This is a genomic window from Rhizobacter sp. P2_D12, assembly GCF_056404395.1.
Genome location: NZ_JBFUEB010000042.1, coordinates 1 through 47,988, shown reverse-complemented (window position 1 = coordinate 47,988; position 47,988 = coordinate 1). Strand labels below are relative to the sequence as shown.

At 66.5% G+C, this 47,988-nt stretch carries 51 protein-coding genes; 19 read left to right on the top strand and 32 right to left on the bottom strand.

All coding sequences use genetic code 11. The annotated features are described in order from the left end of the window. The 3 genes from AC1DYN_RS15900 to AC1DYN_RS15890 form a co-directional block, all read right to left on the bottom strand. Window positions 1-408, bottom strand: a 408-nt coding sequence (locus tag AC1DYN_RS15900; RefSeq protein WP_477961180.1) for a hypothetical protein, incomplete at its 3' end; no start/stop codon positions are given. A gap of 1 nt (window position 409) precedes the next feature. Further along, window positions 410-1,345 (bottom strand): hypothetical protein, encoded by a 936-nt coding sequence (locus AC1DYN_RS15895; protein WP_477961178.1) that lies wholly within the window; start codon window positions 1,343-1,345, stop codon window positions 410-412. Window position 1,346: 1 nt separating this feature from the next. Next, window positions 1,347-3,020: a hypothetical protein gene (locus AC1DYN_RS15890; protein ID WP_477961176.1), complete on the bottom strand. Its 1,674-nt coding sequence runs from the start codon at window positions 3,018-3,020 to the stop codon at window positions 1,347-1,349. A gap of 100 nt (window positions 3,021-3,120) precedes the next feature. Here AC1DYN_RS15890 and AC1DYN_RS15885 point away from each other — a divergent pair, with 100 nt between their 5' ends. Further along, on the top strand, window positions 3,121-3,336 hold the full coding sequence (locus tag AC1DYN_RS15885; RefSeq protein ID WP_477961174.1) for a hypothetical protein: 216 nt from the start codon (window positions 3,121-3,123) through the stop codon (window positions 3,334-3,336). Here the strand turns inward: AC1DYN_RS15885 and AC1DYN_RS15880 are convergent. Continuing rightward, complete coding sequence (locus tag AC1DYN_RS15880) at window positions 3,296-4,084, bottom strand: hypothetical protein (RefSeq protein ID WP_477961172.1); 789 nt, start codon at window positions 4,082-4,084, stop codon at window positions 3,296-3,298. The genes AC1DYN_RS15885 and AC1DYN_RS15880 overlap by 41 nt on opposite strands. Window positions 4,085-4,100: 16 nt before the next feature. Next, on the bottom strand, window positions 4,101-10,787 hold the full coding sequence (locus tag AC1DYN_RS15875) for an N-6 DNA methylase (RefSeq protein ID WP_477961170.1): 6,687 nt from the start codon (window positions 10,785-10,787) through the stop codon (window positions 4,101-4,103). A gap of 182 nt (window positions 10,788-10,969) precedes the next feature. Between AC1DYN_RS15875 and AC1DYN_RS15870 the strand changes: the two genes are divergently transcribed. From AC1DYN_RS15870 to AC1DYN_RS15845, 6 genes are all read left to right on the top strand, one after another. Continuing rightward, complete coding sequence (locus tag AC1DYN_RS15870) at window positions 10,970-11,179, top strand: hypothetical protein (protein WP_477961169.1); 210 nt, start codon at window positions 10,970-10,972, stop codon at window positions 11,177-11,179. A 53-nt stretch (window positions 11,180-11,232) separates the two neighbouring features. Beyond that, window positions 11,233-11,901 (top strand): hypothetical protein, encoded by a 669-nt coding sequence (locus AC1DYN_RS15865; protein WP_477961167.1) that lies wholly within the window; start codon window positions 11,233-11,235, stop codon window positions 11,899-11,901. A gap of 3 nt (window positions 11,902-11,904) precedes the next feature. Beyond that, window positions 11,905-12,747, top strand: a complete 843-nt coding sequence (locus AC1DYN_RS15860; protein WP_477961165.1) for a phosphoadenosine phosphosulfate reductase domain-containing protein — start codon at window positions 11,905-11,907, stop codon at window positions 12,745-12,747. Between the two features lie 241 nt (window positions 12,748-12,988). Then, the gene (locus tag AC1DYN_RS15855; RefSeq protein ID WP_477961163.1) at window positions 12,989-13,189 is read left to right on the top strand and encodes a hypothetical protein; all 201 of its coding nucleotides are present in this window, start codon (window positions 12,989-12,991) and stop codon (window positions 13,187-13,189) included. A gap of 55 nt (window positions 13,190-13,244) precedes the next feature. Continuing rightward, window positions 13,245-13,658: a hypothetical protein gene (locus AC1DYN_RS15850; protein ID WP_477961160.1), complete on the top strand. Its 414-nt coding sequence runs from the start codon at window positions 13,245-13,247 to the stop codon at window positions 13,656-13,658. A 172-nt stretch (window positions 13,659-13,830) separates the two neighbouring features. Further along, the gene (locus AC1DYN_RS15845) at window positions 13,831-14,331 is read left to right on the top strand and encodes a hypothetical protein (RefSeq protein WP_477961158.1); all 501 of its coding nucleotides are present in this window, start codon (window positions 13,831-13,833) and stop codon (window positions 14,329-14,331) included. Window positions 14,332-14,595: 264 nt separating this feature from the next. On the opposite strand, the gene AC1DYN_RS15840 is transcribed toward AC1DYN_RS15845, so the two are convergent. From AC1DYN_RS15840 to AC1DYN_RS15715, 26 genes are all read right to left on the bottom strand, one after another. Continuing rightward, a complete protein-coding gene (locus tag AC1DYN_RS15840; protein ID WP_477961156.1) occupies window positions 14,596-15,282 on the bottom strand; it encodes a hypothetical protein in 687 nt (228 codons plus the stop codon). Window positions 15,283-15,382: 100 nt separating this feature from the next. Then, window positions 15,383-15,961: an NYN domain-containing protein gene (locus AC1DYN_RS15835; RefSeq protein ID WP_477961154.1), complete on the bottom strand. Its 579-nt coding sequence runs from the start codon at window positions 15,959-15,961 to the stop codon at window positions 15,383-15,385. 75 nt (window positions 15,962-16,036) lie between these two features. Then, the gene (locus tag AC1DYN_RS15830; RefSeq protein WP_477961152.1) at window positions 16,037-16,447 is read right to left on the bottom strand and encodes a hypothetical protein; all 411 of its coding nucleotides are present in this window, start codon (window positions 16,445-16,447) and stop codon (window positions 16,037-16,039) included. Then, the gene (locus AC1DYN_RS15825) at window positions 16,444-18,297 is read right to left on the bottom strand and encodes a hypothetical protein (RefSeq protein WP_477961150.1); all 1,854 of its coding nucleotides are present in this window, start codon (window positions 18,295-18,297) and stop codon (window positions 16,444-16,446) included. The genes AC1DYN_RS15830 and AC1DYN_RS15825 overlap by 4 nt, the downstream gene beginning before the upstream one ends. Beyond that, window positions 18,290-19,441: an ADP-ribosyltransferase-containing protein gene (locus AC1DYN_RS15820; RefSeq protein ID WP_477961148.1), complete on the bottom strand. Its 1,152-nt coding sequence runs from the start codon at window positions 19,439-19,441 to the stop codon at window positions 18,290-18,292. Before AC1DYN_RS15820 ends, AC1DYN_RS15825 begins: the two co-directional genes overlap by 8 nt. A 2-nt stretch (window positions 19,442-19,443) precedes the next feature. Then, complete coding sequence (locus AC1DYN_RS15815) at window positions 19,444-22,320, bottom strand: defense against restriction DarA-related protein (RefSeq protein ID WP_477961182.1); 2,877 nt, start codon at window positions 22,318-22,320, stop codon at window positions 19,444-19,446. Window positions 22,321-22,639: 319 nt separating this feature from the next. Next, window positions 22,640-23,788 (bottom strand): DUF4238 domain-containing protein, encoded by a 1,149-nt coding sequence (locus AC1DYN_RS15810; protein ID WP_477961146.1) that lies wholly within the window; start codon window positions 23,786-23,788, stop codon window positions 22,640-22,642. Between the two features lie 66 nt (window positions 23,789-23,854). Continuing rightward, complete coding sequence (locus AC1DYN_RS15805) at window positions 23,855-24,151, bottom strand: hypothetical protein (protein WP_477961144.1); 297 nt, start codon at window positions 24,149-24,151, stop codon at window positions 23,855-23,857. Between the two features lie 227 nt (window positions 24,152-24,378). Then, window positions 24,379-24,804: a hypothetical protein gene (locus AC1DYN_RS15800; protein WP_477961142.1), complete on the bottom strand. Its 426-nt coding sequence runs from the start codon at window positions 24,802-24,804 to the stop codon at window positions 24,379-24,381. Window positions 24,805-24,930: 126 nt separating this feature from the next. After that, on the bottom strand, window positions 24,931-25,950 hold the full coding sequence (locus AC1DYN_RS15795; protein ID WP_477961140.1) for a hypothetical protein: 1,020 nt from the start codon (window positions 25,948-25,950) through the stop codon (window positions 24,931-24,933). Continuing rightward, window positions 25,931-26,227, bottom strand: a complete 297-nt coding sequence (locus AC1DYN_RS15790; RefSeq protein WP_477961138.1) for a hypothetical protein — start codon at window positions 26,225-26,227, stop codon at window positions 25,931-25,933. The genes AC1DYN_RS15795 and AC1DYN_RS15790 overlap by 20 nt, the downstream gene beginning before the upstream one ends. 3 nt (window positions 26,228-26,230) lie before the next feature. Beyond that, the gene (locus AC1DYN_RS15785; RefSeq protein ID WP_477961136.1) at window positions 26,231-26,752 is read right to left on the bottom strand and encodes a hypothetical protein; all 522 of its coding nucleotides are present in this window, start codon (window positions 26,750-26,752) and stop codon (window positions 26,231-26,233) included. A 3-nt stretch (window positions 26,753-26,755) separates the two neighbouring features. After that, window positions 26,756-28,510, bottom strand: a complete 1,755-nt coding sequence (locus AC1DYN_RS15780; RefSeq protein ID WP_477961134.1) for a tail fiber protein — start codon at window positions 28,508-28,510, stop codon at window positions 26,756-26,758. Between the two features lie 88 nt (window positions 28,511-28,598). After that, a complete protein-coding gene (locus AC1DYN_RS15775) occupies window positions 28,599-29,078 on the bottom strand; it encodes a hypothetical protein (RefSeq protein ID WP_477961132.1) in 480 nt (159 codons plus the stop codon). Further along, complete coding sequence (locus AC1DYN_RS15770) at window positions 29,068-29,874, bottom strand: hypothetical protein (protein ID WP_477961130.1); 807 nt, start codon at window positions 29,872-29,874, stop codon at window positions 29,068-29,070. The genes AC1DYN_RS15775 and AC1DYN_RS15770 overlap by 11 nt, the downstream gene beginning before the upstream one ends. Window position 29,875: 1 nt before the next feature. Then, the gene (locus AC1DYN_RS15765; protein ID WP_477961129.1) at window positions 29,876-30,733 is read right to left on the bottom strand and encodes a hypothetical protein; all 858 of its coding nucleotides are present in this window, start codon (window positions 30,731-30,733) and stop codon (window positions 29,876-29,878) included. Between the two features lie 11 nt (window positions 30,734-30,744). After that, window positions 30,745-31,869, bottom strand: coding sequence for a hypothetical protein (locus tag AC1DYN_RS15760; RefSeq protein WP_477961127.1), 1,125 nt, complete (start codon window positions 31,867-31,869; stop codon window positions 30,745-30,747). 3 nt (window positions 31,870-31,872) lie between these two features. Then, window positions 31,873-32,481 (bottom strand): hypothetical protein, encoded by a 609-nt coding sequence (locus AC1DYN_RS15755; RefSeq protein ID WP_477961125.1) that lies wholly within the window; start codon window positions 32,479-32,481, stop codon window positions 31,873-31,875. Between the two features lies 1 nt (window position 32,482). After that, on the bottom strand, window positions 32,483-33,451 hold the full coding sequence (locus tag AC1DYN_RS15750) for a phage tail protein (protein ID WP_477961123.1): 969 nt from the start codon (window positions 33,449-33,451) through the stop codon (window positions 32,483-32,485). Window positions 33,452-33,461: 10 nt separating this feature from the next. Then, window positions 33,462-33,908 carry a phage tail fiber protein gene (locus AC1DYN_RS15745; protein WP_477961121.1) on the bottom strand — a complete coding sequence of 149 codons (447 nt, stop codon included), beginning with the start codon at window positions 33,906-33,908 and terminating at the stop codon, window positions 33,462-33,464. A gap of 26 nt (window positions 33,909-33,934) precedes the next feature. Further along, complete coding sequence (locus tag AC1DYN_RS15740) at window positions 33,935-35,368, bottom strand: hypothetical protein (protein ID WP_477961119.1); 1,434 nt, start codon at window positions 35,366-35,368, stop codon at window positions 33,935-33,937. Window positions 35,369-35,424: 56 nt separating this feature from the next. Then, on the bottom strand, window positions 35,425-35,688 hold the full coding sequence (locus AC1DYN_RS15735; RefSeq protein ID WP_477961117.1) for a hypothetical protein: 264 nt from the start codon (window positions 35,686-35,688) through the stop codon (window positions 35,425-35,427). A gap of 20 nt (window positions 35,689-35,708) precedes the next feature. Continuing rightward, the gene (locus AC1DYN_RS15730) at window positions 35,709-36,188 is read right to left on the bottom strand and encodes a hypothetical protein (protein ID WP_477961115.1); all 480 of its coding nucleotides are present in this window, start codon (window positions 36,186-36,188) and stop codon (window positions 35,709-35,711) included. 20 nt (window positions 36,189-36,208) lie between these two features. Then, entirely contained in the window at window positions 36,209-36,760 is a 552-nt protein-coding gene (locus AC1DYN_RS15725; RefSeq protein ID WP_477961113.1) for a hypothetical protein, read from the bottom strand. Further along, complete coding sequence (locus tag AC1DYN_RS15720; RefSeq protein WP_477961111.1) at window positions 36,757-39,315, bottom strand: tail fiber domain-containing protein; 2,559 nt, start codon at window positions 39,313-39,315, stop codon at window positions 36,757-36,759. Before AC1DYN_RS15720 ends, AC1DYN_RS15725 begins: the two co-directional genes overlap by 4 nt. 13 nt (window positions 39,316-39,328) lie before the next feature. Next, window positions 39,329-39,655 carry a hypothetical protein gene (locus AC1DYN_RS15715; protein ID WP_477961109.1) on the bottom strand — a complete coding sequence of 109 codons (327 nt, stop codon included), beginning with the start codon at window positions 39,653-39,655 and terminating at the stop codon, window positions 39,329-39,331. 223 nt (window positions 39,656-39,878) lie between these two features. Here AC1DYN_RS15715 and AC1DYN_RS15710 point away from each other — a divergent pair, with 223 nt between their 5' ends. From AC1DYN_RS15710 to AC1DYN_RS15655, 12 genes are all read left to right on the top strand, one after another. Then, entirely contained in the window at window positions 39,879-40,880 is a 1,002-nt protein-coding gene (locus tag AC1DYN_RS15710) for a hypothetical protein (RefSeq protein ID WP_477961107.1), read from the top strand. A gap of 88 nt (window positions 40,881-40,968) precedes the next feature. Beyond that, entirely contained in the window at window positions 40,969-41,304 is a 336-nt protein-coding gene (locus tag AC1DYN_RS15705) for a hypothetical protein (RefSeq protein ID WP_477961105.1), read from the top strand. 216 nt (window positions 41,305-41,520) lie between these two features. Further along, a complete protein-coding gene (locus AC1DYN_RS15700) occupies window positions 41,521-41,877 on the top strand; it encodes a beta barrel domain-containing protein (RefSeq protein WP_477961103.1) in 357 nt (118 codons plus the stop codon). Then, complete coding sequence (locus AC1DYN_RS15695; protein ID WP_477961101.1) at window positions 41,874-42,449, top strand: hypothetical protein; 576 nt, start codon at window positions 41,874-41,876, stop codon at window positions 42,447-42,449. Before AC1DYN_RS15700 ends, AC1DYN_RS15695 begins: the two co-directional genes overlap by 4 nt. Next, window positions 42,446-42,664, top strand: a complete 219-nt coding sequence (locus AC1DYN_RS15690; RefSeq protein ID WP_477961099.1) for a hypothetical protein — start codon at window positions 42,446-42,448, stop codon at window positions 42,662-42,664. The genes AC1DYN_RS15695 and AC1DYN_RS15690 overlap by 4 nt, the downstream gene beginning before the upstream one ends. Window positions 42,665-42,681: 17 nt before the next feature. After that, window positions 42,682-43,134, top strand: coding sequence for a hypothetical protein (locus AC1DYN_RS15685; RefSeq protein WP_477961097.1), 453 nt, complete (start codon window positions 42,682-42,684; stop codon window positions 43,132-43,134). Further along, window positions 43,131-43,523, top strand: coding sequence for a hypothetical protein (locus AC1DYN_RS15680; protein ID WP_477961096.1), 393 nt, complete (start codon window positions 43,131-43,133; stop codon window positions 43,521-43,523). Before AC1DYN_RS15685 ends, AC1DYN_RS15680 begins: the two co-directional genes overlap by 4 nt. Window positions 43,524-43,539: 16 nt before the next feature. After that, a complete protein-coding gene (locus AC1DYN_RS15675; RefSeq protein WP_477961095.1) occupies window positions 43,540-44,130 on the top strand; it encodes a hypothetical protein in 591 nt (196 codons plus the stop codon). After that, window positions 44,127-44,366 (top strand): hypothetical protein, encoded by a 240-nt coding sequence (locus AC1DYN_RS15670; RefSeq protein ID WP_477961094.1) that lies wholly within the window; start codon window positions 44,127-44,129, stop codon window positions 44,364-44,366. The genes AC1DYN_RS15675 and AC1DYN_RS15670 overlap by 4 nt, the downstream gene beginning before the upstream one ends. Before the next feature lie 2 nt (window positions 44,367-44,368). Next, window positions 44,369-44,635: a hypothetical protein gene (locus AC1DYN_RS15665; RefSeq protein WP_477961092.1), complete on the top strand. Its 267-nt coding sequence runs from the start codon at window positions 44,369-44,371 to the stop codon at window positions 44,633-44,635. Window positions 44,636-44,644: 9 nt separating this feature from the next. Next, window positions 44,645-44,914 carry a type II toxin-antitoxin system RelE/ParE family toxin gene (locus AC1DYN_RS15660; RefSeq protein WP_477961090.1) on the top strand — a complete coding sequence of 90 codons (270 nt, stop codon included), beginning with the start codon at window positions 44,645-44,647 and terminating at the stop codon, window positions 44,912-44,914. Window positions 44,915-44,959: 45 nt separating this feature from the next. Continuing rightward, the gene (locus AC1DYN_RS15655; RefSeq protein WP_477961088.1) at window positions 44,960-45,265 is read left to right on the top strand and encodes a HigA family addiction module antitoxin; all 306 of its coding nucleotides are present in this window, start codon (window positions 44,960-44,962) and stop codon (window positions 45,263-45,265) included. Between the two features lie 457 nt (window positions 45,266-45,722). Here AC1DYN_RS15655 and AC1DYN_RS15650 read toward each other — a convergent pair whose 3' ends face one another. Further along, the gene (locus tag AC1DYN_RS15650; RefSeq protein ID WP_477961086.1) at window positions 45,723-47,531 is read right to left on the bottom strand and encodes a hypothetical protein; all 1,809 of its coding nucleotides are present in this window, start codon (window positions 47,529-47,531) and stop codon (window positions 45,723-45,725) included. Window positions 47,532-47,988 lie beyond the last annotated feature (457 nt).

Genomic DNA, 47,988 nt, shown 5'->3' with positions numbered 1-47,988 from the left:
CTGCTGGCCCGCGACAAAGCGGCCACCGGCATCTCGCGTGCCGGCAACCGCGACCGCGCCGCCGCGCGCCGGCGACGCTGCGCCACGCGTCGTGCCTGACGCAGCCCCGCCGCTGAACAGGCCCCCTCGGCCACTGGGTGATACAGCGGCCCGGCCAGCGACGAAGCGCCCCCGGCCGTCGCGCGGCTGCGTGGGCGCTGCCATCGGCGCGCGCGCGCCGCTCGCTTGGTTGTTGGCGCGGCGAGCATTGCTCACGGCAACGCCCATTGCGCGCGCGATTGTCTTCACGTCGTTGCGAATCTCGCGCTGAACTGCGGCGCTGCGCTGCTGCGCGACCAGCAGGTCGCGGCTGCCATCCAGCAGCTCGCCAACCAGAAAGCCGTCGTGGTCGCTCTTGAAAGTTGCCATGTCAGGTGCCCATGAAGGGGTCGAACTCGGAGAACGTGAGCTGAATCTCTGCCAGAGCCTGGTCGCGGCGCGACAGCTCCAACTGGATGGCCTGCGGCCTCATCCGCATCACGCTGCGATAGGCCAGGTTCTCGTTGGGCACCTGGTCGGACGGAATGGCGTGCACGACCTCGATCCGCACCAGGTACTCGGCCGGCAGCCCGAACGAGCCGTCGCCGCGCGCCACCTGGTTCTGCTTGGCGTCGAACCACGACTTGATCGTGCCGCGCTCGTCGTCCAACGTCGTGATCTGCATCTCGGTCGGCGTCGTCCCGGTCGCCTTGTCGATGAAGGCTGCGCCGACCTGGATGTGGTCGCCCTGGATGCTGCTGCCGTAGCTCACGTCCAATGCCAGCAGGTCGAAGCACGACGCCGCGATCGCGGCGATGGAGTTGGGCGAGCCGACCAAGCCCGGTGCTCCCAGCGCACCGGCGACCGTCCGCGCCGCGCTGGAAATGCCACCCACAACGGCGCCAATGGCCGGCCCGACGCGCGACTGGATCAGACCCGCGAGGCCGCCCTGCGCGGGCGGGGCCGCCTGATAGGCGCCCGCCGGCGGATTCGCGTCGGTGATCCGAATGAAGAAGAGGTTCTTGCGCGCGACGCTCGCCGAGCGTGACTGATCGTAGATCGCCTGAGCCTGGCGTAGCGTGAGGCCGCCCAGCAGCGTCGTGGCCGTGTCGCGCACGTCGGTAAGACCCAGCAGGTCGTCGACCGCGCCAATGCCGGTGCGCAGGCCCAGCAACTGGCCTGCCACGCTGCCGGTGCTGAGCACGCGCTGAACATCGCTGACCAGCTTCGGGCTCATGGCCTGGCTGACGGCCAAAGCCGCCTTCGCGGCGGCCGTCTTCGCGAGCGTCTGGCCGATGACCGTCGGATCGGGAGTCAGGAAGGCCATATCACTTCTTCCCGAACTTCGGAGGCTTCGCCGCCCCGGGGGCCCCGGAGCCGTCGCCATCGCCGGGCTCGTCGTCGCTAGCGTCGCCGAACGGCGGTGCGCCACCACCATCGCCACCGCCGCCGAACTGGCCGGAGGCCTCGGCAGCAGCCTTCGCGTCCGCTTCCTTCCTCGCCTTCTCGATCGCCGCCGCGTACAGCGCAGCGTCCTTGGCGTCGAGCCTCATCACGCGCTCGAACAGGTGCGCCATCGCTTTCTGGTCGAGGCCTGCGTCCTTGGCCATCTGGAACGTCTGCACCATGAGCATGGTCGTGTTCGCGGCGTCGAGCTGCGTCTTCTGGCGCTCCGTCTCCAGGGCGCTGATCGTGCCGAAGAAGTTGACCTGCCAGGGCCGCTTGTTCGCGGGGTAGGTGCTGCCGGTCTTGTAGACCAGGTGCACGTCGATGATGTGGTTGAAGAACTCGCTCAGGCCCACGCGGATGCAGCGCGAGCGCTCTGCGGACTGCGCGCTGGTGCGGAAGAATCCGCCCTCTCCCAGGCCGCCGCTCATGAGGTCGGCGAAGCCCAGCATGCTGATGTCGATGCCCAGCGAGCCGGCAAGCAGCTTCGCGTGGAACAGCACGTCCTCGATGCTGATGTTGCCGGCGCGCCCGCTGCCCGAGCCGCCGCCGCTGTTCAGCGCCTGCATGCTCATCAACTGCTTCTCGGCCCAGACGGGGAGGATGTGGCGGATGCGCTGGAGCACCGGGCGGCCGGACTTCACCGCCTCCTCGGCGACCTCCTTCGACTTCTTCAGCATGTTCTTGATGGACGCGAGGAACGTCTGGCGCTGCTCCGTCGTCATACCGTTGACCTGCGCCGTGAAGATCGACTCGTCGATCGAGTCGAGCACGCGCTGACCGACCAGGCCCGCCATCGCGGATTGGAAGTTGTTGAACTGCGATTCGGCGTCGGCCAGGAACGAGCCGCCGACCAGGCTGGGCATGAGCGGCAGCTTGTCCGGGTCGTTCTCGGTGATCTGCATGCGCCAGGCCTTCTCGACGGCCAGCGGCTGCGGCAGGTAGGCCAGGCGGGGCATCTTCAGGCGCGCGATCTGGTCCATCGTCAGCGTCTCGCGCAGCTTCGCGCCGACGGCCACGCGACACACCACGGTCTTGTCCGCCTGCTCGTAGGGAATCACGAGCGGTGGCAGCATCAGCTCGTCGACGGTCAACCCGACCACGCCTTTGCCCTTGCGCGCGTAGATGCGACCGTAGGCGTCGCCATAGACGGCGCCGTTGTAGGCCGCGAGGAAGGCGATGCGATTGAACATCGGCGCCAACGACTCGGACAGCTCGGCGATGACCGCCTCGGCTTGCGAGTTGCCCTTGGCGTCCGCATTCGCCTCGATGAACACCAGGTCGCCCGAAGTCTCGTGCCCACCAAGGGCCGCCGTGACATGGAGGCGGACGGCGCCTGAAACCAGCGGGTCGGTCGCCATCTGCTGGTACTTCTGGTAGAGCTGCTGGCGGTTGCGCGCGCCGACGACGCCGTTGCCCGTGAGGGCCGTCGTCGTCATCGTCTCCGAATACTCGTAGCTCGCTTGTTCGACCTCCTGGACCGCCCTGCGGCCCAGCCCGATCTTGGCCTTGATGGTGGCGAGGATCGTGTCCTTGCCGTCGGAGGGTTGTTGCATGAATGGGCCTGGCGGATGCTATTTCCGGCATCCTCGCCCGCACCCGGATACGGAAAGGCCCCTGCTTTCCCAATCACCGCACCCACATAGAATTTTCTGCATGGCACGACTACCCGCCGGCGTCCAGCCGACCCCGCACAGGATTCGCCTCCAGGGCTACCGCAAGGAGCTGGAGCTGCGCGGCGGTGGCCGCCTCAACACGGACCTGGAGCCCGACGCCGCAGCGGCGTTGCTCCAGATCATGCAGACCCGGGGCTTGAACAAGAAGAGCGCCGTCAGTGCAGCGCTGCTCGCGCTGGCGCAGGGCCCGGCGTAGCGCCCATTTCGCAGACGCGGCGCGCCGCGCGGTCGATGAACAGCGGCGCGGCGCCACCCACGCCATCCAGCGCCGACGTGCCGGCCTGCTTGCTGCCCTCGACGGCACGCGCGATGCGGCCGCTATCCAGCATGCGATTCACCAGTCCGCGGGCGGCCGTCGAATCGGCGGCGTAGACGTTGGCCGTCCAGAGCTGGGCCTCGTACTCGAACTTCACCGCGAACGGGGACGCCGGCGCGCCGCTGGCCAAGCCGTCAAGCACCGGCTCGGCGCCGTCTTCGCCGACCGTCACGGCCCGCATATCGGCCCTGACGCGCAGCGGGAACTTGCCGCCCAGGCGTCGGATCTCCATGTCCGCATCGAACAGCGAGTAGGACTCCTCGGCCTCGGCGTCGAGCCAGAACTGTGAGGAGCCGGCCAGGAACATCGCACCGTAGAACTCGCGGAACTGCTCGCCGGCCACCAGGACGCCGTAGGTCGGCAGGTCGCCGCCGTACTCGGCGCGCACCACCGCGTCGTCGTCGTCGCCGAAGTCGTGCCCCAGCTCGCGCAGCGCCGCTTTCACGGCCCACCAGTAGGGTCCGTACTGGAGGAATGCCTCCGGCTTGACGTCGAGCCGCGCGGCGATGGTGTCCGCCGCGAACTGCGCCGCGTTCAACTCGGGGTGCGCGGCCGACAGCGTCTTGGCCGTGGCCACGGCGGCGTCGCCGATCTGCGCCGGGGAGAACTTGTACTGAGTGAAAGACATTTGGATTCCTTGCGGTTTACTCGATCGCCGGGCAGACCGTTACCAGCTTGGCGGCCTCGGGGTACTTGGTGCAGAGCACGTCCCACGCCTCCGGCGTCACGTCCCACTGGAGGGCGTCGCCGCGCCACTTCGCGCGCGCGCCAGCCTCCTCGGCGGCCAGCTTGATGAAATCCTTGACCGCCTTCGTTTCGGAGCCGATGCGCACGCGCGCCATGGTCTGTCCGGCCAGTCCGATCTTGCCGCCCGCGCTGACGACGATGTCGCCGGCTGCGACGACCTTCTCGGCCTTGGCGGCCTGGGCTTCGGCGTCGAACTTCGCCGCCATCGCGCCCAGCTTCTCGGCCTCGCCGTCGGCCAGGCGCTCGTCGGCCTCGATCTGCGTGATCATGCCGGGCATGAAGCGGCCCTCGGCGATCGCCTTGCCGTAGGCGGCGAACTGCGGCGTGTTGCCGTTGCCAGCGGCGGCCGCCGCCTTGATCTCGGCCAGGCGCGCGGCCTCGGCGATGCGACGCAGCGCGCCGTTGTAGGCGCCGGTCACTTCATAGGCACCGGCCGGCATCACGTCGCCCAGCAGCCAGACCGAGTCCGGGAGGAGCCAGTCCATCGTCTCGGCAATGAGCGCGCGGGCGGCAGCATCGACCTCGTCGCGGGTCGTCAGCGTCGCGAAGCGGGCGGCCGCGCCGGCGGGGGCGTGGAACTCGTGCTTGGCGTAGTACAGGCACATCTTGCCGTTGCCCGACTCGCCGCGCATGACGATCGACAGGTCATCGGGCGTCACGCGCACGCCCAGCGCGCGCGCTCGGCTGGCCAGCGCAGACGCGCGGCGCTCCTGGCCCCGATCCTTCGGGGCGGCCTCCTCCATGCCGGCCGTGGACGGCGCTACGAAGTAGTAGCTGTCCCAATCCTTAATCACGCTGGCCTGCGCCGTCACGATATCGCGGACCACCTGGGATGCTTGCGCCAGGTCGGCAGGGTTCACGGGGTACGCGAACTGCGGCGCGGGCAGCAGGTACTCGTCGCCGCGATACCGCACCAGGGTCTCGACCTTGCGGCGCGCAGCCACGGCAGGGTTGATCGAGCTGAACAGCCTGTAGACCGAGGCCACATCCACCTGGGTCTGCGCGTCGTCAATCTCCGCCGCCTCGGTGACGGCCGCGTCGTAGTCCGGCGACTCGAAGCCGATCAGCTTGCCGCCGCCGCGCAGCACGTCGGCCACGCCGGCGGAGATATGCGGATAGCGGATGGCCTGCACGCCGCCATAGTTGTCGCTAGAGCCCTCGATGATCGCCAGGTTGCCCTTGCGATCGCGCACGAACATGCCGGCCACGACGGGCTGGTTGTCCAGCAGCAGGCCGGAACCGCCCTCGCGGAAGGCGTCGGCGACCTTGGGGTCGTGAGCGCCGCCGCCTTGCTGGCCGATGCGCACGAAGTCCTTCAGCGCCTCGTCGGCCATCGCCTTCGCCTGCTGAACCTGGCTGGCCCAGTCGTCCACGATGGCCGCACCCTCCTTCACCGTGACGCGGGCAGCGTAGCGGCCGACATCCTCGCGGTAGTTCTTTTCCTTCGTCCAGGCGCTGCGCCCCTTGCCGTTGCGCACCCACTCGCTGATCGTTCCTTGGCTGCCCCAATGCACGGCCACGTCGTCGAGGTCGCGCAGCATGCCGGTCAACGTCGCGTCCATCTCCGCGATACGCGACTCGAAGCGAACCAGCGTCTCGGCCTTCATCTTCGTGGTCGGGCGATCGCGCATCTCCGCGATCTTGGCGTTCAGGTCGTAGGCCTCGATCGCCTTGGCGGAGATCCAAGTCTGCACGGTTGGGAAGTCCTTGACGAACTTCTGCTGGCTCTGCGCCGTCTGGAGGTTGATCACCTGGCGCTGGCGCGCGCTCTCCGCGCGCTGCAGGCGCTCCTTCAGCGCCGCGCGATCCTGGATGGCCTGCACCGCCGTGGCGTCGCCCATCGACTCGATCAGCTCGTCGTACTGGTCCGCCGTCAGGCCGCCGGAGACGTTCACCTCGTTGCCGCCCTGCTTGTCCATGACGGCGCCGATCCAGTCGGCCTTCTTCGTCGTCAGGGTGCGCTTGTACTCGTCGAAGGTGCCATCGGCGTCGTAGTGGTAGACGTTCACGCGGGCGACGGTGTTGCCCTGGCGCACGCCCCGGCCGTTGCGCTGGTGCTGCGAGTCCGGCGTCCAGCCGATGGTGAAGTGGTGGATGGCCTGCGTGCCCTTCTGCAAGTTGATGCCGACCTCGGCCTTCTCGTTGGCGACGATGGTGCGCAGGCGGTTGTCCTCGCCCTCGGCGTTGAACCCGTCCTGGATGTCCTGCATCTGCTCGGGGTTCTTGATCGACTGGCCGCTGATGACCTCGATTGCCGCGAGCGCGATGCCGGCGTGCTTGTGCAGCACGCGCTTGATCTTGTTGTGCATAGGCAGGATGTCGCAGAACACCAACTGCTTGACGCGGCCCGACGACGAACGCGGCGAAGCCTCCTCTGCCCTCACGTTGGTCAGCAGGGCCGCGAGCTTCGGCGGGATGCTGCAGTCGAGGTCGAGCTTGGCCTTCGTCGCCAGCTTCTCGAACTCGGCCTGCACGTTGTAGTCGGTCGTGTCGATCACGATCCGGCCGTCCGGCGTGAAGGTGGCGCGCACCTTGATCCTGAGCAGGACGGACTCGCCGCCGCCGTCCTTGACGACGACCTTGCCCACCACGGCGTCCGCGTCCGTCCACGGGCCGCCGCGCGCGCGCTGCTCGGTCTTGCCCAGCTTGTTGAAGGCCGCGATGACGCCCTCGGCCAGCGCGCGGTCCGAGCCCAGGATGCTGTAGAACGTCGCGCGCTCGTCCAGCTCCGGGTCGGCGATCAGCGCCGTCATCTTCTGGATGAGGTTGAACGGGTGGGCGATCAGCTCAGGCTCTTCGCCGAAGCGGGCTTGCACGCGCTCGAACGCGGCGATCTCCTCGGGCGTCACCGGCTCGGCGTCCTTGCGGGCCATGCCGGTCAGCTCCTTGGCCGCGCGGTAGGCCATCTTGTACTCGTTCAGGCGGCCCTTGGTGTCGGCGGACAGGATGACGGCCGTCTTCATCTCGGGCGCGTCGGGCAGGCGAAGGTCGTCGCCGGCGGCCTTCACGTCCTTGCCGGTCTTGATCGTCGCAGTCGAGCTGATGGCGTTGCGCAGCAGGTTGACGTTCTGCAGGCCGGTGAAGATGCGGTAGGACTTGACCGTGCCGTCGATGCCGACATCCTCGTCGTCCTCGATCATGCACATGGCGTCCATGAACGCGTCGGCGCCGCGGACGCCCATGCAGAGGTCGTGCACCTTCTTCTCGCCGACGGCCAGCGTCAGCATCGAATAGATTTCGAGCGGGCTGTTGGTGATCGGCGTAGCGGTCAGCGGCATGACGCCATCGCCGCCGGCGGTCAGGCCGCGCACGAACCAGGCCTTCATCTGCATGTCGCGGCCGCGCTGCGAGGCCTCGGCCACGCTCAAGAACTTGCCGCCGCTGAACTCCAGCGTGTCCTTGCTGTTCTTGAAGGCGTGCGCCTCGTCGAGAACCAGGCTGTCGATGCCGAGGTCTTCGAAGAAGGGGTAGGCCGACGACTTCGCGCCGGTGCTGCCCGTCACGTCCGCGATCTTGGAGGCCGCGCGCTCGGTGTCCGCCTTCTTCTCCGAGGGCTCGAACGACGGATCGACGCTCGTGAGGTATGCCTCGTAGGCCGCGATCGTCTCATCCTTGAGCGGCAGCATGGAGAAGGCCTCCATGGTGCAGAAAACCTTCCGGTGGCGGTTCTCCAGGACGCGCATGAAGTCGCGGGCGTAGTTGGAGCTGTTCACCGATGCCTTGCCGGTGCGCTCATTGACCTCCAGGCCGATGAACAGGCAGTCGTCCATCCTCAGGTAGGCGCGGGCGGCCTCGCGGCGCCAGTTGGACAGCACCGAGTTGGGGACGACGAACGCCGTCTTCTTCTTCACGCCGATGCTCTGCACGTACTGAGTGGCGGCCAGCGAGGTGAAGGTCTTGCCCAGTCCCACGTCGAAGCCGTTGATGCCGCTGAAGTTGCGCGCCTTCTGCCGGACGAACGCGTTCTGGTAGCCGTGCAGCTCCAGCTCCGGGTTCATCCCGGGAATCTCGACCGGCGTGTTGTCGTCCACCTCGCTGAAGTAGAGCTTGTCCGGGTCGTTGGCCGTGCGGGCCATGCGATCCATGATCGTGGGCGAGGCCTTCACCCAGCCGTCGAACTGCGTGTTCAGGCGCTGCGCGTACTTGCGCAGCATCGCCAGCGCGTCGCGGTCGGACATCGCCAACTCCTTGCCCTGCAGCGTCAGGCTGCGGACGCCCTTGCCGGCGGCGTTGCCCGACAGGTAGCTGGCCATGCGGCTCATCAGCTTCTGCTCGGTCGTCGCACTGTTGCCGCTCGGCCCCTCGTAGACGATGTAGGGCTGGCCCAGGTTGTTCACGCCCACGGCGAACGCCGGGTGCATGAAGCGGCGCATGAACTCAGCCTTCTCCTCGATCGTCACGAACGGGCTGAAGAGGTTGTAGCGCAGCGCGGTCGGGTCCATCTTGTCCAGACGGCCCTCGGCGGCCGCACGCTGGCGCAGCAGCTTCTCGCGCACGGCGCCTTCGGCGGCCTGGATCTCTCCGTCGATGCGCGCCAGGAACTCGGCGTAGTTGCCGGTGTAGTAGTCGTCGGCCTTCGTCGCCTTGGTGCCCGTCGAGTCCAGGCACCAGTCGTCCTCGCCCATCACGTCGAAGGACTCGCCGAGCACCGAACTCAGGTGCTCGACGCTGATCGTCGTTCCGTGCGTGTAGACCAGGGCGTTGACCTGCGCCTGCTGGTCCAGGCTGCCCACGTCCACGTCGGCGGCGCCCTCGCCCTTCCAGACCGCCTCGAAGCCGGTCTTGCGGCTGTAGACGATGCGGGCCTTGTTGAAGGCGGCCTTGCTCTCGCGCGACCAGGCGGCAGGCGCCTTCACCACGCTGGCGGCCGTGGCGACCAGCACGTCCGACAGCACCGGGTATTCCTCGAAGTAGTTGAAGGCGCGCTCACCGGAGTGCGCCTGCATCACGTCGATCGTGGCCAGGCCGGCCGTCAGGGCCGTCCACAGGCGCGCGCGCTCGGTGGCGTCCACGCGGTTGAGGTCGCGCAGCGCGGCGCGCAGCCAGACAGGCATGTCCAGGTCGAGGGAGCGGCGGCCCAGGTACTCGGCGTACCGGACGGCGTCCTCGTGGTTGACCTTGTTCGACACGGCGGCCAGGGCGCTCGAAAGCACCGGGCCCAGGTTGTCGTAGCGGCTCTCCTCGGTGGACTCACCCAGCGACACCCAGGCGCCATCACGCATTTCCAGCGTCCGGCCGGCCATGGTCATCGTGTCGCCCTCGTTGTACTCGATGGGGGCGGTTTCCGTGGCCTCGAGCGCAGCCCAGTCGATGCGCGAGCCGGGGAACTTGCGAAGCAGCTTGCCGATGTTCGACACGCTCTGGTCACTCACCACGCGATCCACGTCGCGGAACTTGCTCGGGTCCTTGGCGACGAACTCGCCCAGCACGAAGCGCCGGCCTTCGCCCTGGAAATACTTGCCGTCGATGAACTCCGGCCACAGCACGTTGGCGGCGATCAGCGCGGCAGGGTTCTGCTCGCGCAGCTCCTCGACCTTGCGCGCGGCGTCGCGGCCGAACTTGCGCAGGACGATCACATCGGTGATCGTGTCGGCGTCGGCGCTGCCGAAGACGGAGTTGGGCAGGCGGTAGGCGCCCATGAACTCGGCCATGTAGCTGGCGGCCATGCGCAGTTGCTCTTCGCGGCCGCCCTTGGCGCTGACCACGCGCGGCGGCACGATGAACGCGGCCAGGCCGCCCGGACGCAGCTTTTCCAGTGAACGCAGGATGAAGTACGTCTCCAGCGGCTGGTCCTGGTACTTCGGATCGATCTTGCGGTTGCTGCCACGGTCGTGGACGCCACCGAACGGCACGTTCGACACGACCGCGTCGTAGATTTCATCGTCGGTGCGCGAGGCAACGGCCTCGAACGGGCTCACCACGGCGTTGTAGCCAGCGCCGCCGTTCACCAGTTGGTTGATGCGGCCCGAGGTCTCGTTCAGCTCGACGGCCTCGATCGCGGCGCTGGCCGGCGCCGTGGCGCCGAAGATGCCGACGCCGGCGCACGGGTCGAGCACCTTGCCGCCCTTGAAGCCCAGCTCGGCGAGCATGCTCCACATGCCCTCGGCGATCGGCTTGGGGGTGTAGTACTCGTAGGCGCTGCCCTGCAGCCCGTCGGCGCCGACCAGGTTGCCGCCCGTGCCGCTGTACTTGGCCAGCGTCGCCTTCTGGTCGTCGTCCAGGTCGGCGGCGGCCAGCTCGCCGGCGTCGATGGCTCGCAGCAGCGCCATCGCGGCCGCGTTGTCCTTCTTGCGCTGCCCGTGCGTGCGGCTCTGGTCGAACTCGTACAGGTTGGCCGTGACCTTGCGCGGCTGAGCCGGCATATCCGCCGCGCCGTCGCTCGCGAAGGCCTTCAGCTCGCGGGCCTTGCCGTTCAGATCGATGCCGCGCTTGCGCAGCAGCTCCACGATCTGGCTCGCGACGCGCGCCACATGGAACGCGTAGAGCGGCATGGTCGGCTGCATCGCCATCCGCTGGCGCACCAGCGAGGTCAGCCCCGCGTCGATCTTGAGCTTTTCGAGGACTGAGAGAGCGGGAGCATCCATACGCGAGGGCCTGTTTCGGTGTGCCCCTCATTGGAGTTGTCACCGCCTCGCGCATCCCGGGCCGTTTTCCGTGTTACGGCCATTTCTCCGGCTTGACAACAAATGGCGATAACACTTGTTGCTTTCTGTTATTGGCTGGAGTACATTTATTTCCAACGCAACACCGAACGCAGCAACCGCCCATGAACACGACGACCAAGACCGATGTGCTGATCGCGAGCCTGACCATCGAGCAGGCGCGCCAGTACGCCGCGCAGACCGACCAGCTCGTGTGGGTGGAGACGACGTTGCTCGATCCGAACGACATCAGCCGTCGCATGGCCGGTTGCGTCGAGGACGCGCTCGAAGCCCTTCTGGCGGCCGCGATCGCCAACCCGGCCGCCAAGGTCTGAGCCCAGGGGACATCGGCGCCGACGCCCTGCCCCTCTGATCCCTGGAGATCCGCATGAGAGCCATGCTTCACGAAGTCACCGGCAAGAACCGCTTCTGCGGCCCTACCGCGATCGCCACCGTGCTGGGCATCAGCACCGACCACGCCGCCGCGCTCGCACGCGATCGCAACGGACTGCGCGCGGTCAAGGGGCTGCCCACCTACATGCTGGCCGGAGTGCTGCGCGACGCGGGATGCAGCGTCACGCACGTCGGCGTCTCCGATGCCCCGACGATGGCCGCATGGCTCGCACGCAACGACCGCGAGCCGGGCGCCCACTACATCGTGGTCTTCCGCAACCACTTCGGCGTGATCCTGGGTCGCCAATACCTCTGCTCGCAGACGCGGCGCCAGCGCGTTCGCCACGCAGACATCCCCGGCCGGCGCGGGCGCGTGGTCGAGTACCTGATCGTGCGCAAGCTGCCCGAGGCGCCGCCGGCTGACCCCGCCGCGCCGCGCCGGGCTGAAGCCGTCGGCACGCGCAAGTCTCGCGAGGAAGCGAGGGCCCTGGCCGCCAAGCACGGCATCGAGATCGAGCGCGACGGCCACTGCCTGGTCATCTGGCCGCCCAGCCGGCTCTGCGCCGACGACCCCCACGAGGGCGACCACTACGCCGAAGACTGGAGCGACGCGCTCGAACGCGTCAAGACCTACGCCGCGCTGCTCGACCGACAGCCCGCCTGATCCATGCACACGCTTCAGAAGATCCAAGACCTCATCCAACGAGGCGCACTGTTTGTCGTGAACCACAGCGGCGGCAAGGACAGCCAGGCCATGTACCTGGTGCTGCGCGACCTGGTGCCCCGCGAGCAGCTGACGATCGTTCACGCCGACCTCGGCGAGGTCGAGTGGGCCGGCGCAGTGGACCACATCAAGGCGACGATCTGCGGCGAGTCCATCCACGTCTGCAAGGCTCCGAAGACGTTGCTCGACATGGTGGAGCACAACCAACGTCGGCACGCCGCCGCAGGCGAGCCCGAGAAGCCTGTCTGGCCCTCGCCGGACAAACGCCAATGCACCAGCGACCTGAAGCGCGGCCCGATCGAGCGCTCCATTCGCGGCATCACGCGCAAGCGACAGGCGTTGGGCGTCGCGGCCTGGGGCCTGGTCGTCAACTGCATGGGCATGCGCGCGCAGGAGAGCCCCGCGCGAAAGAAGCTGACGCCGCTCCGGTTCAGTGCCCGCAACAGCAAGGCCGGACGCGAGTGGTACGACTGGCTGCCGATCCACGAGATGACCGAAGAACAGGTCTTCGCCACCATCGCATCCGCTGGCCAGCAGCCCCACCTGGTCTACGGGCTGGGCATGCGGCGCTTCTCGTGCGTGTTCTGCGTCATGGCCAGCGAGGAAGACCTGAAGACCGCCGCGCGCCTGGCGACCGAGCGCCCCGAGCTGCTGAACGACCCGAACCTGTACCGCAAGTACGTTGGACTGGAGCGCAGCACGGGCCAGGTGATGCTCATGCCAAGCAAGGCCAAGGGCCGCCGCACGCTCGAAGAGGTCACCGGCGTGCTCGCCCCGGTCGCCTGATCCCGGCCGATCAGCCTCGCGCTCGCGACCGACCAACGCACCCGGCATACAGAAGCTGGTCAAGGCGGAACGTCTCGATGCGCGGGAATGGCCAACGAATCGGCGCGACGTTGAGAGTCACGAGATCACCGTCGCGCGCTACCTGGCGGCCCACCACAGTGGGATAGACGCCCTTGACCACGTAGATGCGCACGCGAGCCATCGGCGCAGTGTGCATCGAATCAACCAGCGAAGGAATGACATGGAACTGAATCTGTCGATCACGATGCCCGACAACATTACGGGGCACGAGGCCACGGAGGCGCTGCGAAGCGCCGCTCAACGGGCATCGGAGTGGGTGACCCAGCACGGACTGCCTGCCGTCGACGGCGAGCAGCCGGAGTTCCGACTCGTGAGCATCGACCGCACCCGGATCTCGGCCACTTTCTTCCGCAGCGAGTGACCCAAGCCGCTGGCCCTGCGTGCGGAGGCTGACCACCCACCCACTGGAACCCCACATGCACTACCCCATCACCGGCGACTGCGCCGCCGACGACGATGCCGCCAGCGCGGCTTTCACCGACCGCATGCGCGTGATCTACGCCCGCGTCTTCGAGATCGACGAGCAGCAGTGCAGCCTGACTGCCGAGAGGCGCAAGCTGCTCAGCGAAGTCCGCGACAGCATCGGCGTCAGGCCCGGCACCGTGATCGCAACTCGGCGCGGCAGGGCGCAGGTCGTCCGCGCCGAGGGCGACTTCGTGGAGGACGATCTCGTCATGCCCGGCAAGCCCACCCGGGTCAATCCGGCCGCCAGGTGCGTCATGGCGCCGGCGACCAAGTCCGGATTCCACGAGCGCACGCGGTTCGATCTCACGCACATCGACCGGGATACCGAATTCATGGCCGAGAACGGCAAGCCGCTGCCTGCATGAGCACCCATGTCTGCGGGCCGACACCCCTGCGTACCGGAGTGTGGCTCTCCCCCCTCGTCGGCTGAACACGTGGTTGATCGGGGCCTACGACGATCCGGTCGACGGCGCATCGCGCGCGTTCAATGGGCTGCTGCAGCCGGCTGCTGGTATCTTTGCCTGACAGGAGGCAACTATGACAACGAATGAGTTCTGGACACTTTTCATCGCTGTGTATGCAGCCGTGATCTCTTCGATTGTGCTGGCGTGGGATGTCATCAAGTGGGCGGTGTCTGGTCCGCGCCTGAGAATTGTTTGTCAGCCGGGGGTGATCCTGGTCGGCAAGGGGGTTCGTGATACTCAGCGCAAGATTTCGGCGGTGGTCGTGAACCGCGGAGACGCGGCGACGACGCTGACCAACCTGCATTTGTGCAAGTACGAGAGCCGATGGCAATCGCTACTCCCTTGGATAAAGCCCGCCTACTACTTCGTCAAGGAGCCGAGCGCTTTACAGCGCTTGCCCTTCAGCCTCGCGGCTGGCGGCCAATGGCACGGCTTGATCAACCAGAGCGCGGAACTGGAAACAATGATGCGGGACGGGGCGCTCTTCGCCGAGATCCACTACGTGCACTCCAACTCGGGTTTGCGTAGCGCGCGCCTTCGATTGCACGAATTGGAAGGAGCGGCCGCTCCCTAGCATCCGCCCGCATGACGGGCCCATCCACGACCAGATCAGTACAAGCGACTACGAACTCGGCGCGCGCACCGACGCGCACCGCGCACTCTTCCGCAACCCTGTCACTGCGAAGTGGTACCAGACGGGCCAAGTCACTGTCCAGCTGCAGGAGGGATCGACTTTCCACGAAGACCAGAAGAACAAGTACCAGCACGTCACCACGGCGATTGGCTATTGCGTTGACGTCGAGTGGCCGGCCGCGCGGATTGCTGCGGGGATCTTTGCCTAGGCACGAACGCGCCGGGCGACGCGATGCATCTGTTTTATTCCTTCACGCGTCGGCCAATTGTCTTCGCCGATATATTTGACTTGGCGCATCGCGCGAATCTGCAGCGCGTGGGTTGCCATCTCCTCCGTGACGCGCTCGGATGCTTCGTTCAAGAACGCTTGCACCGCCGCGGCGAGAGAGTCCGCAGTGCCATCCAGCTCACTCGCGAGAAACCTGTTCGCGTCCATCGATTGGACGATCCAGTGAAGCCCCATCAACGCTCGCACCTGAACTGGGTCGAGTAGGGACCGATCTATGCCTGGAGGCTGTGAGCGGAGCCGATCGACGAGACCTCGGAGGCGTTCCGCCTCAGCTACCGCCGCCGTCAGTTCAGCGACGAGCTTCTCTCGCTCCTCTGGCGGAAGCGTCGCCGACCCCAACTTCTCGCCTACATCTGCGGCCTTTTGCTCCGCGTTGTCGGCCGCACTCGCAACCGCTTGTGCCACCTCATTGGAGGCCAATTCGACACCTGGAAACTTGAGGCTTCGAAGGCGCTTTAACACTCGGGCGGCGGCAACTAGCAGCAGGCCCAGGTGTCTGCGGTAAACGACGACGCCAGCTGCCAGAAACAGCGGCCAGACCAGAGCCTTTGCCAAGTCGATCCCGGCCTTAGTCAACTCGACATGAAAGGTGTGGTCATCCATCCCGCCTCCGCGTTGTTTCGTCCATCGTACTGGACGACCAGGTCGATGGCGCATCGCGCGCCTTCAACGGGCGGCTGCAGCCGACGGCGGGGATCTTCGTCTAGCTGGCAAACAGGACTCGATCCAAGTCGACGAAATTGTCGGCGACGCGCCGCATCATTGGCGAGAGGCCGCTACTTAGCGCGGCGACGTGAACTCGCTTCCCGGCTGCCATGGCCGCGGACACAAGTGGGGTGTAGTCACCGTCGCCAGACACGAGTACCAAGTCGTCGACACCTCGCTGATGCGCCTGTAGGAGCATGTCAACGCAGATGTTCACGTCCACCGACTTTGTCTTGTGACCGGATTTCTGCTTCTTGTAGACCTTGRGAACGAGGCTGGTGGCGGCGTTCACGAAGTGGCCGTTCCTGAGGCGCAGATTGGCCTTGAGGCCGGCGATCTCGTCCTCCATGAGGTTTAGATCTTCCGACGCGCCGGAGAAGGTCGTGTAGTAGGTGACACGCACCAACGGCCCATCCTGCAGCGCAGGCGGAATGTTGGCATTCCAGACGTAGCGGCCCGGCGAGTGGGCAGTCACTGGGGAGTCAAGCCCGCTTTGAGGTCGCCCGTGTGGGATGCATCCGGCTTTCAGCATCGCCTGGAAGCGAAGCAGAAGATTCTCGCCGTCGACAAACACCATGCAGCGTCCCATGGGGCGAGTCTATCGCGGTGCTTCCTAGCATCTCGCGTATGACCGGGCCCGTCCTCGACCAGATCAACGTCTCCGACTACGAGATCCGCGAAGCCCGCGAGGGTCTGCTCCGCGGCTTCGGCGCGCTCGATGCGAAGCGGCCGCCGCGCCGCGCGCCCTCGCGAGCGCCGGGTTCTCCGCCGCATACATGATCGCCTCCGTGCCCACGCCCGAGGGCGTCGGCTCTGCCGGGTCAGCCAGCGGCGGAAACACCGCGACCAGGCTGCCGGGCGGCTGGCAGAACTCGACCAGATCGCGCGGCTCCAGATTGCCCTCGGTGACCGAGACGCCTTGGCCGTTCACGCATCGCGACATCACGGCCTTCAGGTGTTCGATGCCGTCAGCCGGTCCGACCATGCTGCAGCCGCCGTCCTCGGGGAAGTCGATCGCGACGATCCCGAAGGGCGTGACGACCTTGTAGATGTCAGGGTTCATGAGGACATAGCGCGCAACTTCCGCTCGTCGTTGAGGGTGCTGAAGGTGGGCATGATGCCCTCGCGTTGGTAGTAGGCCATGGCAGCCTTGGCCAAGTTGATGTCCGTCGTCGGGTACGGCGTGCGATCCATGCCGCCGCCAACGTAGGCGCGAACAATCATCAGGCCGGAGACCTTGCGGCCTGTCCTGAAGTTGCGCACCTTGCCCTTGAGCAGGTACGCGGTGGACGTGTCGCCCTCGGAGCCCGGGAAATAGCCTAGCTGCACGAAGTCGTCGAGCATCCAGCCGGACGACACCCCAACCGTCCACGACTTGTCGGTGTCTTCGACGAAGCGCACGCCGGCCGCCAGGTCGGCGATCCGCTGATCGACGAATTGCTCGACCAGGTCGTCCTTGCCCTCCTCCATCTCGCGCATGATCTCGCGCAGGCCCATGTGCGCGCGCGCCAGCGCGTCCATCGGTCGCTTGACGAAGCCGGCGATGAACTCCAGCGTCTGGGGATCGTCGGCCGCGCGCCTGGCCAGCATCTCGGGATTCGAGAAGGACTCGACGCCCATGGCGAACACCTCGGTGACGCCGTCGCGGTACAGCTTGCCCACGTAGGGGCTGAAGAAGTTGCCCTTGAATGCCGCCTCGTCCTTCCGGTAGAACGAACTGCCGGTCAGGGAGCGCAGGCTGTGCGCCTTGCCGTCGATAGAGCGGCGGCGAATGAACCGCCCGGCCGAGGCCTTGGCCACCGGGTCGGACTCCATGTGGTGCGCCATCTCGTGCCAAAGCACGCGACGATCAAACGACGAGTCAAGGTTGATCGTCCCTACCTTGCCGTGCGTCTCGATGTCAGTCGCGTTCGCCCGCTTGCTGCCGTTCGAGTGGATGCGCACGGCCGCCACGCGTCCGCCGGTGAAGCGGTAGAACTCGGCCATGTCGGCGCGCACATTCTCCACCGCGTAGCCGATCTTGCGCAGCCGAGCCGCCGCCTGCGGCGTGATCGTCTGGGCGGCCGCCCACTTTGCGGCCACGTCCGGCGCGACAAGCGACGAATGGATGACCTTGGCGATCAGCTCACGGCCGACCTCGGCGAACGCATCGCTGCCGGCCCGGCGCGCTGCCGCCAGCCGCCTGCCCTCGGCATCATTCACCGGACTGTAGACATCGGTCAGCCAGTCGTTGTACTCGCGGCACACTTGGTTGTACTGCCCCTCGGTCATGTCGTTGCCGAGGCGGGAGTACACCGCCATGACGGCCGTGTAGCGCGCCTTCTGCTCCTGGACGACCTCGCCGAACTTCGCGGCCAGCATGGACGTGAGCTGGTCCACCTTGCCTGTCGCCGCGCCGGCGGCGCTTATCGCGGCCACCAGCTTGTCGCGCCCCTCATCCCCGAAGGCGCCGCGCTGGATGCAGTCGTCGATGACCGGGTCTGCGAGCTTCAGGGCATCCTTGTCGCCGGCTTGGCCGATGATCTCCCGGCATTTGTCCCCGATGTCGCGCGGCACGCCGGGCACGACCTCCGCGCGGTCGCTCCGCGCCTCGGCCAGCGCGATCGCGTGCATCGCCTGCGCGATCGCCTGCACGTAGTAGGCCGTGCGCAGGCGATCGGGCTGCGGCAGCTCGTCGATGCCGGCCAGCGAATCGCGCAGCTTGTTGAAGCCGACCTCCGGCGACATGAACACGTCGTGCGCGTCTCCGCGCCCCAGCAGCGCGCGGCGGATCGAGGCCGCACGTCGCTTCGACATGACAGTGACGGCGATGTTGCCGCCGGCCTCGGCGCGCTGCGCCTTCTGGTCCAGGCCCAGCAGCGAGCCGCACAGCTCCAGCCGATCGTAGATGGGCCTCGCGCGAGCGTCAGCCATGCTTCATCTCCTCCAATTCGGCCCACCGCGTGATCGCCGCGTCTGCCTGGTCGGCAGCCTCGTCGCCCAGCGCGTCGGCGGCCAGGATGGCGCCCACGGCGCCCTTGATTTGCTCCAGCAGGTCGGCGAGGTCGGCGCCGTCCTTGAGGCCGCGCGCGATGTCCTGCAGTTGCTCGATCGGCGCCGCTGCGGCGCCGACAGCCCGGGACGCGCCGCCGAGCTGCGTGATCAGGTCGCGGATCTCGCGCGCCAGGCGCATGCGCTCCAGCGCGGGCATGCTGGCCCCCTGGCTGTAGTGCGCGACCTTGGCGGCGAGCGCCGACGCGACGCGCGCCCGCGTGAGCGCCGGGGCCACTGAATCCAGCATCGGCGCGGCGGAGTCCACCATGCTCGCGCTGTTCGGGTCGTAGGCGCCGCTGTTGCCGAGGGCGCTCTTGACCTGTTCGGGGTCGAAGACGATGACGACGGTCTGGCCGTCGAACTCGATGCTGCCGCCGTAGGTGGCCAACTCGTCGCGCAGGCGCTTGGCCGTGCCCTCCAGGCGCTCGCGCTTGGCAGTGAAGACGGCGCGCTCGCTCTTGGGCGCGCCGTACTCCTCATCCTTGGCGCGGCGGATCGCCGCCAGCACCTCGCCCAGGTCGGCCTCCTGCTCGCCAACGTTGGTCTGCGACAGCGCGATGCCGTCGAAGCCCTGGGCCTTGAGCTGGTCGCGCAGGCCCTCGGGCGAGCCACGGCCGGCCGGCTTCTGCTGCGCCGGGTCGCGCTCCTCAGCCTCGTGCATGGCGTTCAGCATCTCGCGGAAGCTGTCGTAATACTTCGGCCGCGTGACGCGCAGGTAGACGGGATAGATTGCGCCACCAGGCGCGTACATGCCGGCGCCGCGCTCCCCCGGGCTGTTGGAGAACCACGAGCCGATCATGTCGATCGATGGGCCGCGCCAGGCCGAGGCCATGCGATCGAAGGCGGCGAAGTCCTTGTACGTGCCGTGATACATCACCAGCGGCTCGCCGTCGTCGTCCACGATCTTGCTGGCGCCGAACCAGCGCTTGAGGGCTGCGGCTGCGTTTTCAACCGCAGCGGCGCGCTCGCGCGCTTGCACGAGCGCGTCGCGCGCGGCCCGCGCGCGCTCCAGGACAGTGTTCACAGTCAGGCCGCCTTCAGAGCGCCCTGCGCCGCCGCGATCGCCGCGTCACCGTAGGCCTGCGCCGCGCGCTCCAGCAGCGCCGTCATGTCGGCGTCGCCCTCGTACTTGGCGAACATCGGCTCCAGACGGGAGAACGTGTTCTCGGCCATCAGGTCGCCGCTGCCGTCGGCCAGGCTTTCGAGGTAGGCGCGATCGGCGGCCTGCTGCGGATCGACGGCGGACTCACCGGCCGGCGAGGCTTCGCTGCCGGGCCGGAACTGGCCCAGATCGACGGCCTGGCCGGAGCTGAAGTCAGCCGAGTTCAGCAGCTTCGTGAAGTACGGCTTGCCGTCCTTGACGAAGTAGACATTCTCCGAGCCCACGTCGTTGATCGCCACCTCGCCGAAGTGCGCCAGGTCGGTCAGGCTGTTGTTGACCTCTTCGGCCTTTGTCCAGTCGATGCCGACAGGGGTGGCGTTCTCTTGAGCGATCACGGGTTCTCCAATGGTGTCGGCGGGCTGCGCCACGCCGTCGTCCTGCTGCGGCTCGATGGGCAGAGCCAGATCGGCCGGCGGCTCGGGTTCAACGGGCTCGGCCGGCTCGGCAACGGTGGCGGCAGCAGCCAGGGCGGCGGCCGCGGACGCGTCCAGGTAGTCGCGTGCGTAGCTCGGCACTTCGATCTCGCCGGACATGCTGGCGCCGGTCGGCGTGGCCAAAATCGGCACGGCCTGGTCCTCGCTGAGGCCCTTGTCGCGCAGGTAGGTGTTCGCGTCGCCACGGCCCATGCTGTCCGGCAGGCCGCCCGAGCCGTCGGCGCGCGCAGCGCTCCAGCGGTCGATCAGCTCCTGAGCGCGCTCCAAGAGATTGGCCGGCGAGACGAACGAGGCCGGCCAGCCGCGATCGACCAGCGCCTGCACGCCCGCCACCGGGCCAGCAAGACGGGTGGGCAAGTCAGCCTTCGCGAACTCCAGACTTGTGTGGCCCTGCAGGTCGTTGATGGCGTAGCTAAGAGAGTCGTAGGCCTCGCTGGCCTCCTTTTTGGTGACGCGCTTGGGCTTGGCTTCCGTCTGCGCCGGCACGGCAGAGGCCGGCACGAGGTTGACCTGGCCCTCGTAGCCCGGGAACACGTACTCCACCAGCGGCTCGCCCAGGTCGGCCTCGACCTTGGCGCGCAGCTCGTCGCTCAGAACGGGTTCCTCGCCGTCGAAGTCGAAGGTGAAGAAGTCGGAGGTCTTGAGGCGCGAGATGCCGCTCGGGCCGGCGCGCGAGGCAGCCAACGCGGCAGCCACCAGCTCGGCGCTGTCGTCCTCGAACTGGGGCTCCGGCTCCGGCTGCGGCTCGGGTTCCGCCTCGGGATCGGGCTCGGACTCGGGCTCGGGCTGCGGCATGGTCAGCAGCAGCGCGTCCACCATGAAGGCGACATCCGCCGGCGTGCCCTCCAGGCCGTCGCGCACGTTTCCGACTTCGCCGCCCATGTCGTTCTTGACGCGGTACGTGACGCCCACGACGTTGCTGCCGGCGCCCACGCGCACAGTGTCGAGCTGGAGCTTCGCGCCGCCCTTCGTGAGCGGTTGGTAGGCCGCGCCATCCCAGCCCAGCTCGCGCAGCGCGTTGCGCACGGCGATGATGCGCTCCCGGAAGAAGGCGTCGAGCATGTCCTGGTTCGCCAGGAGCTGAGCCTCGTCGTTTGCGATCGTGGCGTAGCCCGCCGCCGTGGTCAGGAACGCTTCGCGCTCGGCCGCGCTCTGGCCCTTGGCCGCGTCCTCGGCCTCGACCTCCTTGCGCTGCTTCACGTCGGCGATCTGACCCTGAACCTCGGACAGGCGCGTTTCCAGGCCGGCGATCTCGGTGTCCAGCGCGGCAATCGCGGCCGTCTTCTCTGCCAGGGCCTTGTTGGCCTCCTGGAACTTGGCGCTGTTCTTCTCGGCCAGGCGCATGATGCGGCGCGCCACCTCGCGAGGGTTTAGCTCGCGGCCGCGCTCGGGCGCGACGACGATGGTGATGTCCTTCTTGTTCAGCATCCACTTCCAGGACACCAGCTCGTCCAGCGGCGTCAGCTTGGCCGGCGTCGTGTCCGGGTTGTGAAACCAGATCGTCACGGCCTGGCCGTCGCTCAACGCGAACAGCACGGCGACCTGCAGGACGCCACGCGCCTTGATCGGCTCGCTGATGGTGTAGTCGGTCGGGACGATCTTGCCGCCCCCGGCGACGTGCATCACGCGCATCATCTGGTCCATGCGCTGCGACATGCGCGCCACGGGCACGACGAGGGCATCCAGGATCGGGTGGGGCAGCAGCTCGCAGTCGGGATCACCCACCAGGTCGGCCAAGCTGACGCTATCAAGCAGCAGGCCCGCCTTGTCGTCGCTGCGCAGGTCGTACATGAGCTTTTGCATCGTCATCGACACGGGCTCGGCGTCGGCGCTCCAGAAGGTCTTGTTCATGGCGGGAGATCCGTCAAATGGGAGTTGGTCTTGAGAGAACGGCCGCCGCATGTCGCCATGCTTCAGCCACCACTTCAGCTGCTCGAGGGTCGAGGCGACCATCGACTGCAAACCTGTCCAGTCGCGGTCGAACGACAGGAGGTAGGCGTCGCGGGCCTGCTGCTCGGTGGCGAAGCCCAGCATCACCTTGTGCTCGTCGAACCCTCCGTCGGGCCAGCCTTGGTTGATGACCCAGACGCCGCGCGCCTCGGGGAAGTGCCCGATGAACACGTCCACCGGGTCGCCGTCCGTGCCCTTCGTGCCGGCGATCTCGCCATAGCTCGCGGCCATGCGGTTCGCCCAGGTCTTGCCGTTCTCGCTGGTGCCGGTGCGCACGCTGTTGCGCACGTTCTCGATCACCAGCGGCAGTCCGTGAAGGGTCAGCCTGGCCTTGGCGTAGTTGCCGGCCTTGGCCATCGCCTCGGTGGGCTCGCGCTTGTAGTTGTGGGCGGAGGTCGCCGCCTCGCGCTCTGCCTGCTGCAGCAGAGCGAAAGCGTCGTCGAGAACAGGGGTTGCGGGGGTTTGCACGAACGCAGTTTCTGCGGCGCGCGGCGGGCCGGTCTGGCCGCTTTTCCGGTAACACCCGATGGAGCGGCCTCTGACTCCGCATGACGGATCAACATCCGCACCGCTACCCTGCCGTGGCCCGGGGGCTCGCGAGGGAAAGGATCATTCACTCACTTCGCCCTGAGTGGCTCCGACGGCTCGGGGAACCCGAAGCAGGCCGTCGCAGCTTTCATGATCGGTTGTTCTGTTTCGCAGCCTGCTGCGCCTCGTGGTTGGCGATGATGCGCTCAACATCAGCACGCATCTCCTGTGCCTCCTTCACCTTGCGGTCGTACTCCGCCTTCGTCTTCGGCCTCCGGCCAAAGGCATCTTGAAAGGAATACGAACCATCTCCGTGGGCAACCGTCGTCTCCGCTTCAGGGTGAATTCTTCCCCTGTCCTGCGGCATCAGGAAACTCCCCAGCTTGCTCCAGATCGTCGTCTTCAAATGACGTTCAGGGTGCAGATCATCCTCGGTGCGGCCTGCGATATAGCGATGCGCGCGCGCCTTCAGGATGTAGTTCACCTCGAACACCTGCTGCGCAGTCAACGTTCGACTCCTGATGCACTCGTCATAGCGGACCAGCGGGTTCCCCGAGTCGAAGTAGCGCGAGTTCGTGCGGGGCTTGCGAGCTTTGTGAGGCCCGGGGCTCGCCGCGTACTCCGTATGGGTAAGGATGTAGAGGCGTTCGCGGTCGAATGGGAACAGGGTCTGAGTGCCTTGCCAGTGCATGGCGGGATCTTGGCCGGCCGGAAGCTTTGGATCACCCGGAAACACATGACGGTTGAAGAAGGTCACCGGGTGGTCGGAAAAGATGAAGCCTGAGGAGTCCGTGGGCGCACGCACAATTTCCAGCACCCCCTCGGCCCACATCACGCAGTGCATTCGTCGCATTTCCTGCAGCGCAATCATCCTGTCCAACTGATCCTTGGCGCGCGCCGTCGTCTCGATGAAGCGCAGGCCCTTTGGGGTCCGCAGCCGCAGCGCATCCATGAACTCATAGACCTGCCAGTACGTCCCGTGGATGGCATTCCAGTCTTCGGCCAGCCACGCTTCGATTGCCGTCTTTCCTTGGGTGTCGATGGCACCGAATAGCTGCCTCTCAATCCGGTCATCGACCTGACCGAGCCAGCGAATCGTGTACAGGTCCGGCTCCCAGAAGTGAGCGTCCGGCCCCTTGTCCAGGATGCTACGCGCGCGGCCCCGCACGACCCCGCGTGCGTCCTTGAACTCCTCGGGGTGTAAGTCGAGGATCTTGAAGGCCGTCTGTCCAGGCGCTAGGAAGCCCTTCTGGTACCAGATGGGCACGTAGTGGTGGCGACGTGACAGTTCGGGCATCAGCCATTTTCCCGCGTTACGACGGCACAGTGAACGGCTTTGCCGCTCTGCGCTCTGGGTCGATATCTACGTGCCGTCCGCCCCCTGAAGCTCGACGAGTTTGGACAGAGCCAGATTCAGCTGACTCTCTGCACGCCTGAGGTCCCCGTCGTAGGCCGGCTCGAGCTGCCACTCCTGAACAACCAAGTGCACTTTCCCGGTTCTGCCTGCGAGCCTCTCAAGCCCGCGAAGGGTCAGCATTTCTCCAGCGCCTTGGCAGATCCTCACGTCGTAGAGCTTCTCGCCCTCGCCAACACCCCCTGTCAGCAACCTGGCAATCGGGGCTGCGCCCGTCAGCCCGGCGACCTCTTCCTGCTCGAACACGAGCCTGCCCCTGAGCGCATGCGCGCGGACCTGAACAGGAGCCAAAGGGGCTCCACGGTTATGGGTTTTGGTGACAACGTATTCCACTGTCTATTTATACAGCATTCCCTGATGACCAGGAAGCACAGGCGCTCAGCGATGGACCGCTGCGTGGCAAAGGCCGCACCTTGAACGAACCGATACCGACCCCGGAGCGGCACTGTGGCAACCGTTGTTGCCGACTTTATTCAAGACTCGAAGGGCTCGATGTAGGCCAAGTCGTCGCGCGGGTTCAGCGCCAGGCGACGCGTGTACGGCGGGATGTTGACGCTGCCGCCGACGTTGGCCACCTCGTAGGCCATGACCACGCCCGGGCCGAGCGTGATCATCACGAGGTCGGCCGTGTCGGTCAGGAAGTACCCGGGCTGGCCGGGCTCGGCGATGCACTCGATCAGCACCTCGCGCTGTGCCTCGGGCACCAGACCGTTGTCGCGCTCGATCATGTCCTGCTGTTGAAACGGCCCGGGGCCCGCGAATTGGAGCTTGGCGGGGCCCAGCTCGACGTAGTCGAACTCGGCCTCGTCCTCGGCGCGCAGCACGCCCATACCGCCCATCGTCGGCGCACCGCCCATCTCGCTGGGCAGGCCCGTTGCCGGGTCAGGTTCCACCCTCACGAGCCGCTTGCGCGAGACGACCGCGTCGAAGGAGTTCGGGTGCCGCAGAACCACCTGTCGCGCTGAACGATTGATCGCGGTTGGAACGCTTGTTAGCATGAATGCATCCTACTGTAGTTTCACGTGTTACCGCCCGCCCAGCTTGGCCAGCATCTCGGAGAGTTGCTTCTGTGTGATCCCGCCCATCGCGGCGAGGAGGCGCGCGCTCTGCTCGAACTTGCGCCTGGCCGTCGCCATCTGTTGGGGGGTCTTCGGCATGGCGCGCTTGGTGCGCGCGGCGATCTCCTTGACTTGGCGCTGCTGGGCCAGGCGCAGGCGCTTCTCGGTGGCGGATTCGACCGCGTTGCGCTTCCAGTTCGCTTGCTTGGCCTGGAGGTGGGCCATGGCGACCGCGTCCTTCTTGGCGACCGCGACGAGCTTCGGCGCCACCGACTTGCGGCCGACCTCGATCATCTTGACGACGAACGCGCGCACCATGGGCGACTGGAGCTGCTGCACCACTCGGAGGATGTGCTTGCAGGCGATGCCCACCAGGTTCGGGTTCGTCCACTTCGGGTAGCCGGTCTCGGGCACGCCCGCGTTGTAGCGCCCGATCGTCGCGATGTAGCGCAGCCGGTACCGGAAGTGGTCGCAGTCGCAGTTCATGCGAATCTTGCCGGAAGTCACCATCTTCACCAGCTCCTCGGCCTTGGAAGGGCTGGCCACGGCCGCATCGAGGTTCAGCAACTGGATGTGCACGTTGTGTCGCACCACGTCGCTATGCGGGCCCGCGTTGGTGACGAAGTGGATGTCGTTGCCCATGCGCTGCACTGGGACGGCAACGCGAATCTGCATGTTCGAGCGCTCGCGGTCTTCCGACGCGGACAGGTCGATGACCGACTTGGCGGTGATCCCGCCGGTGAACCGCTTCCCCAGAGCCTGTGCGGTGCGCCGGAACGTGGCCAGGTCGTCGTTCGTGATCGCGCGCGGCACGCCGCCGAGCGTCGTGGACAGCAGCCGGCCGGCGTCATATTCGCCGGCGACCTCGTCAGGCGCGAGGATGTTGCGGGCGGCTTGGCGCTGCGCGATCTGCGCGGCAAAGCGCTCGCGCACCTCGCGCGCGGCGAAGCGCGCGTCGACGATGACGTTAGAGGACTTCGTCGGCATCGAAACCCGCATCGCGCTGCATGTCGCGCAGTTGATCCGCTGTCGGCAGGACCAGGAGTTGCTCGGTCAGCTCGCACTCGACCGAGTCCAACCCGGCGGCCGCCTGGATCACCAGCGCGTGGTCGCGCGACCCGTAGACGCGGTAGGACACCAGCGTCAGGTCAAGCCGTTCGTCGGGCAGCGTGAAGTAGCGGATCGCGTTGCCCCAATCCGGCGTCTGGCGCGCGAAGTCCCGCACCTTGACGAACAAGCGGTTCCACGCCTGGTCGGCGGCCACGGCTCAGGCCTCGCCCGCGCCGGGCGGCACGAACGCGGGCAACAGCGCCTGCAGGTCGGCGTCCGTCTCGGGCACCGGCTGGGTGCCGCCGTCCACGCCGGCGATCAGCACGTCGAAGGCCTCCCACAGGACAGAGCGCCAAGCCCGGAACGCGCGCCCCTCCGCCTGGAAACGCGGCACCGCCGGTTCGTCGGCGTAGGTGACGGCCTCATCGACGCTGTCGTAGCCCCATGCCACGGCGACGGTGTTGGCGTAGCGCGCGACAGAGGCGCGCAGCAGCGCCGCGCGTTGCGCCGGCGACACGGGCTGCGGCTCGGGCGGCGGCGGCGGCGGCGCGATGGCGCATACCGACCAGGTGGACTTGTCGGGATCGAACACCACCAGGTGCGTGCCGTCGACCGCCGGCGGCTCGATGTGCGTGGCGAATGCCGGGATCAGGAACTTGTCCGGCTCCATCGGCGACCTGTCGGCGTCCGACGCGCCCGTGAATTCCTTGGTGGCGCGGTCGTAGTTGAAGATTTTCATAGGCTAGAACTTGATGAACAGCGACCAGCTGATGTTGCGCGGGCGCGCCTCGGAACCTTCGTTCTGCATGCTCAAGCCTGTGCCGGCGACATTCATGCCCAGCCCAGCGCCCGAGGTGTTTAGGCTGATTCCGGCGGCCGCCGAGACGACGCTCAGGCCCGCGCCGGAGTTGTCGATCGCCATCTGGTGGTTGTGGTCGGGCGTGCCCTGGATGACGAGCCCAGTGACGCTCTTGGTCGTCGGGTAGGTGCGGTTCGTCCCGAACCCGCCGACCTCAGTCTCGCTCGGGTTTGCCGCGTCGATGGAGCCCGGGGTCAACAGGTTGTACTGGCTGGCGTGGACGTGACCCGGATCGGTGACGCTGTGGGTGTGCGAACCCGCAGCGAAGACCCGTCCAACGTGCGAGTGGCCCACATCATTCAGCGCGTGGATGTGGCCGCGATCGACGATGCCGTGCGAGTGGCCCGAGTCGATGATCCCGTGCGCGTGGCCCGGGTCGATGATGTTGTGGGCGTGCGAGCGATTCGCGTGATCCTGGTACGTGCCCCAGGTGCGCCCCGGGTCGAATCCCCGCCCGTCGTCGAAGGCCCGCAAGAACGTGCCGCGCGCGTCCGGGATGCGGAAGTCGCTGCCGTTCGTGCCCGCGCTGAAGCGGCCCGAGTAGCCCGCGTTCAGCCAGTCGCCATCCGAGACCAGGCCGCCGGTGGACTGGGCGTAGTTCCAGAGCGCGGGGTAGGCGGCGCGGCTCAGCAGCACGCCGTTGAGCTTGAGCCAGCCGATCGGCGCGTTGTTGCCGGCGAAGTAGCTCACGATGCCGGCCGGCATGCGGAAGCCCTGCGTGGTGACGTACCAGTTGTTCGCGGCGTTGCGCGTGATCGAGACGACTTCGCCCTGCGACAGTTGCAGCGACGTGAACACCTCGCCCAGCGGCGTGATGATCACGTCGCCCGCCACCGGGACGATCGTGGCGAAGGACGCCGGCACGCGGAACGTGAACGAACCGCCCGGCACCGTGGCGGCGGCCGGCGGCAGCGTGACGTTGCCCCCGTTGAAGCCCAGCTCGACCCAGTTGCCGATGTCCTGCGGCGCAAGCACCGCGGCCGTCTGGTAGATGCCAATGCCGCCGCTGGCCGGGTAGCTGATGCCCTGACGCTTCACGAAGGCCGTTGTGGCGAAGAGCGTGCTGACATCGCCCGGCGCGGCGGTCAGGCCCCGCTGCGGGCCCGTCGAGGTGCTGCCGTCCTTGCGCACGTACTGGTCGTGCGGGTTCGTAGCGTTCTCGTGCAGCGCGATCAGGGCCATCGCCTGCACCGCGCTAGGGTCGATCGCGATCGTGACTGAGCCGGCGGGGATGCGCGTGAGCTGCAGCACGAACTGCCCGATGTAGTCGAGCATGTTCCGGGTAACGATGACGCCGGCCGGCGCGGAGAACACCGCGAACAGGACGCTGCCCGTCACGTCCGGGTCGCCCGCCCAGAAGCCGATCTCCGTTGCGTCGTAGGTGGCGGGGCTGCCCGTCCAGCCGTTGAACAGGACGTTGATGCGGCAGGCGCCCGTGCCGGAGACGATGCCGTTCTGGATGTGGACCTGCTCCTTGCGTGCGGCCATGGCCGTCATGCCCGCGCCGGTCGCCTCGGAGTCGTAGACACCCGTCCCGAGGGCGATGTGCGTGATCGCGAGGGCGACGCCGGTAGCGTCGGCGTTGATCGCCGCCGCCAAGCCAGCATCGGTGATCTTCGGTTTGATGATGACGGGCATGCAGCGGCGCTCTTTGGGGGACTGGCGCCATGTTCACGGCCGAGCCTCGCCAGCCCGGGGCCGCTTTTCCCGTCGGCGCTCGCGCGCTCTAAATCGTCATCAAGTCGCCGAAGAACTCGCCCGCCCGCCCGACGGCGCGCTGCCCTACGGCGGTGTGCGCCGCGATCAGCACCGCAACCTGCCCATTGCTGATGTCCGGCGCGATCCGGTACTTCATGCCGCCAGTGTCCATGCCGTCGCGCTCGATCTTGTTCTTGGGGTCGAGGCTCGACAGCCCCTCGCCGAACTGGATCAGGTTCATGGCCTCCAGCTCGAAGAAGGCCACGATCGCATCGCGCGTCTGCTCCTCGAGGAACACCCCGTCGTGCGTCGGGTCGCGATCTTGCGTGGTGATCCGAAGGAATCCGTCGCGCGGCTCGGTGTCGTACTTCTTGGCCCTCTGGCCGATCAGCAGCACGTCCGTTTCCATGTCGAACATGCCGAAGACGCTGACCGCCTCACCCTGGTAGCCGGAGCAGTTGATCCTCATCTTGACGCGCTTGCTCTTGCCGTCGCCGTCAGCCGCCATTGATCACCTCCGCGTCCCAGTCGCCCATGGACGGTGCGCCGAGCATCGGCGGGAAGCTCGCGCCCAACGCCTGAGTGACGACCAGGTAGCCGCTCGGATCGTAGCGATCGCCGAACGGGTCATCCTGGTTCGCGCCGGCGCCCTGCCCGTCGTTGGCCTCGCTCGCCCTGGGCGCGCGCAACAGCGGCACCGTCGGGCGCATGGTGAGGTCGCACACCAAGATGGTCAGATTCTTCTGGTCCGTCGCCATCGACGGTGCCATCACGTCAGGCTGCTCGAACACGACCGGCCACTTCTCGTCAAAGCCAGCAAGCCTGTACGTCGCAGCGAAGCGCCGGTTTCCGATCTGGTTGGTGTATGCGTGGAACTGGAGCGCGATGCTGCGCGCCGTCGGCTCGTCGGCAGCCGCGATCAGCAACTGGGTGCGGATGTCGGCCGTGACAGCCTGCATCTTGAACACGCGCCTCTTCGGGTCGCCGGGGATCGTGACATCGACGGGCTCCGCGCCCGTGCGACCGTACTCCGGCCCGGTCGCGACGTAGTCCTTGGCCATGGCCACAATGATGATGGGAAGGTACGGCGTGGGCTGCGCGCCTTGCGAGGTGTCGTTCTTGCGCCAGGTGGCCAGCAGATCCTCCGCTGCATCGATCATGCGGCCAGGCGCCAGGACGACGGACTTGGAGAAGTCGCGCGCGGCGAACTCGCGCACGCCCCGCGTGTCACCCATCAACTGCGCGTGGAAGCCGGCCAGGTAAGCGCCGAAGGCGGCCTTGATCGGGTCGGTGAAGTTCGACATCTCAGCCCTTCATGCCGTAGTGGCGGAGGTAGGCGTCGCCCGGCACAGGCCCGCCCGAGCGTCCGTCGTCGAGCTTCTGCAGCTCGACCAGCGGCATGTTGCGAAAGCGCGCGAAGTCGTCCGCCGTCGCACCGCCCCGCGCGGGCGCGGCCCTCTCCTCGCCGCGTACGTCGTCGAGCATCGCTTCGCTGGCCAGCCGGCTGATGAGCAAGTCGTTCTCCCGCGACACGCGCTCCAGTGCGTCCAGGGCCATCCGGTGCTGCGCCGCCAGGCTGTCGAACAGCGCGTTCTTGTTCGTCAGCATGGCGGCCGAGTCGGCCATCGCAGCGTCGAGAAGCGCCACCAGATCGTCGGTCTGCACACCGCCGGCAGCGACAGCGTCGAGCATGGCGCGGTGTCCACGATTGGTCGTGTAGTTGGGCTCCAGCACGTAGTCAAAGCCATGAAAGTCCGTCGGGATGGACGGGCTCCCGCGCGACGCCACGTCGATCGCACTGCTGAAGCCGCCGCTCTGGGACTCGTAGTTGGCTGCCGCCTCTTTGCCCCAGACGGTGTCCAGGAACTCGGCCTGGTGAGTGATGTTGCCCTGGTCGTCTGCGCTGAGATACGTCGTGCGCAGCGCGATCGGCATCGCCACGGCCTGGCCGTCGAGGAAGCCGACCTCGCGCGTTGCCATGCCGAAAATCTGGCGCGGGAGGTGCCCGTAGTAGCCCTTGAGGTCGCCGAGTTTGACGCGCTCCTGCACGGCGGGCCCGTTGATCAGCTTGGCCAGCGCCACGGTGTCAAACAGGCGATCCACGCCGAGCGCCTTGCGGCCTCGATCGTGGACGTTGTAGGTGATCATCTTGGTCTTGAGCATGCTGACTCCGGTTATGAGAATGTGCCTTCGTAGCTCTGCGCCACGAGGCCCACGTAGTAGGCGTTGGCGATGCCCATGGAGAACTCCTCCTCGGACGTGATCGCCAGGTTCATCACCATTCGGGCCGGCAGCGACGCGCGCAGGCCGGCGGAGATCGCGCTCACGTCGCCGCCGGTGGTCGTACGCGCGGGCAGCGTGACATTCACGCGGCTGGTGAGGTAGTGGTTGCCGCCGTCTTCGGCGCTCAGCGCGGTCGGGTACGGGCGCGCCTTGTCCTGCCACATTTGCTTGGCGGACCACACGTTGGGCCACATGAGCTGGAGGTAGACCTTCAGGAGGTGCAGCCCGCGCTTGGGGTTGCCGCTGCGCCAGCTCCTCAGCAGGTACGCGCCGGCGTTGGACGCGTTGGTCGCGCCGCGATAGATCGACAGGCCGTCGGAGGCAAGGGACTGCTCGACGAGCTCGCGGATGCCCAGGTGCGGCACGCCCAGGACGTTCACATAGCGTTCGTCCGGGCGGATCTCGGACTCGAAGAGGTCGAGGAATACCTCCTTCAGCTCGGCCTCCAGGTCATCGGCAGCGTGGCTGGCCACCAGGGGCGCCAAGGCCGGCGGCTGCGGGTCGAACAGCGTGGGCAGCTCGTTCGTCGCGGTGACGGTCTCGTGGTCGGTCTCGCCCTCGGCTTCGAAGGTGGTCGCGGCGATAGACGACGCGTGCATCGCCAGGTCGCCGGTGCCGGCCATGCCTGCCGCACCGTTCGACTGGGCCGCGCCGACAGTCAGCGAGACCAGGGACAGGTCGCCATCCTGCACAACGCATGCCCCGGCCTCGACAACCACGGCGGTGGAGCTGACCACCACCGCCTCGGGCTGTGCATCCGCGCCAGACTCGACGACGACGACGCCGCGCGCCTCGATGCCGGATTCCCCCTGCGCGCCCGTCGTTCCGACGCCCAGGACCACGGCGTTCACATCGAGGTCGCTCGCCGGCTCGACCGCCGAAGCGCCCTGCGCCTCGCTGTGGCCGCCGCTCGCGCTGTCAGCGGCCGCCCCTGCGTCCGTGGCGGCCTCGACGATCCCCCTCCATGGAGGAAGGTCGCCGCCATAGGGCGAGTCGCCGTAGGTCGAGCCAGCCATGGATTACGCCTTCGTCGCGAGCGACTGCGCCGCGCCGGCGGCCGCCATGGCGTCGAGGGAGCCTTGCATGGCGCACGCCCAGGCATCTTCGGCTCCGAGATCCAGCTGGGGCAGCGAGACCAGCAGGTCGTCCAGCTTCGGCACGTCAGCCGACAGGCGCCAGGTGGCGGCCGCATCGAAGTAGGCGGCCCAGACCTTGGAACGCCAGGCGCGGAACGCCCTGCCCTCCGCGCCGAACTTCGGCACAGCGATCTCGTCGGCGTAGCTGATCGCCGACGCCAGGGAGTCGTATCCGTTCGCCACGGCGGCGCCCTCCATGAACTCCTGCACGCCAGCAACCAGCTCGGCCAGCCGGTCGTCGAGCGCGCGCTCTTCGCGGGCCTGCGGCGGCGCGACCTCCTCGGCTGCTGGCTCAGGGTCGCACACCAGCACCCAGCGCACGCCGTCGGCGATCACGTGGGTGCCGGGCTCGGCCGCCGGGGGCGCGGCCTCCAGGCAGTTGCCCGGGATGTGCCAGACGCCCGGCTCAAGCGGCGACTGGTCGCTCGCATCGAGCGTCAGCGGGCCGAGGTAGCGGCGGGTCTCGCGGTTGAAAGCGTGAACGATCTTCATGTCAGTACCGGATGAAAGGAGCCAGTGCGACGTTGCGCGGCCGGGTCTCGGCGATGCCGGTGGACTGCACGACGATGCCGGTGCCCGCGACGCGGATCGAAACGCCCGTGTTGTTGCTGGAGATGGACACGTTGTGCGTGTGGGCAGGCGAGTCCTCCGTACTGCCGTACCCGTCGAAGCCGCCGACCGGCGCATCGACCAGGCCGCCTGCGCCCGAGCCCTGACCGCGCAGGGCGATGCTGTGCTGGTGCTTGCCCTGCGCGTCGACCTGCGCCGCATGAGAGTGGCCCGCGTCAACGACGCCGTGTGCGTGCCCCGTGTCGGTCAGCTGGTGGGTGTGCGCCGCGATGCCGCCGGCCTGTACCGCCGTGATCGAGCGGTTGCTGTCCAGGCCCCGCCCGTCGTCGAAGAAGCGCGGGAACTCGCCGCGATAGTCGGGCAGGTTGAACGTCGTCGCTCCGTCGCCAGTGCCGTACTTGGTGCCGTAGTAGGCGAAGAGGCGCGCGTAGGTCGTTCTTGAGACGGCCGCGCCGTTGGCCTTCAGCCAGCCCGGGCGCAACACGTTCACCGGAAACAGGCCGACCATGCCCACGAAGTCCAGGCCGAGCGCACTCTGCAGGTCGAAGCGCACCAGGTCGCAGTTCGGCGCCGCATCGGACAGCGAGACGTACTTCGTGCCAGCGGCGAACATGACGGGCAGGTCGCCGTCGCTGGAGCCGGTGACGGTGTCCCGGCGCAGGAACATGGTCGGGCCGTTGACCACGATCGTTCCGCGCCCGGTCTCCCAGTCACCGGTGGGGCGGCCGACGACATCGACCGAGCGGATCAGGTAGTGCAGCGTGTCGCCATCACCGCACTTGGACGCGAACGCCCGATAGCCCGGCAGCGCGCCCTGCAGCGGCACCTGATCCGACGGCGCCAGCGCGACCATACAGACTTCGACGATCAGGTTCTCGGTGATGTGTGCCATGGCCGGAGCGCTATGCCGTCGGGGTGACCGTCGAGAAGGTGATCGTGCTGTCGGCCTTGATTGCGGGGATGACGCCCAGGCGGCACTGGATGTCCGGACTCAGGCGGCCGCGCAGCAGAATCTTGCCCGGGCCGGTCACCGCTGTGCCGATGCTCATCCAGAGCGCCAGCGTCTCGGTGCCGCCGGTCATCTCCGGGAACTCCAGGCGCGCGGCCGGCCGCGCGACGTTGCCTGCGATCGTCCAGTTGACAGGCAGGCGCGGCACCTTGATCCGCGCCATGCCGGTGTAGACGATCTCGCTCGTCTGCTGGGTGCCGTCCGGACCCGGGTCGGCCGAGTGCAGCGTGATCACCAGTTGATCCAGCGGCGAGGCGGCGGCGTTGTCCGCCATGTTGGCGATGGGCACGCCCTGGAGGATCAGCTTGAGAAGGTCGTTGGCGAAGACGTTGTTGAACACGAGGGCTCCTATTTTTTAAGCCAGGGTCAGTAATTCCAGAGGCTCACGCCGTAGTCGGCGCTGCTCACATTCACGGTCAGGCTGGCCGGAGAGACGAACAAGAAGTTCTCCGGCAGCGGGGTAGCGGGCAAGGTGATCCGCACATCGAACTCGGCCTTCTCGTCGCGCAGCGCGTCGATGTTGTCGCGCAGCAGGCGGTTGATCAGCGCGCGCTTGGTGGGCTGCGTCATGCCCTCGGACACGAGCACGGAGCCATCGCCCAGGCGCTCCAGGATCAGCGCGCGAATTTGCGATTCGACGACCGAGCGATCCCACGAGATGGCCACCGACGCGACGATCACCACGGGCACTTCCACGGGCACGGCCGCAACGAACTTGATCCGGTAGCTGTTGTCGGCGCGTTTGATGCGCTTGGCGGCGAAGTCGCGAAACACCACGTCGCTCATGCCCGAGACCAAGCCCGAGACGAACAAGGTGTTGATGTTGGTCACGTTCGCGCCGCGCACCGCCTCCTCGATCTGCTCGTTCCAAACAGACAGGAAGCGGATGCCCGTGAGGTAGCGCCGGAGGAGGAAGGCGAACTCGGACAGGTAGACCGCGTTGTGGTCGTAGATCGCCGGGTAGCTGGCCATGACTCGCAGCTCGCTCATCTCCGCCGGAGCGGCGCCCTCGTCCTGCACCGAACTCAGTGTGATCTTCAGCGAGGCCTCGGCCGCCGCGTAGATGTACTCCAGCGTGAACTGGCCGCCTGGCACGAGGTCGGCGATGCGGCCGTTGCACTCGGTGATGTCCAGGGTGAACGAGTCGCCCTGCGCCACGCCGTAGCCGATGACCGTGGACTTGCCGAAGCGCACGAACATGCGGCGCAGCTCGTCGACTTCCACCTGGTAGGACAACTGGCCCGGCGCCACGTTGAAGTAGTCGGGGGCGTAGGTGAACTCCTGGCCGCCCTTGCTCACGACGAGCGTGTTCAGGTAAATATCGTCGGCCGACAGGGCGACCGGCAGGCTGTAGAAGTCCACCGGCGCGGTGACGACGCTCGTTACCGAGCGTCGCCGAATCTGCGTTGCCGTCACCGTCGCGACGCCGCCGGGTGGCACTGTCACCGAGGAGTCCAGCTCGTAGAGCCGCCCCTTGGCGTCGATCAGGTGGCGCTGAGCGCCGAACGGCACGGCCGAGTCGCCGGTGTTCTCCATGCGCAGGGTGAGGCGGCACGCGCGCCCCAACGGCAGGATGCCCTTGAGGGCAGCGTCAGCCAGCACCGTCGCATCCCGCGACTTCACGAAGGGCTCGAACTTGGCCACGTCGAGCTGCGAGGACAGCATGGCCAACATCGCGGCCTGGGCCTCGAGCTGAGCGAGCACGCGCGGATCGCGCGCAGCGATGTACTGCCGCACGTTGGGATACGCGCTGGCAGCATTGATCGCGGCGTCGAGGAACTGCTCCTTGCTCAGGCTCATGCGCCCACTATCGGGCGCAGGAGGTCAGCGGCTGCGGCTGGATTTCCGCTTTGGGCTCAGGTGGGTTTGCTGTCGGCCAAGGGGCCGACACCGCCCGCATCGCGCGCGAGAGGAGTGCCTGGGGCAGAGAGCGCACCCCGCTCCTGCTTGGCCTGCGCGGCGGCGAGTTGGAACTGCACCTGGCGGTCGATCTCGTCGCACCAGACGTGCGAGAACTTGCGCGGCAGCTCGTTCAGCCCCGCCATCACCACGCCAACCGCGCTCAGCGGCAGCTCCAGGGTGACGGTGGGTTCTTGAATAGGTTGGTTCTGGGGCGTCATAGGGAAGTCTCTGGTATGGATCAATCGGGATTTGCGGGCGCAGCGTCGGCGGCCGGCGATGCCTGCACGGCGGCCAACGCTGACTCGGCGGCAACCTGGGGCGTGGCCTCGCCCGCAGCCGTCGCGGCAGCCTCGGCGGCGGCAGTCAGCGCGGCGGCCTGCGCCTCGGCCTCTTGCACCTGGCGCGTGTCGCGCACGTCGCGTTCGGTCGCCTCCTGCAAGTAGAGCGAGTTGAGGATCAAGAGGAAGTCATCGTGCGTGCACGAGCGGCCCAACGGCTTGCCCGCCTTGTCGACGATGTTGATCACCTTCTCCGGCTGGAAATCAACGCGGAAGGCCTTCGGCCCTTGCGTTACCACGACCTGCCGGCCGCCGGCCACGATCACCTCCTCTTCGTGGAAGCAAACGGCGGGCGCGACGCCGTCGCGGGTGTCGATGACCACATGGTTCTGGCGATGAAAGGTGCTGCCCGCACTCTTGGTCGCTCGGTAGCTTTTCATGAGGATTCCTTGGTGTTGACTTAGTTACCTGCCCAGCCCACGTCGTAGGGGACGCCGCCCGTCGATACGAGCTGGGTGCCCGCCGCGTCCCTGTAGATCGAGACGGTGATCTGTCCTATGGCTTCTGCAGTGGTGCTGCCGCTGGCTACGGTGATTGCAACGCCCCCGCTTCCGATGTTCACAATCGTGTTGCGAGCGGTACCGGAGAAATTTCCCTGGCCCGAGGAGACGAATTTCACGTAGTACGCAGCGCCAATGCCTGTGACGTTCGGGAGATACCAGTTCGAGGTCTGCGCGCTACCCCCTCGGGTACCCACGCTGCCGGTTCCGTTGATGTCGAGTGTTGCGCTGCGGATGCCCTTGATGGACGAGATGTTTTCTAAGCGGATGCTCCAGCTCGGCACGGGCGACGCCGCCGACTTCCCGTAGAAGTCGCTGAGCGAGATGGGCCCGGCTTGCACGCCCGCGAGGGCGCGACACCTGGAGTCGGCCAAGCTCAACCCCGAGGCGCTGATCCCGAGTTCGTTGGCGATGTCCTGGATCGAGATCGCGCCGGCGCCCCTGATGGTCACGCGACCCCCAGCTTGTTCAGGCGAGCCTCAAGTGCGATGACCCGCCTGGCCAGGGCCATACTGGTGACCAGGCCGGCGTTGCCGTAGGCCAGCGTCAGGTAGGTGCCATCGTCCTCCTCGGCGCCTCGCTGCGCCTCCTGCACCACCTCGGGCAGCAGACATTGCCATTCCTGGGCGGAAGCGCCCGCGTGCCGTCCACCGATGTCGGTGCGCGCATAGGTGCCCATCCGCATACCAGCGACCCGCTCGATGAAGTCATCGGGCAGGTCCCGCCAGTCCATTTTCAGCCGTTCGTCTGAGTAGGCGGTGACGTTGCCGGTGAAGGTCACGTTGCCGTTCATGTCGCCGTTGAGAATCCAGTTGTTGATGTAGTCGTTGTAGATGCCCCACGTCCCCGAGGACGAGTTGCTGTGCATGAACACGACGCCCCCGTTGATCGAGTAGCCACCCCAGGTGTTCTTGCCTCCATACGTGCCGACGGAGCCGTACTCGCCCTGCGCCGCGTACAGGCCGAGGCCGAAGTCCGCGAAGTAGATGCCCGTGTTGCTCGTGGTTCGGAACCAGTTGCTGCACGACATCGACTGCGCAACGCCCGAGTCATAGCCCGAGAACAGGCGGTTGCCCGTGACGTAGCCGTTGAATCCAGCGTTGCCGACAGCGTCGATGGAGGCGACCGTGCCGGACGAGCCGTTCCCGAAGTTCACGCCAGCGGTGCCGCTGTAGAAGTTCAGGTAGATGGCCTTGTCGCTGCCGGAGTCCAGGTGCAGGTTGCCGTTAGAGGTCACCACCGAGGCGATGGTGCCGGTGCGGCCGATACCGCTGACGGAGTCGCCGCCAACGATCAGCTGGGCGCCCCATGTTGTGTTCGGCGGGAAGACGAGCTTGCCGTTGTTGGTGAAGTTGAACGATGCACCAGCCGATGTCGAACCGAGGTGCAGGCCGATACTGTCACGGCCGCTCCAGCCCGCAGTCCCCTGGAAGTACGAGAGCCCGTAGTCGTCGGCGTTGCCAAAGCTCCAGATTCGGTTGCGCGCGTTAACTACGTAGGACGGGTTCTGGAAGCCCGCCATCGCACCCATGACGCCGGCGATCTGCATGCTGCCCGTGTTCGACAGCGCCGCAATCGGTGCGCTGCCCCGGCCGCCCCAGGTGAAACCGCGCCCCGGCGAGGCATCCATGCTCGTCTTGATCGAGTAGTCGATGACGGGGCCGTAGTGGAACTCGACCGCGCTCCCCATCGAGATGGAGTACGAGGTGCTCCCCCAGAAGTTCAGGCCCCTGCCGTCGCCTGGCGCGAGGCCCACGTCGCTCGTGAACACGGGCCCGTCCAAGAGCGCGTAGCTGCTGGCGGGGATGCCGCCCAGCTTCGCGGCGCTCGTCGCCGTCGCAGCGTTGCCAGTGATCGAGCCCGCGGAGGTGATGTAGCCCGGCCCGTTGGCAAGCTGGCCCAGGTCCGCTAGGTTGCCCGAGTGCCAAGCCTGCTTGCCGCCGATCGTCAGGCTGCCGGCGATGTTGACATTGCCGGCCGCGTCGCTGGTGATCGTCTCGTAGGACGGCGTGGCCGGCATGACGAGCCAGGCCGCGAAGCTGCCCGTGCCCGCGAAGCGCGAGACGCTGACGGTCATCGCTCCCGTCACGCCGTTGTAGGCCGTGATGGTGCCGTGCATCCACCTGGAGTTCGGCACCGCCGAGTCCGCCAGGTAGACCCACTGACCCACGGTGAACGCCTTGCCGGCCTGCGCCAGCGTGAGGGACTTGGCGCCGGCGCCGATCGCAAGCGAAGTCGTGCTCGTGGCCGTAGTGCTGGCGCCGTTGACGGCCACGGCAGCGCTCGACTGCGCCTGCGAGGACGCGGTCTCGGCAGCGGTCTTGCTGGCCAGCGCCACGTCGGCACTACCCTGCGCCGAGGTGGCTGCGTTCGAGGCGATCGTGGCCGCACCCGTCGCCGTCGTTGCCGAGTTGGCCGCCGAGGCGGCGTTCGCCACCGCCGTGTCCTTGCTCGTGTTGGCGGTCGAAGCGCTGCCGGCTGCGGCCGTAGCGCTTGCTGCGGCCGCAGCGGCGCTCGCCCCCGCATTCGTCTCGCTGGTCGCCGCCGCCGCCTTGGAGGACTGCGCAGAGCCCGCGCTGGTGGCCRCACCGCTTGCACTGGTCGCCGCCGCCGTGGCACGTGTGTCCGCCGTCGTCGCGCTGGCGGCTGCGTTCGTGGCGCTGGTCGCGGCCGAGGTTTGGCTCGCTGCCGCCTTCGTCGCGCTCGTCGTCGCGTCACCAGACTTCGCCGTCGCAGTGTTGGCGGCCGTCGTGGCCGTGGTGGCCTGCGCCTGGGCCTGAACCGACGAGTTCACTGCCTGGTCGCGCGCCGAGAGCACCAGGCCGATCACCGACTCGGCGGCGTCGTTGACTGCCGCGTCGAGCTGGTGGATCACGTTGGACAAGCTGCGCACTTGGCCGCCTTCAGTCTGGACGACCGTCTCAGGGCCGCCGTGGACGATCTGGTGCGCCAAGTCGAGGTCGGTCGTGAACTGGGCGATCTTCGCGTTCGTGGATTGGGTCGTCATGTCTCTTCTCGGATCACCAGTAGCCTTGCGACGGCAGGCTGACGTGCTCGGTGTGGTGCAGCAGGTTGGCCGCCGGCTCGCTCACCTCATCGAGCAGGGACGTGTTGGGCAGCGTGATCGCGGCGCTATCGGCGTTGTCCCACGACTGCACGCCGTCCACGTCCAGCAGCTCGCCGGCGATCTCGAACTTGATGACCTTGCGATCCAGCTCCGCGTCGTAGGCGTAGACGTTGACCATGTCCGGCGGCGCCGACAGCAGGATGGGCACGTCCTGGCGGCACTTGGCGATCAAGCCGTCGGCCAGCCCGGCAGCCATCGGCGTCTGGAGCAGCGACTTCACGTCCGCCCCATAGCTGGAGCCCAGGTATCCGTTTGGCGGAGTACCGAGCCAGTGTGAGGTCATCGCCGCGATGTCGCGGGACGTGATGCGGGAGGCTGCCATGTTGCCGACATGGTCGCGCCCGAGGGCGACACGACGCCGGCCCAATTTCCAAAATAGCGCTTGACGCTAACATTTGCAACAATGCACAATAACACATGTTACTTAAACAGGACGCCAGGACATGCACGACGACCGCATCGCCAAGAACGCCGCCCGCCTCGCCAAGAGCGAGGAGTCTGCCCGCTACCTGCTGGCCGCAGGCTTCACGACGAAGGCCGACCAGAAGTACGCCAAGGAGCACGCCAGCCGCGCCTTCGACATGGCCCGCGACATGATCCACGGCGTGTTCCTGGCCATTCCGCACGAGGAGCGCACCGAGGCTCAAGACGCCGTTTACTGCGACATGCCCCACGGCCCGCACCAGTGGCGCCCCAAGCACGCGGATCTGGTGCGCGCCGGCCTGCCTGACGCGGCCGAGCACCTGCCCACGATTGAGCGCCTGGTCGCCCTCTACGCGGAGATCAAGGCGGCGCCGCTCAACCTGGCGCCCCGCAACGCCGACGGCACGAAGGTTCGCATCCCGCACCGCAGCGAGAGCTTCAACCCCGAACTGCGCGCGCAGTTCATGACGCAAGCGCCGGCGCTGGCCGCCTCCTACGAGAACCACATCCGCCAGGTCTTCAAGCGCTTCACGTCGAAGTTCGCCGCCGCCGACGGCGTCATCCCCGCGACCCTGTACCCCAACGAGCACCGCCTCACGAAGGCGCAGCAGGACGAGCAGGCCATCGTCACCAACGTCATCGGGCGGCACAGCACGATCGTGAACGTGCCCGTGCGCGGCGTCCGCATCCGGGGCGACATCGTCCGGGGATACCGCCTCGACGAGCCCAAGCTGCTACGCCTGGCAACGAAGTACGGCGAAGAGGTCGCCATGCAGTGGTTCTTCAAGACGAACCTCAAGCTGGGCGAGCTGACCTCGGCCAAGCTGATCAAGGATGACTGCGGCTACGTCGTCGTGTCCGGCGAGAAGGACGGTTGCAACGTTCTTTTGCGGCAACAGGTCGTTTCCAAGTGGGCTCCTGTAAGCCGCAAGGTGTACCACCAGTTCCCCGCGTTGCTCTACGTCGATGGGAAGTCCACGCCCGAAGCCGCCTATGCAAAGCGCTTCAAGACGGGATCGTGAGCGCGAGAACGCCCCTCCGTCGTAACCTGGAGGGGCAAACCACAAATGAGGGGCCGGAGGCACGCCCCGATTCAGTACAGGAATTTGGATGACCCGCTCGCAATACATCGTGCGCCGACCCGACAAGGCGCCATTCAGGGAGAACTGGTGCGGCCCCGCGACTTTCGCACCCGGCGAGTACGTGCCAGTCGCGCGCTACTTGGCCAAGCCCGGTGAGGGCGGCCAGGACGTGACGATCCACTGCCGCGCCACGCCGGCGCGCTGCTACCTGGTCGAGGCGCACGGCAGCGTGCACAGCTCCGGCCGGAAGCTGCCGCCCTTCACGCTCAGCACTGGCTTCGGCATGAGCCGCATGGCCGTGGTGCTGGCTGAGTCGATCGTCGACGGCAACCTGTACCTCGAAGTAGCTCCAGGCACTCGCTGAGCGGCGCCCCCGAGGACGGCAAGACAGGCTGAACCCGAGGCGGCCGGAAGGTCGCATCGCGTTCTTGCGAACGTCACAGCAACATCTGTTGTCATGCATGAGAACACGAGTTACAGTCGCGTCAGAACCCAACCCGGCATCGGTGCCGGCTTTGCGCACATGGCCCGTCAGGGCCGCCCACGTCCCGCAAATCAGCGCAGCCATGCGCACCCACCCATGATCATCAGCAATGAAAGGGCCGTCTGGCTGGCCCACCTCAAGCCAGGCAACGAGGTCTTGGTGAAGACCAGTCGCAGCCGCACGATCTGCAAGGTCGAGCGCCTGACGCCCACCCAGATCATCATCAACAACGCCTTCCGCTTTCGCCGCTCCGACGGCGAAGAGCACGGCGGACAGCCGTACAACCGTCGCACCCTGGAGCAGGTCGAGCCGGAAGACCTTGACCGCCGAGAGGCGCAACAGCTTGCGAAGCGCCTGACCACCAGTCTCGACCTGCACCTGAAGAACGCCCGCCTGCTGCCGCTGGAGACCCTTCGCCAGATGTGCGCCTTGACGAAGGCGAGCGACGCATGAGCGCGAACCGACGCGCACCCGCCGGCCGCACGCTCGATCCTTGCCATGGCTGCGGCCTGGTGCCCAGTGAGTGGCGGGGCCGCCCCAAGGCCGGCGTCTGCGACAACTGCCGTAACACGCTCGACCTGGCTCAGCGCGCCGCCAAGGAACAGGCCGCTCGCGGCGACGAGATCGGCGAGTTCTACCTGCCGACCCAGCCGCACTGGCTACCCTACCTGCCCCACGACAGGAGCGAGGGATTCGGCTCCCACCCGATCCAGACCGCGCTGTGGAAGCTGGCACTGGCCGTCAGCTCCCCGAACGTCGGCAAGGACGTGAACTACAACGCCACGCCCATCTTCAGCAACCCCAACCCGTCCGGCAGCAGCGGGCATCTTGGCCGGGAGTGCTCGCGCATGCTGCGCGCCGACATCGCCGCCCAGCTCGACGGCCTACTGACCACCGTGCACGCGGGCCTGCAGTTCGCGCACGAAGACGGCAAGCAGGACGGCACCAACATGATCGCGCAGCTCGCCGCCGGCGGCATCACGGTCAACCAGCTCAACGAATTCACGCTGAAGGGACGCGGATGAGCGACCGCCAACGCAGCAAGCGCGCCGCCTTCGCCCACTTGTCACGGCGTCAGCGCCGCGAAGACGACCTCACCAACCTCGGCCTGACCGAGAGGCGTGGCCGCCTGCTCGCCAACTGCCGGAGCTGCGAGCGCGAGTTCGAGATTTTCGGCACCGCCGCTGAGCATGACCCCGACTACGCCTACTGCTTCGGATCGGACCGATGCCTTCCATGACCAACGACAAGACGCCAATGAGCAAGTACGACTTCACCACCCTGGATGCCGCGATCGTGATCGCCATCGCCACGAGCAACGGGCCGCTCAGCTTCACCACCATGTTCGCGGGCACCGTCGCAGAGGAGGCGCAGAAGGCGGCCGACGCCGAGAACATCAGCCGCCCGGCCTGGCAGGAGCGGACGGCGGTGCGCATGGTCGACCGCCGCCTACAGGCCCTGCGCAAGGCCGGCCGCATCCAGTACGTGCGCAAGCCCGAAGGGTGGATGCTAGTGCCGGCAGCCGGCGCCAACGGGCACCTCACCCGCGCGCACCTGATCGCCATCGCCAAGGACTGTGCCGCCCGCGATCCTCAGCGGCACGACTACACGCGCGGCGCTCGCGGCGAGAAGTGGATTCCACACGACTGGGTGATCAAGGCAATGGAGGCAGCCCTGGCCGCCCAGCAGAACAAGGAGACGCCGCTGTGAGCGCAGACCAGAAGAGGGCCGCCGCCGCTGCGGTCAAGGCGGCCGCCGTGGTCGTCGGCGACGTATGGCACCGCGTCGAGGGGGATTGGATCGACGACGGCAGCGAGAGCTACCAGAGCATGGCGCTGAGCTGGACGACCTGGCGATGCACGAAGGCGACAGCCTGCGGCGCCTGGTTCTCGTGCATCGAGTGGAGCCACATTCGCCCGCGCTTCGCCCTGGCGGACGGCGCCAAGGGGCTGAGCCGCACGAAGCGGGAAGCCCTGGAGCGGCTGGTCGCGCGCAAGGTGCGTCAGATTCGCATTCTTGAGGGGCAGAAGACCGCCGCCGACGACACGCTGGCGGTCGCGCGTGCGGCGCTGGCGGAGATGGAGCAGTCCAATGGCTGATACCGCGAAGAGCGCCATGAACATGACCCCGTTGCGCCTGTCGGTCCTGCGCTTCCTGGCCGAGCGGCGCAACGGCTACAGCATCAAGGGCCTGGTGCACGAGCTTGTCCCGCGCGGGCGCAACGGCGACCTCGCATGGACTGAGCAGGGCGCCGCGCGCATGGCGGGCAAGCTGATCGCACCGCTGCGCGAGGCCGGCCTGGTGAAGGACGATCCCTCGGCTCGCATGTACGAGCGCAAGGCCACGATCACCGACGCCGGCCGCGCGCGCCTGGCCGAGCACTGCGGAGAAGCACCCCTGGCCGACAAGGCCACCCTCCCATCAGGGCCGACATCGGAGCCGGGTCAGGCGGCAAGGTGCGCCGTCGCGTGCGAGCTTGGCAACTCCAAGCCCGTACTGGACGAAGACCTCGGCATGCCTGGATTCGGCGTGGTGTTCGGCGATGAGCGAACCTGTCGCGTCTGCGGCTGGCGCCTGTACAGCGACCGTGCCGCGATGCGTTCAGGCTCGGTTGACCGCTGGATTCCGCCGCACCCCGCCCCGCCGGCGGCCTCCGCGCTCAGCGGCCCCTCGGAGCCAGCGGCAGGCCGAGGTGACCCGGCATGAACAGGACAGCCATCGTCTACGTCACCCAGGCGCTCGCAGACGCCTGGATTGCCGCACACCGAAAGCTGCCGCCCGAGATGCGCATCCTGATCGTCGACGACGACGCGTTCGCGCGCCGCACGCTCGACGAGCTGCTGACACCCCCCGATGCGCAGCCGCAGGTCTGCGCCGAGCCGCCGGCGCCGCGCGGCGCGCAGTGGAAACGCGAGCGCGCGTCCCACGGGCGCCGCCGCTGACCATGCCAACCGAACGCGCGTACGCGCTCCAGGCCGTGGGCCTCTTCGGCAAGTTCAACCAGCGGCCCGGCCAGTACAGCCCCTTCTGGTACGGCAAGGTCGTCGCGGTGCACTCCAGCGGCGACTACCTCCAGCTCGAAACCGGCGGCTCGAGGCGGCGCGCCACCTGGGCGCATCGGCGGGACGTGCACCTACACGAAACCCAGCCGCAGCCCGCCGAGCGCATCCACTCCAATCCAACAATTGACCGTTATCCGGATAACGGATAGGATACCAACATGCCAATTCAATCATTCGCCTGTCCCGACACAGAGGAGCTGTTCACGACCGGCAAGAATGCCAAGTTCGCCAACATCAAGAAGGTGGCCGAGCGCAAGCTGACCCAGTTGCACGCGGCACCCTCGGTGAACTTCATGAAGGCCCCGCCTGGCAACGACCTGAAGCAGTACGACGGCGCTTGGCACGTTCGGATCAACGACCAGTGGCGCCTGACCTTCAAATGGGGCGCGAACGGCCCCTATGACGTGCTGATCCAAGACCCCCACTGACCCGGCCCGACCGGAACCTTTTTTCTTGACGCAATGGAGTGCGAAATGATCAAGAACGGAATGCGCCCTGTCCACCCCGGCGAGATCCTGCTGGAGGACTACATGAAGCCCCTGAAGCTCAGCGAGAACGCGCTGGCCAAGCTGCTGGGCGTGCCCACCTCGCGCGTGAACGGCATCGTCAAGGCCGAGCGCGGCGTGACGGCCGACACCGCCCTGCGCCTGCAGCGTCTGTTCGGCAGCGAGGCCGAGGGCTGGCTGAACCTCCAGGCCATCTACGACCTGCGCGTCGCCGAGAAGACTGTCGGCAAGCAGATCGTCAAGGACGTGGCCCCGATGCCCATGGCCGCATGAGCACTGACACCGCCAAGCTCTTCCCACCAGGTGCTCGGCCGGCCAGTCCTCTTGATGGCCGCCGTCTTCGAGCACCTGGGCGACCAGCTCAGCGATGACGCGCGCGCCAGGCTACGGGCGATGATCCTGGAGTGTTGAGTTCCACGGAGAGTTGACCCGGGTTTTCCATCCAATGTTGACCCACCCGTTTTCGAGCCAAGCTGGCTCACGTTGTGGATAACTTCTTGGCTTTGGACTCCTTCTTGGGCAGTGTGGGTTGAGCGGAGCTGTTCTTGAAGCGGTACCGGCCGAGCACAACCTGATCATGGGTCGGTGCATCAAACAAGCGTTGTGCCAAGAAAACCAGAGAGTGCCAAGAGTTCCAGATCCACCGATTTGGCTTCACCTAAACGTACTTGGCACTCAAGAGTGCTGCGAATGCGAAGCCTCACCCTTTGGGGTATGCCCAATCGGCTCGTTACCAGCCCGGGTAAGAAACTTTCAAGCCGTACAAAACGTGACGGGCGCTACCGTAGGCAAAGGCATCCATTCCAGTCAGCGGGTTCTTATGAATTCCGTCAACCGTCATGGAGGCTGCCGTAGCACCATCCGTGCGAATCGCATTCACAATTCCCAAGGCTTTGAAAACCGGGCAAAGGTCAACAGCCGTGGTAGAGGTACCCGACACCGACGACATCATGACCAACTTACCCGTGACGGTCTCACCAATTGCAGACCAGCTACTTACATCGGCGTCCGTGGTACATACAGAGTCTCGTTCGATGGAGGTGGACGAGCTGACATACGAAACAGTGTTGGTAATAATCTTCGGAACGGTTTCGTCATGAAACGAGTTTCCAGGTCCCGACGCGTCAACCATGAAAACCCTCTTTTTCCCATCGCCATTAAACGCGTCGCAATTCGGAAAGGCACTGCTCACCACGTCTGCACAGATAGCCCCGCCCGGAAGGTTATCGCCTAGGGCGAACCCAAAATCATGGACGTATCCGAGCCCTCTGCCATAGTCTGCATCCGACAGTCCTTTACTGCCGGCCCAAGTGAACCCGTTAATCATCGCCTGGGTGTTCGGAGACCAAGTCGGGAGCGTCCTTAGTGGCATTACATTAACGCCATTGTTAATATAATAATTTTCGTGCCGAATCGTGAAGCGTTCACGCGAGTCCGCCATATTCGAAATCGTAATATGCACGTATGGCGGAATAGTGGTGCACCAATCGACATAGCCAGTCCCCGTCGGAACCACCGCGTTCGCCAGAATCTGTTGGTTCGTAGGGAAAGCGAGTTCATCTGCGCAATTGCACCAACCTGCCTCATTGCATACGGCTGCCGATGCCATCGGCTGAACTCCTGCGGACGCATCCGATTTCAGGTCCTTCGCTCGAGGTGCTTGAAACCCCTTACGGATCACGCCGGTGGAAGAGATGTCGAACGTAGTTGTCGCTCCGGCACGCGACGCCTGCGCTTCAACGGCGGAGGTTCCATCGGGAGATGCCGCCTTTGGTCGTGGCGACGCCGGCACTTGGCTGGCGCTCTGCGCGCGCAGTTCCCTCGCCGCTGGTGCAATACTCACGGTAGCGGGCTTGAGCAAATCGAGCGCCGGATATATATCCAGCAACGGTAATTCATCCCCGGTATCGTGCACTGACCCAATGAAAATCTGCGGCGTTCCGTAAGCACCGGCCGGAATGGTCAGCGTCACGCCCAACGGCAATTTTACCGTACTCGCAAATTTTGGGTTGTAGAAAATCGCAGTTCCCTCGGGCTTGAGGTAGTTGGCGACGACATTGACAGGCTCATACGTTGAAGCCGATCCATTACTAGACCGCCCTTGAACGAGAACCATCAGATCCGCACCACGGAAAGGAGCCTCGAGATTGAAGGGGGTGGCAAGGACGACGTTTCCTTGCAAGATGCCAGGTCCGCTGAGTGTCTTGAACCGCACCCCGCTGATTTTCAGATATGGAACCTCCAGTTCCACAACCGGTGCGCTGGTACCGGCCGCAGTATTGAATATCTTCAAGGAACTGGGAACGGCCGCCTCATAGCAGACATCCGTCGAGCAGACTGCCACTCCCGCCAAGCGAACCTCTTCGGTTGCGTTCGCCGTAGCACTTGACAGATTGATTCTCAGTCGCGCGAACCCCTCACGAGGTTTCGCCCCTTCCGTCCACACATTGACGTTCTGCGTTGCAGTTGGCAGCGCCGGCGTCGCCGAATAGGCGATGCAACAAAATGCCGCGAGGCTCGCGGCAAAAAGCCTTTTCATGTTCTCTCCCTAAGAGTCATTTGAGGAAGTCAGGATAGCAGCGTGTATTTTGTGCGGCAAGCCGGTGAAATCAAGTCATCTCCTATCGGTTTTTCGTATACTTGCCTTCTATAGCATATCAACAGGGCGGACGACAGCGTCCAGCAAAAAATCCCTCATATTTCATTTATTTGACGCCGATGAAATCTGGCATCCCCAAAAAGGGGGATACGTTCCCACGTGATTTCTGGAAARCAACCGCTCCCTTGGCGACGCGGTTCGCGACGTTCAGAATCGCGGCTGCAACTCACCACCAGGGAACAACATGAGCTTTCAGATGCCGAACATCATGGCGGACTTCGACAAGAGGCAGGAAGCGATGACACGCTCGATCCAGGATGCCCGGGACGAGCACACGTCAAAGGGAATATTCGAGCGCCTCAAGGCTCAAATAATTGAGTTCGAGGCCAGCCTCGAC

Coding starts and splice junctions, on each gene's coding strand:
- AC1DYN_RS15895 (WP_477961178.1), bottom strand. CDS start 1,345: ATGGCCTTCCTGACTCCCGATCCGACGGTCATCGGCCAGACGCTCGCG.
- AC1DYN_RS15890 (WP_477961176.1), bottom strand. CDS start 3,020: ATGCAACAACCCTCCGACGGCAAGGACACGATCCTCGCCACCATCAAG.
- AC1DYN_RS15885 (WP_477961174.1), top strand. CDS start 3,121: ATGGCACGACTACCCGCCGGCGTCCAGCCGACCCCGCACAGGATTCGC.
- AC1DYN_RS15880 (WP_477961172.1), bottom strand. CDS start 4,084: ATGTCTTTCACTCAGTACAAGTTCTCCCCGGCGCAGATCGGCGACGCC.
- AC1DYN_RS15875 (WP_477961170.1), bottom strand. CDS start 10,787: ATGGATGCTCCCGCTCTCTCAGTCCTCGAAAAGCTCAAGATCGACGCG.
- AC1DYN_RS15870 (WP_477961169.1), top strand. CDS start 10,970: ATGAACACGACGACCAAGACCGATGTGCTGATCGCGAGCCTGACCATC.
- AC1DYN_RS15865 (WP_477961167.1), top strand. CDS start 11,233: ATGAGAGCCATGCTTCACGAAGTCACCGGCAAGAACCGCTTCTGCGGC.
- AC1DYN_RS15860 (WP_477961165.1), top strand. CDS start 11,905: ATGCACACGCTTCAGAAGATCCAAGACCTCATCCAACGAGGCGCACTG.
- AC1DYN_RS15855 (WP_477961163.1), top strand. CDS start 12,989: ATGGAACTGAATCTGTCGATCACGATGCCCGACAACATTACGGGGCAC.
- AC1DYN_RS15850 (WP_477961160.1), top strand. CDS start 13,245: ATGCACTACCCCATCACCGGCGACTGCGCCGCCGACGACGATGCCGCC.
- AC1DYN_RS15845 (WP_477961158.1), top strand. CDS start 13,831: ATGACAACGAATGAGTTCTGGACACTTTTCATCGCTGTGTATGCAGCC.
- AC1DYN_RS15840 (WP_477961156.1), bottom strand. CDS start 15,282: ATGGATGACCACACCTTTCATGTCGAGTTGACTAAGGCCGGGATCGAC.
- AC1DYN_RS15830 (WP_477961152.1), bottom strand. CDS start 16,447: ATGAACCCTGACATCTACAAGGTCGTCACGCCCTTCGGGATCGTCGCG.
- AC1DYN_RS15825 (WP_477961150.1), bottom strand. CDS start 18,297: ATGGCTGACGCTCGCGCGAGGCCCATCTACGATCGGCTGGAGCTGTGC.
- AC1DYN_RS15815 (WP_477961182.1), bottom strand. CDS start 22,320: ATGGCCAAGGCCGGCAACTACGCCAAGGCCAGGCTGACCCTTCACGGA.
- AC1DYN_RS15810 (WP_477961146.1), bottom strand. CDS start 23,788: ATGCCCGAACTGTCACGTCGCCACCACTACGTGCCCATCTGGTACCAG.
- AC1DYN_RS15795 (WP_477961140.1), bottom strand. CDS start 25,950: ATGCCGACGAAGTCCTCTAACGTCATCGTCGACGCGCGCTTCGCCGCG.
- AC1DYN_RS15785 (WP_477961136.1), bottom strand. CDS start 26,752: ATGAAAATCTTCAACTACGACCGCGCCACCAAGGAATTCACGGGCGCG.
- AC1DYN_RS15780 (WP_477961134.1), bottom strand. CDS start 28,510: ATGCCCGTCATCATCAAACCGAAGATCACCGATGCTGGCTTGGCGGCG.
- AC1DYN_RS15775 (WP_477961132.1), bottom strand. CDS start 29,078: ATGGCGGCTGACGGCGACGGCAAGAGCAAGCGCGTCAAGATGAGGATC.
- AC1DYN_RS15770 (WP_477961130.1), bottom strand. CDS start 29,874: ATGTCGAACTTCACCGACCCGATCAAGGCCGCCTTCGGCGCTTACCTG.
- AC1DYN_RS15765 (WP_477961129.1), bottom strand. CDS start 30,733: ATGCTCAAGACCAAGATGATCACCTACAACGTCCACGATCGAGGCCGC.
- AC1DYN_RS15760 (WP_477961127.1), bottom strand. CDS start 31,869: ATGGCTGGCTCGACCTACGGCGACTCGCCCTATGGCGGCGACCTTCCT.
- AC1DYN_RS15755 (WP_477961125.1), bottom strand. CDS start 32,481: ATGAAGATCGTTCACGCTTTCAACCGCGAGACCCGCCGCTACCTCGGC.
- AC1DYN_RS15750 (WP_477961123.1), bottom strand. CDS start 33,451: ATGGCACACATCACCGAGAACCTGATCGTCGAAGTCTGTATGGTCGCG.
- AC1DYN_RS15740 (WP_477961119.1), bottom strand. CDS start 35,368: ATGAGCCTGAGCAAGGAGCAGTTCCTCGACGCCGCGATCAATGCTGCC.
- AC1DYN_RS15735 (WP_477961117.1), bottom strand. CDS start 35,688: ATGACGCCCCAGAACCAACCTATTCAAGAACCCACCGTCACCCTGGAG.
- AC1DYN_RS15730 (WP_477961115.1), bottom strand. CDS start 36,188: ATGAAAAGCTACCGAGCGACCAAGAGTGCGGGCAGCACCTTTCATCGC.
- AC1DYN_RS15710 (WP_477961107.1), top strand. CDS start 39,879: ATGCACGACGACCGCATCGCCAAGAACGCCGCCCGCCTCGCCAAGAGC.
- AC1DYN_RS15705 (WP_477961105.1), top strand. CDS start 40,969: ATGACCCGCTCGCAATACATCGTGCGCCGACCCGACAAGGCGCCATTC.
- AC1DYN_RS15700 (WP_477961103.1), top strand. CDS start 41,521: ATGATCATCAGCAATGAAAGGGCCGTCTGGCTGGCCCACCTCAAGCCA.
- AC1DYN_RS15695 (WP_477961101.1), top strand. CDS start 41,874: ATGAGCGCGAACCGACGCGCACCCGCCGGCCGCACGCTCGATCCTTGC.
- AC1DYN_RS15690 (WP_477961099.1), top strand. CDS start 42,446: ATGAGCGACCGCCAACGCAGCAAGCGCGCCGCCTTCGCCCACTTGTCA.
- AC1DYN_RS15685 (WP_477961097.1), top strand. CDS start 42,682: ATGAGCAAGTACGACTTCACCACCCTGGATGCCGCGATCGTGATCGCC.
- AC1DYN_RS15675 (WP_477961095.1), top strand. CDS start 43,540: ATGAACATGACCCCGTTGCGCCTGTCGGTCCTGCGCTTCCTGGCCGAG.
- AC1DYN_RS15670 (WP_477961094.1), top strand. CDS start 44,127: ATGAACAGGACAGCCATCGTCTACGTCACCCAGGCGCTCGCAGACGCC.
- AC1DYN_RS15665 (WP_477961092.1), top strand. CDS start 44,369: ATGCCAACCGAACGCGCGTACGCGCTCCAGGCCGTGGGCCTCTTCGGC.
- AC1DYN_RS15660 (WP_477961090.1), top strand. CDS start 44,645: ATGCCAATTCAATCATTCGCCTGTCCCGACACAGAGGAGCTGTTCACG.
- AC1DYN_RS15655 (WP_477961088.1), top strand. CDS start 44,960: ATGATCAAGAACGGAATGCGCCCTGTCCACCCCGGCGAGATCCTGCTG.
- AC1DYN_RS15650 (WP_477961086.1), bottom strand. CDS start 47,531: ATGAAAAGGCTTTTTGCCGCGAGCCTCGCGGCATTTTGTTGCATCGCC.